Genomic DNA, 57,671 nt, shown 5'->3' on the forward strand with positions numbered 1-57,671 from the left:
TTCGTCGATGGAATACACCTCCTGCCACGCTGAGTACCGGGCCAGAAGCTCCATGACCCGGGAGCTGATATCGCCGTACAGCTCGTAGTTGCTGGAGAGCGCAATCAGCCCCCATTCCTTGGCCCGTGGAGCAAGCTTGAACCACGGCTCTCCCAACCCGATGCCCAACTTCTTGGCTTCCGGCGACCTGGTCACGGCGCAACCGTCATTGTTTGACAGCACGATAAGTGGCTTACCCTCCAGCGCAGGGTTGAAAGCCCTCTCCGCCGATGCATAGAAACAGTTGATATCCACATGGGCGATCTCCTGCATGTGATGCATGAGGGCTGGCTTGGACATCATTCTCCCTGAGTTCGTTGCTAGCACGCACACCCGCATACTCCGCGCAGGACACGCCGCTGATTCGAACATATATTCGAATGGTTCAACTGTATCGCCTACCTCCGACAACAAAGCGCCCCGTCCGCCGGAATGTGGAAAAGTCCGGAGGACGGGGCGCAGTATCGACAGAAAAGCTAGGAAACTCCAGACGATTCCTTCTTGTGCACCAGGTAGATGGCGCCCGTAGTGACATCTTCCTCAAGCGCTTCCAGGGTGCGTCCGCGGGTTTCGGGAACCTGGGTGTAGATGAAGATCAGGGCCGCGATTCCCACCACCCCGAAGAGGAAGAACGTACCGGTGATTCCCACACCGGCAACCAGCGTCGGGAAGAAGAGACCGAGCAGCGCGTTGGCGATCCAGAGGCAGAACACTGATAATCCGATGGCGAAGCCACGCACGTGCAACGGGAAAATCTCGGACAGCATCACCCACACAGCGATGTTCAGGAACGTCTGCATGGAGCCGACGAACGCGACCACCAGGAACAGGATGACGAACGGGCGCGCAGCGTTGCCCACAGGCAGGACGATCGAGGCGATGCCGATCAGGAAATGGCAAACAGTTGTCAGGGTGAACCCAAGGAGCAATGTGGTCCTGCGGTTGACCCGTTGCATGAGCGTCAGGGCAATCACGCCGCCAACCACCGCAATGACGCCGGGGGCAATATTGGCGATCAGGGCCGCGTTGGAGTCAAAACCAGCTTCGACCAGCACGGACTGGCCGTAGTACATGATCGAGTTGATACCCGTCAGCTGCTGGGCAACCCCCAGGCCGATACCCACCAGAATGATGCGCAGGATCCACTTGTCCTTCAGGGCACCCCACGAGGTGGCCTTGGAAGCGCGTTCTTCGTCGGCAAGGTGTTTTACATCAGCCATTTCAGCTTCGGCACGCTCCTCGGAACGGATGGTCTTGAGGACTACCAGCGCTTCTTCCCAACGTCCCTTGGAGATCAGCCAGCGCGGCGACTCCGGCATCCGCAGCATTCCGAAGAACAGTGCAATTGCAGGCAATGCAGCGACGGCAAGCATAATGCGCCACACTCCGCCGAACTCGCCCCAGACGTTGCCGATGATGGCATTGACCACGAACGCCGCCAGTTGGCCAATGACGATCATGAGCTCGTTCCGCCCGGCCAGTGAGCCGCGGATCTCGTAGGGTGCAAGCTCTGCAAGGAAGACGGGCACCACTGTGGAAGCTCCACCCACGGCAAGACCCAGGATGACCCGGCCCAAAACCATTACCTCAAAGTTCGGCGCAAAGACGCAGGCAAGGGTTCCGGCCAGGAACAGGACAGCGAGCAGGATGATGGTCTTCCGCCGGCCCCAGCCGTCGGACAAGCGCCCTCCCCCAACCGCCCCGGCAGCAGCTCCAAACAAGAGTGAGCTGGTGACGACTCCTTCCGTCAGGGGTGTCAGGGCGAGATCGACCGTCATGGGCCTCAGTGCGCCGTTGATGACACCAGTGTCATAACCGAACAGCAGGCCTCCAAATGTGGCCACCAGGGCAACGAGCCCCAGGCGCTTTCTGTGCGGGCCATTGGTCAGCGGAGGGAGCGAAACGCCGGGGGCGCCTCCCCGCTGCGTTTGCGTCGAAGACATCAGGACTCCTTTGTCAGTGTGGTGCGGGTCATACCCACCCGCTCTCCATAGAGACTAACGCGCGAAAGGCTTAAATGTAAGGTCAAACTGACAAATGACTTAATTTCATGATTCACCACCATGGGAAGATGAGGACATGGTTTCCGACCACCGCCATCGTTCCGCCACGCAAAGCGACGTCGCCCGCGAAGTCGGCGTCTCCCGAACACTTGTCTCTTTTGCCTTCCGCGGCGCGCCCGGGGTCAGCGGTGAAACCAAACAGGCCATCTTCGACGCCGCCAAGCGTCTGGGCTACCGACCCAACGCAGTAGCTGCCGACTTGGCTCGCAAGCACCGCTCCGCCGTCGGCCTCTACCTCATGGATATCCGTAACGAGGTCTACGCCGACATCCTCAGCGGCGTCCGCACGGCACTGCCGCAGGACCGCAACAGGCTCATCCTCAGCGTCTCGCGATCCAGCGACGGTGAGGACCAGGGTGCCCTCGAGTCGCTGATAGAGGCCCGCGTGGGAATCATCATCGCCGCGACCCTGCTGGACACCGAGCACCGGGTGCAGGAGTTGGCCAGGATCGTTCCGCTGGTCAGCGTCACCCGCCCGGTGGAGGGGGTGGACAGCGTCTACTCCGATGACGACGCCGGCGCCCGCGCCGCCACCGAGCACCTCATTGGCCTGGGCCATACAAGGATCGCCCACTTGGCGGGCCCGGTGTACGACGGCCACACCGTCCGCAGGCAAAGTTATGCAAAAACCATGCGCGACGCCGGACTGAAGCCGCTCACGCTGGCCGCTGCGGACTTCACCCAAGACGCCGGCAGGCGCGCGGCCGACGAACTCCTGGGCATGGCCCACCGACCGACCGCGATCTTCACCCATAACGACCAACTCGCCTTGGGGGCGCGCGAGGCCGCGTACGCCAGGGGCCTCTCGGTCCCGTCCGAGCTGTCGCTGGTGGGCTACGACAATTCGCGAACCTCGGGGCTCCACGGCATCGACCTCACCTCCGTTGACCTTCACGCTGTCGAGTTGGGGCAGATCGCCGGAACAGTGGCCCTGGAGCGGCTCAGCAACCCGGAAGCACCCATCGCCGACAGGCGGCTCACACCGCAACTGGTGGTCCGCAATTCGACGGCACCACCGCCGGCCAGCAGTTAAATGTGATGCAGGCACGTGGTAGCCACGCCCCAGATGGTCAGCTCTGACAGGGCGGGCACCCGAATGTCCGGATAGTTGGGATTGTCTGCCTGAAGCACCACACCCGACGGAGTGACGCGGAGCCTCTTGATGGTCAGCTCGCCATCCAGGACGGCTACGACGACGGACCCGTCCTTGGGCTCCAGGGCCCGGTTAACGATCAACTCGTCACCGTCACTGATCCCGGCACCCTCCATGGATTGACCCGTCACCCGCACCACGAAAGTGCTGGTGACATCCTTGATCAGGTGCTCATTGAGATCGATCCGGCCATCAAAGTAATCCTGCGCGGGCGATGGGTACCCTGCCGCCACCGGAATGGGAGCCAGCAGTACCGACATCAGGGAAAAGCCCGCATCTATCACGCGGGGGCCGACGATCACGCCCACAACACACCTTTATTCGAATATATGTTCGATACTTGAGTGTACAGTGCGTGACCGACAATGTTCCTGCCCGCTGTGGACCGACCAGGGACCGACCTGCTAGCGCAACACCCGATACCGTACGTGCGTCACCAGGCCGGTACCGCCCACGTCCGCAGGTTCAAGGCGCACACCCCTGACGCCGTCCAGCAGCCGCTCGCCGCCGCCAAGAATGATCGGTGAGATGTGGAGCCGGAGCTCGTCCATCAGCCCCGCCGAGAGGAACTGCCGCGCAGTCTCCGCTCCGCCCGCGATGGCTACGTTCTTGCTGCCGGCAGCGTCGCGGGCACGGTCCAGTGCAGCCTCGATTCCGTCCGTGACGAAATGGAACGTGGTTCCGCCTTCCATCTCCAAGGGCTCCCGAGCGTGATGAGTCAGCACGAAAACCGGTGCGTGATACGGCGGCTCCTCGCCCCACCATCCACGCCAATCCGGGTCCCAAGAATCGGGGCCCGGGCCGGCGTACATATTCCTGCCCATGATGTACGCGCCGGCTTCCAAGATGCCGGCCACCTCAGCGACATTCGCCTCAACTTCCTCGAACTGCCAGCGGTGCAGGCTTTCGCCGCCTTCCCCCAAGGGCTGCTCAAGGGACTGTTTGGGTCCGGCAACAAAACCATCAAGGGACACGGTGAGATCGCAGGTGACCAGGCTCATGCGCCAATCCTGCCACCGGCCTTCCGGCGTGCCTAGGTGCCGACGCAACAAGCTCGACGGCGGCCCACAACGAGCAGCGCCTCCCAACACCTGACCACAGCAACTTTCGATCGATTCTCCAAGCTCATGCTTTGCCCCTATGCTCCGGAACCGAGCAGCCCTACGCTGATCGTGTTCACATCCGCGAAGACGCGAAGAGAGGGCCGCCATGGCACAGGATCCAAGACCCACGTTGGAGCAGTTGAACATCCTCGTCGGCGAGTGGGAAACGTCCATCGAGGGCCTCGAAGCCCCTGGCCGGACCACGTTCGAATGGCTGGAAAGCGGAGGCTTCCTCATCCAACGTTCCACGGTCCAACGGCCCGAGTATCCCAACGCGGTGAGCATCATCGGTGCCACCGGCTCGGACGGCACTTTCCAGCAGCACTACTTCGATTCGCGCGGCGTCGCACGGATCTATGACATGACCTTGAGAAACCGTGTGTGGACCCTTTTCCGGGACGGACCGGACTGGCCCCAGCGCTTTGTTGGCCGCTTCAGTGAGGACGGGAACACCATCAACGCCCGTCTGGAACGCGGAACCTACCCCGGCGGCCCGCTGGAACACGACTTTGACATGGTGTACACCCGCATCACCACCCACTAAGCGCCGGGCAAACCGGGTTACTCCACCTCATTTACAGATCCCCTGCCCGGTGGGAACATAAGGCCCATAGTCCGCGGAGGCATCGCCCGGCCACGCCCGGCGCCGTCGATCGCAGCTATGTTGTCAGCTCTCCTCTGAGAGGAACGGCCATGGGTCGTCTGGGGACCGGGAACAGTGGGGATGCGGGGATTGAACCCGCTCCTGATCCACTACGCCACCTGGCCGGTGGCATCGAAAAAGTAGACGCCGTGGTGGTGGGCTCGGGTTTCGGAGGATCGGTGGCTGCCCTTCGCCTGGCCGAGGCGGGACAATCCGTGGTCCTCATGGAGCGAGGCAAACCGTACCCGCCTGGCAGCTTCGCGCGCTCGCCGTCTGAGATGGGCAGGAACTTCTGGGATCCGGACCGTGGCTTGTATGGGCTCTTCGACGCCTGGACGTTCCGTGGCACTGAGGGGCTGGTGTCCAGTGGCCTCGGTGGCGGCTCCCTGATCTATGCCAACGTGCTGCTTCGCAAAGACGAAAAATGGTTCGTCAACGAGTCACCTGTCCCGGGCGGTGGTTACGAAAATTGGCCGTTCACCCGGGCCGACCTTGACCCTTTCTATGATGCCGCCGAAGCGATGCTACAGCCAGTGCCCTACCCCTATAAGGACACTGCCAAGACCATGGCCATGGAAAAGTCCGCCGCCAACCTTGGACTCTCCATCTCCCGGCCGCCCATCGCCGTCACGTTCGCGGCAGGCCCTGGCCAGGAACCGCGCACCAACCAGGCGCTCCCCCTGCCCAGCTACGGCAGCGTCCACGGCCCCAATACCGTACGGACCACCTGCACCCTCAGCGGTGAATGCGACATCGGCTGCAACGCGGGCGCAAAGAACACCCTGGACCACAATTACGTCTCGGCCGCCGCTTTCAAAGGCGCCGATGTCCGCACCTACCATGACGTACGCGGCATCCGACCTCTCGCCAACGGGACGGACGGTGGCGGTACGGGCGGTGGAGGCTACGAGGTCCGGTATGTGGTGCACCACCCCGATAAACATGGCGAGCTGCTCACCGAACGCATCATCCACTGCCGCACGCTCATCCTGGGCGCCGGCACATTTGGCACCAACTTCCTCCTGCTCCGCAACCGCGGCTCGCTCCCCGCCCTCAGCAATGCTTTGGGCACCCGTTTCAGCGGCAACGGCGATCTCCTGACCTTCATCATGGGCGCCAAGACTCCCCCCACCAATGGCTCACGCCCGGGCATCCGCACGCTGGCCGGCAGCAAGGGCCCGGTGATCACCACGGCGGTCCGGGTTCCGGATTCGAACGACGACGACGGCGACGGTCGCGGCTACTACGTGGAGGACGCCGGGTATCCGGCCTTCATGAACTGGCTCATCGAAACCGCCCAGCTGCGGACCACCATCAAGCGCACCGCCAAGGTCGCGGGGCAGCTCTTCAAGGACAGGCTGTTCGACGCCGGCCGGTCCAACGTCTCCGCCGACCTTGCCGCGGCCTTGGGGGACGGGCGATTGTCGTCCAGTTCAGTGCCTTTGCTCGGTATGGGCAGGGACATTCCCGACGGCGTCATGACACTTCGCGACGGACGGCTCGCCATCGCCTGGACCATGGCCACCTCAAAGGAGTATTTCGGCCGCGTCCGCGAAACCATGGAATCGATCTCCAAGGACCTGGACGGCGACTTCATCGACAACCCACTTTGGTGGGCAAAGCGCGTCATCACCGTCCACCCGATCGGCGGGGCCCCCTCCGGCCGGCACCCCGGCGAAGCGGTCTGCGATTCGTACGGCGAGGTATTTGGATACCCGGGCATGTACGTGGTTGACGGGGCCGCGATGCCGGGGCCGGTGGGCGCAAACCCTTCACTGACCATCGCCGCTTTCGCCGAGCGCACCTGCGCGCACATCCTTGAGGCGGGCGTGCGTACCGGCCACCGGGACAACAGGCCGGAAGGAAACGCGCACAGGGAAATCAGCCCCAGCGACACGGTGACCGTTGAGCACGAGGCTGCGGGCGCCGTCGTCGACGTCGGTGCCTTGGCTCCGCGGGCACTGGCGCCGGACGCGACCAAGGGCAAAGGCGCACAGGAGGAGCAGCCTGCGAGCGCTGTGGCTGGAAGACCGTCCACGGCGAGCCGCGGCTTGGGGGCGCCCGGCGACGCAACGGGCGGTAGTGACGCCACCTCGGTGCGTTTCACCGAACTGATGCACGGTTGGTTCAGCCCCGGGGTCACTGATCCGGAGAAGGGTCGAAGCCTGGGCCGCGACCGTAGCCGGAAGATCATGTTCGAGTTGACCATCACCGCGGAGGACATTGACGCGTTCGTGGCCGATCCCAACCATCCCGCCAGGGCTGAAGGTTATGTGTTGGCGGACTACTTCGGCGGGCGGATGCCGGTGGAACGTGGCTGGTTCAACCTGTTTGTTGAGGACTCCGCCACTGCCGGCGCCCCGGCCAGACGCATGCTCTACCGGCTGTGGTTGCGGGACCCCGGGGGAACGCCCTTCACGTTCACCGGCCACAAGCTCATCCATAACGAGGCGGGCTTCGACGTCTGGCCGGATACCACTACGCTGTACGCCACTATCCTGCGCGGGCATGTGCCACCGGGTGCCGGTGGGGCGTCGGGTGCCGGCGGGGCGTCGGGTGCCGGCGAAGCGTCGGGGGCCGGCGAAGCGTCGGGTGCCGGCGGGGAAGGCATCTTCGGAGCGGGAATCCTCTTCATCCGACCACTGGACTTCGCCAAGCAACTCACCACCTTCCGGGCAGAAGGCCCTGCACCGGCAGCCGGCCTGGCGGCGTTTGGCAAACTGTTTGCCGGCGAGCTGTGGCGGGTCTATGGCCGTGCACCCAGGCGTGTCCCCTTCCCACTCACGCACAAGCGATGAAAAGCCGGGAGCTCGCGCAACACCACGCCGTCCTGGGTTTCACTCCCCAGGGAGCCGTCCGTTGGCTCTCGCCGATGTCGTTGGCCAGGACTGCGTTGAAAGTTGCCGCGGCCACTGTGTTCGCCGATTTCGGCGACAAACGTGAGCTTGAGGGCAGTTTCCCGGCGGACCCCTTGCGCCTGGACAAACTCCCCGTTCCGGGCCAACCGGCGCAACCCCCGGTCAGCAACCGGGGCCTTCCCTCCCCCGCTGAACTGGAGGCGGAGCGTGAACTGGAGACGGAGCGTGAGCTGGAGGATGACCGCGCCGCCGGCGGCCCTGCCGCGGCTGAACTCTGGCTGGACTACACAGCAGACCTGGGCGATGGCTTCGACTCCACGTACACGGTGGCGTCCCTGCTGGCACAGGAGTCCCTGGCCGTGGAAGGGCATGAACTCCCCCGTGGCAAGGTACTGGTCCTGGGCGGGGACGAGGTGTACCCGGTGGCGTCACCTGCGGCGTATGAGAACCGGATGGCCGGCCCCTACCGAATGGCACTGCCCCAGGGGATCAACCCCCCTGCCATCATGCTCGCCTTACCAGGGAACCACGACTGGTACGACGGCCTTACCTCGTTCATCCGGTTGTTCACCCGGCAACGGAACATCGGCGGATGGCGGACCATCCAGACCCGCAGCTACTTCGCAGTCCGGCTCACGGGCGAATCCCCGGGTGCGGGCAGGAAGGGCGCACCCGGGTGGTGGCTGCTGGGGCTGGACAGCCAGCTTGGCCAATACATCGACGAACCACAGCTGGATTACTTCTACCGGAACGTCACCCTCCAGCTGCAACCCGGAGATGCCATTATTCTGTGCGTCGCCGCGCCCTTCTGGGTTGACGCGGCCAAGCCCGGGATCAACGAGTTCCGGCAAGTGAACTTCTTCGAGCAGGACTACCTGCGCCGTCGTTTCGATCCGCAGACCGGCCTCTTCCAAGCCACCGGAGCCAGCGTCCGGCTATGGCTCACCGGCGATCTGCACCACTACTCCCGCTACGAACAGCGGGCGCCCGGCGAAGCCCGGAACATGCCCCCGGACCCCACCAGAACACAGATGATCACCTGCGGACTGGGCGGGGCGTACCTTTCCGATGCCCACTGGCTGCCCGGGGACCTGGTGCTGCCCGCGCCATCGGCTGCTCCTGGAGAATCTGCCGGGGTACGGGACGCCGAACAAACGCCGGCGGCCCGCCGCTTCACCCGCATGCCCGCCATCTACCCCGGCCCCTCCGACTCCCGGCTGTTGGGCCCCCGTCTGGCCAATCCCCTGTCCCCGCACTGGCTACCCGTCCGCAACCCTGGCTTCGGATTGTCGTTGGGCATCGTGCACGTCATCGCCGCTCTGACACTGTGGACAGTTTTCAGCGCCTTCCGCGGAGAATCGTTCATTGACAGTGTGCGGAGCCTGACGCACGGGAACACACCGTTGTTGCTGGGCGCCTTGGTGCTGGCCATGCCCCTGCTGCTCGCCGTCCTTGCCCTTCTTGCACGTGTGCTGGGCCTGACCACAGCAGGCATTGTGGTCTTTGCCCGCGGCGCGCTCTATCAACTGTCGGCGCTGGCGGTGAGTGCCGCCGTCGTGATCCTGATTCCATGGCCGGACGGCTGGCCGGACTTCGTGATCCTGCTCCTGGCCCTCGCGCTGGTGCATCTAGGCGGCTGGGCGCTGGGCAGCGAGGCCTTCGCCTTGTACATTCTGGCCACGCCCAGCGGCGAGGTGTCGTCCTGGAAGATGTCCGGCCAATCGATCGAGGACCACAAGGGATTCCTCCGCATCCATCTCACCCCCGACGGCAACCTCACCGTCTACCCGTTGATGGTGGACACCGTCAGCCGGGACTGGCAGCTGGCAACCGACGACGACGGCGCGAGGCTGGTTCCCGTCGACGGCCTGCCCGCCGTGCGGCTGCTGGAACACCCCATCACCATCACACGGAAAGGCACCACACCATGATCATCACCCGTGCCGAGCACAGGACCGAGGTCATCCCCCTCCGTGCCCGGGACAACACACCGCTCAGCCTGGTCCACGTCACGTCGCCCGCAGAGGCCACCAAAGGGCCCGTGATCCTTGTCCACGGTTCCGGCGTCAGGGCAGAATTGTTCCGGCCGCCGGTCAGGACCACCATCGTGGATGTGCTCCTCGAAGACGGGTGGGACGTGTGGATGCTGAATTGGCGGGCTTCCATTGACCTTGATCCGCTGTCCTGGACGCTGGCCGACGCCGCCGTGTACGACCATCCTGCCGCCGTCGAGCACGTCCTGCGTGCCACCGGCGCCGACACCATGAAGGCCGTGATCCACTGCCAGGGATCCACGTCGTTCACCATGTCCGCCGTTGCGGGGCTCTTGCCTCAGGTGGACACCATCGTTTCCAACGCCGTCTCCCTGCACCCGGTGGTTCCGGCGTTCTCACGGCTCAAGATCGACTATCTGACGCCCATAGTCAAAGTGTTCACGCCGTACCTGTCGCCCGCATGGGGATACAAATCGCAGGGCTACTTCACCCGGGGCATCCGGGGCCTGGTGAAAGCCACGCACCACGAATGCGACAACACCGTCTGCAAAATGGTCAGCTTCACCTACGGCAGTGGCCGCCCAGCCCTCTGGTCCCACGAAAACCTGGACGACGCCACTCACCAATGGCTCAGCGGCGAGTTCGCCGAGGTGCCTGTGACGTTCTTCGAGGAAATGGGCCGCAGCATCAAAGCCGGACACATGGTAGCCGCCGGTCACCATCCGGAACTGCCGGACAACTTTGTGGCCGAAGCTCCACAGACCGATGCCCGCTTCGCCTTCATCGCCGGCATGGACAACCTGTGCTTCCTGCCCGAAAGCCAGCAAAGAACCTTCACGTTCTTCCAGGAACACCGCCCCGGCAAGGACTCGCTCCACCTCATCCCCGGCTATGGCCATTTGGACGTCTTCTTTGGCGACCACGCCTGGCAGGACACTTTTCCGGTCATCGTGCAGGAGCTCAACGGATCCCTGCAATCCAGCCCACCCCAAGAAGCCGGCCCACACAAGGAAGCCAGCCCACACAAGGAAACCAGCCCAGCCCAGGAGCCCAAGCCATGAAAACACTCACCGAGCTGGCCACGCCCTTGCTCAAACTCATGCCGTCTCCTGTCCCGCGACGGCAGGAGCGGCTCCGCGGCCAGCATGCCTTCGCCGACGGGATCAAGTACGTCATGCCGGTCAACTCCGACGATTCCCCCGTGCTCATGGCCGCCTTCCCCATCAACAAACGTGCCGCAGCTGCGGCATTGCCAGGTTCCGAGATGCGGCCGTTCAGCCTGGGCGGCAAAGGGCTGCTGGTGGTGACAGTGGTCAACTACAAATCCACGGACATCGGGAAGTACATCGAATACTCCCTCGCCATCGCCATCACCCACGGCAACAGGCCGGCGCCACCCATTCTCCCGCTGATCTTCCAGAAGACGTTCAAGCTGGGCCAGTTCGTGGTGGACCTCCCCGTCAGTTCGGAAGTCTCCGTCAAGGGCGGCAAAGGAATTTGGGGCATGCCCAAGCACCAGGCAAACCTGGACTTCGTCGTGACCGACACCTCCGTGTCCGCGCAATACGACAAGGACGGACAGCTGGGTTGCTACATCGAGATCGAACGCCCCGAGCCCCTCGGACTCCCCCTCAAACTGGCCGCGTCCAACTACTGCGTGTTCCGCAACATGCTTTGGAAATCGGACATCTACTTTGAGGCCACCGGGGATATCGCCCTCGGATCCCAGGCGAAGGCGCGCCTCATCCTCGGTGACGCGCCCGGCGTCGAGCCTTTAAAGAACCTGCACGTGGAGAGCAAACCGGTATTCACCGCCTGGCTGCCGCAAGCCCACGGCGTCCTGGACGATCACTACGAAGCCTGGTTCCTCACGGCTCCCACCCAGCTGGAGGCTGTGGCCCTGCGTGGTGGGGACATGATGGACAGCGTCGTAAACCTCGGCCAAGGACAGGAATGGCTGGCCCCGCCCGACCGCAGCCGGATACCCGGAACTGCTGATCCCGGGACGGGCACCTTCCCCGCGTCCGGCGGTGCCCAATGAACTGGCTCCTCCTCCTCAACGCCCTCTACTTCCTTTTCGGAGCCACCATGTACGTGGGCACCATGTGGGTCCTCAAGTTCTTCCTCTACCCCACCTGGGAATCGCTGGCCCGCGACAACGTGGACATGCACTTTGGAATCCCCACCCGGGCCGCCACCAAGTTCTTCACCATCGTGGTCCCCATCATGTTCATCTCCGGCGGCATCCTGGTCTGGTCCGAATGGGGCACCATCCGCGTCATCCCCGCCATCATCTGCCTGGTGGGCATCATCGTCCTGACCTGGGTTGGCCAAGGCATCATCATCCCCATCAACGTCCGGATCCGGGGCGGCGACTTCGCAGACGACACCGAACTGCGCAGTTTGCTCAAACGCTGGATGATGCTCAATGACATCCGCTTCTACGTCTCCACCCTGACGTGGGCGGCCATGGTATGGCTTCTGGTGGACCGCGGACGGCTGCTGGAGTCCTTCGCATGACCGCGCACCAGCCCGCCAGACCAGGACATCCCGCCCGGGCACCGAAGACACATCCGCCCGGAACCGTGGCCTGGGCTGCAGCGGATCCGCTCCGGGCCGTCCTCGCCGTGATCGCCATCATCACCGTCCTGACCGGCGCCGTGCAGGTTCCGTTCGGCGGACCTGTCCTCCAATTGATCGGCGCCGACTCCACCCCCGAAACCCGCCAACTCTTCGGGACAGTGGGCATGTTCATGGTGGTGGTGGGTGGACTCCTCCTCCACACACTGCTCAACACCGTCCCCTCAGCCGAAGTGGTGCTCTGGTCCGGCGTGCAAAAAACCGGAGCCTTCGGGGCCGTCGGCATCGGAGTACTCAACGGGGTCTTCTCACCCCTTGCGCTGCTGGTCGCCTTTTTCGACCTCGCGACGGCGGTCCTCCTCTTCATCTACTGGCGCCGCATCAGCGCGGTGCCGGCCGCCAACGGTCTCGCCGGATGAAACGGTCCCTGGTCCTGGCCGGCGGTGGCATGCGCGTGGCCTGGCAGGCTGGGGTGGTGAAAGCGCTCGCCGAGGAGGGCCTGGAATTCCAGCACGTGGATGGGACCTCTGGTGGGATACTGACCGCCGGAATGCTGCTCTCCGGGGCATCGCCGGAGGAGATGTGCAGCCGATGGTCCGGGGTGGACGTTAAGGATTTCGGCTCGGCGTTGCCGTTGGGCGACTACCTGAAGGGGCCATGGTCCCTTCCCGCCATCGGAGACGCCGACGGCATCCTCAACAAGGTCTTTCCCGCGCTCGGCATCGACGACGCCACCATCCGTTCCCGCGCGGCGGAACCGGGCGCCGTCGAGGGTTCCTTCAACGTGGTGGAGTTCACCGAAAAGCGCTGTCACGCACTTGACGCCACCGCAGTTGACGCCCAACTCATGGCTGCGGGCATGTCACTTCCCATCTTCCTGACGCCACTGCGCCGCGACGGAAAGATCTGGACGGACGCGGTCTGGGTCAGGGACGCCAATGTGGCCGAAGCACTGCGGCGGGGCGCCGACGAGGTGTGGCTCATCTGGTGCATCGGAAACTCTCCGTACTGGGGCGATGGTCCGCTGGAACAGTACGTCCACATGATCGAGATGAGCGCCATGGGCGCACTGCTGGCGGACTTTGAAGCGGCAGCGGCCACCGGACGTGAGTTTGTGCTGCATGTGGTGCGCCCACACCATCCGCTTCCCCTGGATCCGGAGTTCTACCTGGGCAGGGTCGACGCCGATACCTTGATCAGCATGGGCTACCGGGATGCCCGCAAATACCTCAACGCCATGGTTCCGGCTGGTGTGGCAAAGGATTCCAGCTGCACAGCGATGACCGAGCCCGCCCCGGGAGTCCGTTTTAACGACACCCTCCGCGGCGAATTCGACGGCTCACCCCTCACATTTCGTGCGGCCGTCGTGCTGCCCTCGGTGCCTGGTGATGAATCACCCCAGCTCAGCGGCTATCTGGAACACCGCCGGTTCGGACGCGCGTTCCTGGCCGACGGGCAGGTGGAGGCCACCGGCGACAATGTCACCTACCGTGCAAGGATAAGGCTCGACGGCGGGTGGCAGGACCTGGCTCTGACGCGTACCTTGCGGGACGACCCCGGACCGGACGCCTGGGCTGATTCGAGAGTTGCCCGGCTCAGTGTTGGCGGGCTGTCCGCGGATCTGACCATGAGTTTGGCCGACGCTGCCGGGCTGCTGGCCTCCGTGGAACCCGTGGGCGCCCATGGATTCGTGGACCGCGCCCAGGCCGTGGCGGGCTTCGCCGGGAATGGCTTCCGCGAACTGCTGCGCCGGTACTGAATAGGTGCTGAAACCCCGTCCTGAATCACTACCTGGCACCCGCCTCAACGCCCGGATGTGACGCACGTTATTACCGGCGGGTAAACGCCGTGCTACGGATCAGCCAAAGATGGCAACAGTGGGGAAACACCCACGAAAAACCGGCCCTTTACGCTGATGATCAACAGCACCAAGCAGGTCATCAGCGAAAGGGCCAAACATGTCCGCCACCCCGTCCGCAGTCTCCCTCCACGTAGTCATCGCAGGCGCAGGCCCCGCGGCCCAGGCTTTGGTGCGGCGGCTGGCCGGCACGTCCGACACCCGGCAGCGTGCCTTCGACGGAACCATCACTCTGCTCAGCAACCGCGATGATTGCCCGGACGCTCTCTTGGAGCTCGCTGAACTTCCCCAGGTCTCGGTCCGCTTTGGACAGGCGGCCAGCTTCATCGACGCCGACGCCAAGATCGTCACCACAGTGGACGGCATGGAGTTCGCTTACGACCAACTGGTCATCGCGACAGGCTCCGCCCCAGTCCTGCCCCCGGTGGCCGGCTCCGAATCCGGACTTAGCTACTCCACCATCGATGACGCCGCGAACATAGGCGAAGCCGTCAAGGATGTCACCCGCGTGGTAGGCCGCCGCCCGCTGGGCATCCTCGTGGGCAACGGTCCGGCTGCGGGCCAGGCTGAGGCAGTGCTCCGGGCCCGCGGAGTCCGCCCCGTCCGCACCACCCTCCGCCCGACCGCCGTCGTCCCCGCAACTGCGGGTTCTGCGCTCCCCGCCACGGGCATCCTCTTCGAGGACGGCAGCAGCATGAACGGCGACCTCGTGGTGCTGGCCGAGGAACGCACCGCCCGTAACGACCTCGCCGAGAGCGCCGGACTCCAGATAGCGTCCGACGGCGGCATCGCCGTGGGGCGCGACCTCGCCACCTCCGTCCCCGGCATCTGGGCAATCGGGGATGCTGCATCCTGCGACAACCTCCGTTTGGGTCTCCTCCTGTCTGCCGAATCGTCGGCAATGCTGTGCGCCTCCGGCATGCTGCTGGGTCCGCTCGGCGCCACCGATCAGCGGGTTCCGCTGGCTGCCTAGCCAGGCAGCTGCAAGGACTCGTCATGCTCGGTTTGAAAATGTTGAGGACGCTTTAGCCTTCAGTGGACCAACCGCCCTCGACGGACCAAGCGGCTTTGCTGGCCCAACCGCCGGAGGGTGCCCCGGCAAAGGTGGGGCTTTGGATATGTAGTTATGGCCGGTGGGTGTGCGGATTTCGAGGGTGTGCCTGCCACCGGGCATGGTCTTGGTTTTGGTGGTCCAGCCGGGGTTTTCTTTGCTGTGGTTGCAGGCTTCGCAGAGGCCGGCGCCGTTGGTCAGGGTGGTAACCCCGCCTGTGTGCCAGGGGATGATGTGGTCGATGTGGCGGATGGGCGCGTCGCAGTACGGGGTGCGGCAGGTATCGTCCCGGGTTTCAATGAAGCGTCTGAGTCGTGGTGGGAAGAGCCGGGCTTTGGAGTCCATGCTCAGCAGCTCGCCCGTTCCGGGTGCTGTGTAGAGCCGGCGCAGCCACACGGTGAACTCATCATCCTGTCTGGAACTGGAACTGGAACTGGAACTGGAGCCGAAGCGGGGTCTGGAGCTGGAGCTGGAATTGGGGCTGGAGTCAGGGCCGGGGTGCTGGCGTGGCCCGGGTCGCCGGCCAGCTGAGCCAGCGTGCGTGGCCGCGGTTACCTGCCCGGGCCCGGGATCAACCTGCGCACCCGTGGCTTGAAACCCAAGCCTTGGTTCCTGCACTCCCGCACGCTCCTGCCTGTTTGGGGTCTGGTTGCCGGTGCAGAGGAGTGTTCTGGCCCATTCGGCGGGGACGATTCCGTAGCCTTTGAGGCGGGCTGGTTCACTGTCGCCTTGAAAGAAGGTGCGGTCGGTCATGACGAGGTCCAGGTTGATCCCGGCGATCCCGCCGGGTGTGCCGGTGGTGCGTTCGATGAGGGTGTCGGCCATGACCTGCCCACGGCTGCGGGGATCGCCCGTGGAGCGGGCGGTGTCGGCGGCGCGGGTGAGCGCAGCATACGCGGCCACGCCTTGGGCGACAGGCAGCAGTGCCGTCAGGTACGTCATGGTGTCCGGTGCCGGGCGCAGACTGACCGTCCGCTCGCTCGCGGCATGGCTCGCCCGCTGCGCCACTGACCGTGGGTCACGCCGGTACGCGGCAGCTTTCACGGCGGCGATGATGGACCGGTCGCCTTTGCCGTCGAACGTTCCGGTGTCGGGGGCGAGTTCTTCATCCACCGCGCACCGGTCTTCCACAGACAAACACGCCGTCTCTTTCACCAGCAGCGTGGCGCGCCATTCGTTGAGCTGGCCCGATTCCAGGGCGGCCAGGGTGCGGGGCATCTCCACCACCAACGCTTTCGCCAATCCCAACAGCCGGAAGCCCCGGTGAGGGGATTCCCGCCGAGCCAACGCCAGCTGAGCGCCCACCCCCTGGCCGCGCTCAGACACAGGCACACCCGCCGCAGCGTGTTCCTGCCGTTGCGCGAGGTCGAAGGCAACAGCAGCCCGCGCCTGCAAACCCGTAATGGCCGACTTCAGATCCTCCAACCCTCGGAGCTGATCGATCAGTTCCCCGCTGACGGTACCGAGACGGACGGCACCCAGGAGCGCCAGGACATCCCGCACCGAAGCCCCGGCAACCACCGGGGCTGCCGCGACCGCAGTGACCGCTTGCCCTGCCCGAATCTGCTCCATACCCCAACTGTTCCAGCCCGCAGTAGGCCTCATAAGGCCCGAATCGACCTATGTGGACAACCCCCAACAGCCCTCGTCCCATGTGGCAAGATGGTCCTTTGACGGGCAGTGACAACCCTGCGGCCACCCAGGCCGGCCACGCCCTGCACGGAAGGACCCCATGAGCAACCAAGCCGGAGCTCCTGCGAATATCGCCTCCTACATCGACCACACGCTGTTGAAGCCGGAGGCCAGCGAGGCCGATGTCCTCAAGGTGTGCGCTGAAGCCGTCGAGTATAAATTCAAGTCAGTGTGCGTGAACCCGATCTGGGTCAAAACCGTCACCAAGGCCCTCAAAGGCTCCGGCGTGTTGACCTGCTCGGTCATCGGCTTCCCCCTGGGTGCCACGCCCAGCGACGTCAAGGCCTTCGAGGCTCGCGGCGCCGTGCTCGACGGTGCCGATGAAATCGACATGGTGATCAACATGGCAGCGGCCCGCGCCAACGACAAGGGCGCGTTGGTGGACGACATCAAGGCCGTGGCCGACACCGTCCACACGGGTGAGGCCATCCTGAAAGTCATCATCGAGACGTCCATGCTGAGCGATGAGCAGAAGGTCATCGCCTGCGAAGCAGCCGTAGAAGCAGGAGCGGACTTCGTCAAGACCTCCACCGGATTCAACGGTGGGGGCGCCACGGTTGAGGACATTGCCTTGATGCGGAAAACCGTGGGACCGGACTTGGGCGTGAAAGCCTCGGGCGGAGTGCGCTCCCTGGCTGACGCACAGGCTATGATTGCTGCTGGTGCAACACGTATCGGAGCGAGTTCCGGAATTGCCATCGTCAAGGGTGAACAAGGTTCATCTGCTTACTGAGGCTTCCGCAATCGCCAAGGATTTTTGAGCCCTGCGGGGCCGAGGAGGAATGAATGTCCAAGAACGCCACAAGTGCCCCCATTGAACGAGAGAACAACCTCGGCACAAGCATTGTCCTGTTCGTGGTCATGATTGTGCTCTTCCTGGGCGCCATCTACTCGCTGTCCTTCCTCAGCCTGGAAAACCCGTGGCCGATGGCCGTTTGCCTGGGCCTCTTTGCCTTGGCTTTCTGGATTCCGCAGACCATCCTTGGCCGCTCTGACTCTGCTGGCGAAAGCTAAATCCTTCATATGTCAGGAAACGGTTCAGGCTGCCAGCCTGGGCCGCTTCTTTTTAACCCGCCGGTAACCCCCGCAGGATAGGGTGTTGCCATGAAATCGGCGGTCCCCAAGGTTGCGTTACTGGTTGTGGCACTGGCCGCGGCAGGCGTCGGCGTGGCCGTCGTCGCGGCTAAACCCGGCGCCGTCGACGCGAACCCAACGTACTGCAGTGCTCCCGGCAGCCAAGCCACGGAAGCCAGGGCGTTCACCATCAAGGGCTACTTGGACCCCGAGGATACGTCCAAGGCGCTGCAGCAATTGATTGACGCCGCCTCCCAGGACGGTGGGGGCATCGTCGAACTGCCCCAGGGCACCCTCGTTTTGGGCGGCCCCCTGATCCTCAAGAGCAATGTTGCGCTCAAAGGAACCGGCGCAGCCACCGTTCTGAAGGCCGGTCCGGGGTTCCTGGACACCAAAGGCCCCTTCGGAGGGCATCCTCTGATCACCACCAACGGCGCGCAGAACGTCACCATTTCCCACCTCACGGCGGACCAAAGCGGCGACGAGTTGAACGGCAACGCCACGGGGCGCCTGACCGAATACCTGATCGATGTCCGGCACAGCACCAATGCGTTGGTGGAAGACGTCCGCACCCGGAATCCCTTTACCTACTCCATCGCCGTGGTGGGCAGCAGTAACTTCTGCGTCCGTAACAATGACACGTTGGTAACCAGCAGCGGCAAGTACGACCAACTGGACGGCATCCACATCACCGACTCACACGGCGGCATGGTGGAAGGCAACACTGTGGATCAACGCCAAGGAGACGACGGCGACGACGGCCTCGTGGCACAAACCATCGGTTCGCCGGTCTACGACGTGATCTACCGGAACAACAAAGTCCGCGGCGGGTCCCACGGTTCCGCGATGCAGCTGGCCGTCGGAACGCATGAGATCTACAACATTGCCGTAGAGGACAACCGGTTCTGGGGCTCCCCCAACGGAGTCAAAATTGGGTACTACGACGGCACAGCGGCTGTTCACGACGTCGTGGTGAAGAACAACTCCTTCACCGATACACCAGGCCCGTGGCTGAACTTCCAAGGCGAGCTCAAGAACATCACCGTGACCGACAACGTCATTTGCCAGAGCGGGGCAATGACGCTGGGAGATGCCCCGGGCAACGTGGTGTCCAACAACAGGGACGGCTGCTAGGAACTGCGCGCTGCCGGATACTGGTCAGCAGGAACGAAGTACGTTTCTGCTGTCACAGGGATGTGGCCTGACGGAAAAAGCGCATCCGCCTGGGTGGTGTATTGACGTATCCGCGGTGGTTTGGCGATGAGGCCGTGGTCCCAAGTCCACGGTACATAGCCCCAGCGCGCCAAACGGGACGCGTCCGGTTCATGGTCGAGGTTGTAGGGGAAGTCCGAGTAGAGCACCACGTGATCCGGATGACCCAAGCCGGCCTCAAGCGTGATGAGATGATCCACGTGTTTGCCCACACCCACCGGGCAGAACAACAGTTCCGCACCGGTCAACGCCAACAGTGCTGCCACGTCGTTGCGGAGCTGGCCAATCAGTGAACGGTCACCCCTGGCAATCCGACCCATTGCGATGTCGAACCTGTACGTGGGGTAACGGTGGGTCATTTCCGGAAGAAGCCTGTTCCACGCTTCGCTGCCCAGCTTGGGCGCCCGGCGTTGACGGAACAGCGCATCAACGGCACCGAGGTGTATCGATTGGACGCCCATATCCTCAAGGACTGCCTTGTCCTCCGCCTTGCGGGCATCAAACAGCTCCCCGGCATCCTTGACAGCGCATTGGCTCATGAAGGACCGCGCGGCCCTGGTGTGGGGCCCATCCGAGGCCTCTGTGAAAAGGGTTGCAACGATCACCTCACGCCCCTGGGCCTGCGCCTCGATCAGAGCTCCGCAGGACAGGACGGCGTCGTCCAAGTGCGGCGAGAGGAACAGCCACGGCGCATTTCCCGCCAGGGATCGATCGATTCTGGATTGATGAACCAAAGCCCTACCTCCTCTCTGCTGCACGGTAAGCCTCGCCCTGGAGAGCAGCCAGCCGGTCCCAGTCGTAGCCGGCGGCAAAGGCCCGCCCCTGCTGGCCTGCTAGGTCAAGTCCATCCTGCGAGTAGCGCTCTGCGAGCGCCTTGGCGAGGGCGCCGACGTCGAACGCGTCAACCAGCCATCCCGCACCTGGTGGCACAATCTCCCGCAAGCAGGGAATGTCGAAAGCAATCACTGGCGTCCCGACAGCCAGTGCCTCTATGGCGACCAAACCGAAGGTCTCCTGCCGGGAAGGAACCACCACCAACCGCGCATCACTCAGGGCATTGAACTTTGCATCCCCGGAAAGCCAGCCCACCAGGCGTACCGAGCTGGAAAGCCCAGCCTCGTCAATGGCTGCCCGCAACCGGGCCTCATCAGGGCCCGTTCCGGCAATCAGCAGCCGGCCGTCGATGAGCCCGCAGCATTGGGCCCAAGCCTCCAGTAGGAGATCGAGTCCTTTGCCTGTGAACTCGAGCCGTCCGAGGCAAAGGATGTCCCGGCCAACCGTTGGCGCAGGTTTCCATGCGGCAGGATCCACCCCGTTACCGATCACGTCCACGTGGAGGTCCGGGTTCAGGGCTGTCAGGCGATCCGAAATTCCCTGCGAGACCGCGATTGCCCGCCGGTGACGCCGCACTCCAAAGCGTTCCATCCAGTGCAGAGGCAGCTTGTATTGCCGCGCCTTGTCACGGGCATGCAACCACTGCACTACGCCAAGGGTGGGTTTAGTGGTCCATAACGGCGCGGCCATGGTGGAGAAGGGGGCGAAGAAGTCCTCCACCACCAGATCGGTTGCCGCCCGGCGCTTGCGGGCTTCGAAGGGCAACCGGACCACGTATCCCAACAACCGGGTCAAGCGCGTACGGCCCTCTCCGAAGCCAACGGGTACGTAGTGAACCCCATCCTGAATCCTTTCCTGCCAGCCCGGATACCGTGTGGTCAGCACGGTGACCCTGAAACCGCTGGCGGCCAGGCGGCGATTGGTCTCGTGGGTCCGCACCGATCCCCCACCGGCGCCGGGCATACGGGGATCCTCGAAACCCAGGTGCAATATTCTCAAGGGGTTCACCGTTCTGTCTCGTACGTTTTGGAGGGAGTTCCCGTTCCGTTGGCGGCACCCATGCTGAGCTCGGCAGGTGCTACGAGCCATAGCGTGGTGGAACCGTTGGTTGGCCCCTCAGCACTGAAGACAGGCGTCGCGTATTCCTTAAGCCACGTGAGCATCTCAGGTTGTGCGTAGCCATAGCCTTGGCTGGTTGGGTGGGATTGGGTCAGGATGTAATTTGCCCCGGCCCCCTGCATCAGGGGCGCGGAAGGCCACACGCCAAATCGCGGATCGTCGGCAAACGCGAACTCGCCGGTGCTGTTGCTGACACTCACCCGGGCCTCCTGGGGGAGGTTGTTTTTGACCCAGTCCTTGACTTGGACAAATCCGTTGTCCACCGTAAACGCCGTCCGGGCGCCCAGCACCACGGTCAAGGCGACGAAGCACAAGCTGGCGATGGCCAGGAACGTCCGACCTTGACGGAATCCCTTACGGGATCGCTCGCTGAACCTCTCCCTCAGCTCCACTACTACCAGGACGGAGCACAACACGCCGGCAATCATGACGCCGTAGCCGTATTGCTCTTCAAAGGTGCCAAACGCGGCGCTGTAGGCACCGGCAGCGCCCAAGGCGAAACCGGCCAGCCCGATCACCCTCCGGTCTGCGCGCCGGCTGAAGCACAGCAGGGCACCGGCTACCGGGCACAGGGCCAGCAGCAGGTAGCTTGTGCCGAAGTGGCCGCTCTGCTCGATCAACCGGGTCATGATGTTCGGTGACCCTTCTGCGGTGAACCCGGTGCTCTTTTCCAGACCCGAAGCCCGCAGTATTCCGCTGGTCTTCGCCTCGATCCAGTCGGGTAGATGGGCCTGCGAGGCCGCTATGGCCAAGTAGGTGGCATACGGTACCGCGGCTGCAATGAGTACGACGGCGGCCTGCCGCCATGGCAGGGTCCGTTTCCAGATCACGGCTACCGCCACCGGACCGACAGTGCAGATGATAAAGAAATCTTTGCAGAGGACTGCGTAGCCCAGCAGGAGACCCACCGCAATGAGCCGCAGTGCTGCCGGCAGCCGCCTGTTCGGTGTCCGGGTGCCCGTCAGGACGAGGAATCCGGCCAGCACGAAGGCCATCGCCGACGTCTCCAGGAATGCGTGGCTGTTATTGCGCAGGATGAATGGTTCAAAGGCCAGGACCACCGCGGCGAGCCAGGCCGCCGTCGTGCCGGCAAGTTTCCTGACCAACAGGAACCCCAGGCCGACGGTGATGGCCCCCAGCGCGGCATTGAGCCAGCGGAGCTGCAGGACCACCTCCACGATGTCACCAGAGATGCCAAACAGCTTGATGGTGCCGGCTTCCAGGAGGAAGAAGCCTGGCGGATGGAGGAAGAACGGCCCATCCGGCAGCGTGGGAACTTGCCCTGTGGTGAGCGACTCCCCCAGGCGGACGTACAGCAGCTCATCCACCCACAGCTCAAAACCGCGCGCCAAGCCGATGGCCCGCACGCCAAACGCCGCCGCTGACACCGCGATAAAGGCCGAGACAGGGCTGGACACCACCCGAACCATGGATATCGCCAGGCGGTTGGAAGAAGGGTCCGCGGCTTTCGAACGCCGTCCGGCAGACCGCACAGGCGCGCCGAACCGTCGTCGTGCTGTCCCCCAACCGAGCGTCCGCGGCAGCAAGCCGCGTTGATGGGCCAGGACCGCGATGCCGCTGATGGCGGCCAGGACCAGCCACGCGACGGGCTGGAGTTGCGCGGCCACAGCAAGGAGCAGCAACAGGACGGAGGTGCCTGCGCTGAAACGGTAGGCCCCCTTCGCCGGGCCGACGGCGGCGAGGACCGGCCAGGAAATGAGGATCAGCACTGCCGCCGCAACCACTGCACCGATGGCCGATCCCACCGCCAGCCCGCTCACTGCGTCCAGTTGCCACCCGGTCCAGAGTCCCGCCACCACCAGAAGGCAAGCGCACGCCAGGCCGAGCTGGCAGCGACGGTAGGCCCGCAGGGCGAGCAGGATGGTGGTGAGGACGGTCAGTACGGCGTAGCCCAATCCGGCGGCCGCGAGCCACGGCAGCAGTTCCAGGGAACCGTGGTACTTCTCCGGAATGATGACACCAGCAAGAAGGTGGGGGGCAGTGGCAATGATCGCGAACGCCACCACCGCCAATTGGCTGAACGAGGCGAACGCGGCACCAAGTACCTCGCGGACATTGACCCCAGGGCGGCGGAGCAGGGGAAACGCTACCAGCGCGGTCCCGGCCGCAACGTAGACCGGCCCCTTGGCAATGGTGGCCAGAGCCTGAAATCCTGCAGCGGCGGGCCCCTCGTCCAGGAACGCCACCACCACCACATCAACGCCCACCAGAACAGAGACAACGCACAGGACCGATGCGATGTCGCTGGTCTCCGCCCACCGCCATCTCTGCCGAAGGACTCCCGGACGCCACTGGAGATCGCGGTAAAAGGACCAAGGCACCGCCACCAGGGCCAGCGCGCCGACGGCGAATCCGAGGATCGCCCCCACAGCACCCCAGGCAAGGAGAATCACCAGGACGCTGAATCCCAACCTCAACAGCACTTCGCCGATGGTGGTCATGGCGTACCACGTGAAGCGGAGTTCACCTTGCAGCCAGCCCGACGGCGCCGCCATGAGGAAGATGGCCAGCGCGCCCGTCGCTACGGCGGCGGCCAGTGGCGGCGTCGAAAAGGCCAGCGTCAAGGCCCCGGTTGTTGCTGCGGCTGCGATGCCCGCGATGCAGGAGAGGAAAACGGAGAAGGCCATGCCGTCCCGGCGCCCATCCGACCCCGCGGGGTGAACCGCCACAAAGTGGGACAACGGCAGGGGAACCAGGGCGGACGCCACGATGCCAACAACACCCAGAAGCATCGCCGCAGCCGCGAACTGTGTGTAATCCGCGGTTCCCAACATATTGGCCATAAGGAGTGAGCACGCGTAGCTGACCACACCCACCACGCCGGCAGCTACGGACAGAAAGCCGCTGTTCTCGGCCACCTTCGCCCCCACGTCCGGAGTCCCTAGTGCTGGCCGTTCCCCGGTGCTGGAGGCAGCCTCCAGGTCATGCAAAGTGTCAGTCATGATTCCCCCTCAATTTCCCCACGCTCTGATGCCGGTTACAGACCTTCAACGGCATCTGCGGGGGTGAACGTGCTTCCAGGTCCGGCCAGGAGCGTGCTGCGTCCCACCGCCCGGAGTTCTGCAGATACCACTCCGATGCGCCTCATGACAGCAAAGGCCTCAAACTCGTCCCGTCCCTTCATCAGAACCGACACACGTCCTTGGTTCTGGACCACTTCGTCTGTTGGCCGCAGGATCGAGTGCAGGTTGGCCCCCACCGGCAGGTCGAAGTGCACCAGCGTGGACATATCGGAACGGGCAACACCTGACTGGTCGCCTTCGCGTCGGAGCGCTTCCTCTTCGAGGAGGACACCAGCCAGCAACGCCGCGCTGCGGTCCCAGGTAAAGCACCGGGCCCATTCCTGGCATTGCGCAGAAATATCCCGTGCCACGTCTTGCCGGGACAGCGTCTTGAGGGCGGACACCATTGCCGTTCCGAAGTCCTTTGCAGTATCCACCAACCACCCGGTGCTGCCATCTACAACGGAGTCACGGATGCCCGGAACACGGAGGGCAAGGCAAGGAACACCCCAGGCAGCGGCTTCGATCACAGAACAACCCCATCCTTCCGACGCGGAGGTGGAGGCCGTCAGCCATGCCCGGTTCAGGAGGTTGTTGCGGACTTCGTTGGGCTGGTACCCGTGGAACGTCACGATGTCATCCAGGCCCAGGTCCATGGCGAGCTGCTGGAGCCGGCCCCGTTCCGGGCCGTCACCCACAATCTCCAGGCGCAGTTTGGGAACGCTGCGGGCCGCAACGGCGAACTGGCCCAGCAACAGGTCCAGCCGCTTGTGCGGTACCAAACGGCTGACGACCACGATGTTGGGGTCCGGATCGCGCGGGCCGACAGTTCGCGGAACCTCGATCGTTCCATTGGGCACCACGTGAATTGGGCCGGAGAAACCCAGCTTGCGAAGTTCGAACCTGGTGGACGGGGAAACTGCCGCGATGGCGCGGTTGCCGTACACAGCCTTTGCCCCGGTGCCCTCAAGAAAACGGCCCACGGCTGCCATGGGCGCGGAGAACCTGGTACGGAATTGATCCTGGTGAACATGATGGATCAATTGCACGATCGGCATTTCCCGCGGAAGGAACAGGGGCGCAAAAAACGGAATCCCATTTTGGCAATCGATCACGCCGTCAAACCAGGTCCGGGTGTGCAGCAGCTTAAGGGCGGCCTGGCCATAAAGAGCCAAAGGTCCACCTGACCGGATGATCCTGATGCCGTCCACAACGCCCTCGGCAGCCTGGTGTTCTTCCCGGCCCGTAAACCAGGTAACTTCAGCGCCGTATTCTATCCATCGCCGTGAGATTTCGTGCATGTACTGTTCTGCGCCGCCGGCCTGGGAATGCTTGATATCCCTCCAATTCAGCACCAGGATCCGCTTTCCGGCCAGTTGGGCAGGCATGTTCGCGGGAACAAAAGTGTCCGTCATGGCATCGCCTTATTGAGTTGGAGGACTGAGGCAAAACTGGCAATTCCGTCCTTGAAGGGCCTGAAGGTTGAGGCCGCACCATCCGTCCATGCGACGGGTAATTCAACGATTCTGGCCCCTTCGTGCTGTAGACGGAGCAGAAGCTCAACGTCGAAAGCAAATCCGGTGGCACGGCATTGCACCATGGCCGCAGTCAGAGCGTCACGTTCAAAGAACTTGAAACCGCATTGTGTATCAAAAATGCCCTTGACCTTGGATTTGGTCAGCACACGGAAAGCTGTTCCGCCAACGCGTCGCCCCAACTGTTGGGGCTGCACGAAGGTGGAACCGGGAGCATGACGCGAGGCAATCACCGCCGAGGCCCCTTGTTCCAGGTGCTCCATTGCCGCCACCAAGGTGTTCAAAGGCGTAGCGAGGTCGGCATCGAAGAATCCTGTGTATTTCGAGGAACCACTCAGCAATCCCCGGCGAACAGCAGCTCCTTTCCCGCGCAGGGAACAGCCCACCACGGAAATCGGGACACTGCTTCCAGTGTCCCGGGATATTTTGCGCACTATGGCGCCGGTCTCGTCCGTACTGCAGTTGTCCACCACCACAATGCGTGACGTCCATGGTTTGCCGGCCAGGAAATCGACCGTTTGGACAAGTGTGGTGGGTATTCTTGCGGCCTCGTTATATGCGGGGATGACGACTTCCAAATCAACCTGCGTGCGCCGCATTGACTCAGTATGTCGCCGTGCCTGAAGACTCCCCCTGATGCCGGTATGGATACTGTGCGGGTGGAGCAGATCCATCTGAACCTCCGATTAGTCAAACAATTTGACGTCGAGGTCCAAGCTATGTGGGGTGGCTCTCAAAGGGCACGAGTAGTCGATACTCGAAAAGTTGAACGGGATCTCTTGGTTCACCGGAGATGTACGCAGTTTTCCAACGGGAGCACTACTTGTATTGGTCTCCCGGAATTATTCCAATTGCGTTACATGACCCGCACCTTGGTGGAAGAGATACTATGCCTGCTTCGGTGTCACGGCAACTGCACCACACCGCCCAGAGCCGCCAAAATCCCGGGCCAATGCTGCTGTGCAAGCGTCCAGGCAGCAATACCCATGCCCACCATGGCATATCCACTGACAGGAATAAGGACCAACCATTCACGCCGGGAACCAGCCCGCCCCAGCAGTGGAATGGAGAAGGCGCCGTTTGCCCGCCAAATTCCACTAATGAGGGATTTCCGGAGAAACTTTGGTGGTTTTATGACAATTGGCCACAAAAGTGGCACACCACCCACAGTGATCATGTCCCCCACGATGTGCACCACAACACCGGTCAGCATGGACAACGGCAGCCATCCCCACTGATCCGGTGCGAACCATGTCACCAGCCCGGCCATCACCACAGCGAACAGCCAGTTGGTGATCCAGCCGGACTTGGGAAACAGGTTCAGAGCCTTGGCAGCCAGGTTGATCATGAACATGCACAGCAGACCTGCGCCCACCGAGAGCTTTCCCACGGGTGTCACCATCTGGAACTGTGCCGCCATCGCCGCCAGCACTACGAACGCCGAGGCGCCCAGCAATGAGTGCGTTCCCTGCCGATGCCCGCCGCTGGCTTTTTCGATGCCAACCGCAATCACGTTGGACAGCGGCGGCAGCGAGTTCGCTATGGTGCTGTGGCGGTGGTCCCAGTCGCAGACCAAGGCTGTGCCCGCCGTCGCCATGGCTCCAATCAGGATGCCGGTGGAATCCAAGGGATACCAGCCCAGGGCATACGGGCCGGTCGAGGCAATAGCTATCCACGCCGCGGCTCCCGACGCGGCGTGGTGTCCTCCCATCATCCGGCTAGCCCGCCTTTACGGGCACGTCGGTGAAGATCGCCTCGATGACGTTGTTCGCCCACTGCAGGATTTCGGCGTCCTGAAGGTCCCGACCGCCGATCCTTGCCGTCTTGGGCTTGGGGATCAGCACCGCGTCCAACGCAGGCTTCACCTGCGAACCGGGGTACATGCGGTTCAGGCGCATGGTTTTGGACTCAGGCAGTTGTGCTGGCGAGAAGCGGATGAAGTTTCCCTGAAGTGCGACGTCGGACAAACCGGCTTCGCGGGCACCCACCCGGAAGCGGGCCACGGCAATGAGGTTCTGGGCCGGCAACGGAGGCTCACCATACCGGTCCACGAGTTCTGCGAGGACCTCGTCGATGGCTTCGTAGGTGATCGCCGCAGCCAGCTTGCGGTAAGCCTCCAGGCGAAGCCTTTCCCCGGGCACGTAGTCATGCGGAAGGTGCGCATTCACCGGCAGCTCGATCTTCATCTCGGCGGCCTTCTCCTCGGCCTCGCCGCGGTATTCGGCAACAGCTTCTCCCACCAGGCGGATGTAGAGATCGAAGCCCACGCCCTGGATGTGGCCGGACTGTTCGCCACCGAGGAGGTTGCCGGCGCCACGGATTTCCAGGTCCTTCATGGCCAGCTGCATGCCGGCCCCGAGCTCGTTGTGGGCTGCCACGGCCTTCAGGCGTTCCAGCGCCACCTCACCCAGCGGCTTTTCCGAGGGGTAGAGGAAGTAGGCGTACGCGCGTTCGCGGCCACGGCCAACACGTCCGCGCAGCTGATGGAGTTGGGAAAGCCCGTATTTGTCCGCCCCGTCCACAATCAAGGTGTTGGCGTTGGAAATATCCAGGCCAGTCTCAATGATGGTGGTGCACACGAGCACGTCGAAGCGCTTCTCCCAGAAGTCCACGATGATCTTCTCAAGGCGGCTCTCGGACATCTGTCCATGCGCAACTTCCACCCGGGCCTCGGGCACCAGTTCACGGATCTGTGCGGCGATGCGTTCAATGGACGAGACGCGGTTGTGGACGAAGAACACCTGGCCTTCGCGCATGAGCTCACGGCGGATCGCTGCCGACGTCTGCTTGTTGGTGTAGGGACCCACATACGTCAGGACAGGGTGCCGTTCTTCCGGAGGCGTTGCCAACGTTGAGGTCTCGCGGATTCCAGTAAGGGACATTTCCAAGGTTCGCGGAATCGGTGTAGCACTCATGGCCAGCACATCCACGTTGGTGCGCATCTTCTTGAGCGCTTCCTTGTGTTCCACACCGAAGCGCTGCTCTTCATCCACAATCACCAGGCCGAGGTCCTTGAACTCGAAGTCCTTGGACAGAAGCCGGTGCGTACCAATCACCACGTCCACGGCGCCGCTCTTGACGCCCTCAGCAGTTTCCTTGGCTTCTTTGCCGCTCTGAAAGCGGGACAGGGGCTTCACGCGCAGGGGGAAGCCGGAGAAGCGCTCCGTAAAGGTTTCGTAGTGCTGCTGGGCAAGGAGGGTGGTGGGCACCAGAACGGCCACCTGTTTGCCGTCCTGCACTGCCTTGAAGGCAGCACGCACAGCGATCTCGGTCTTTCCGTAGCCCACGTCGCCGGACACCAGGCGGTCCATGGGGATCTCCCGCTCCATGTCCGCCTTGACCTCGTTGATGGTGGTCAACTGATCCGGCGTTTCAACGTACGGGAAGGCTTCTTCAAGCTCGCGCTGCCACGGGGTGTCTGCCGCAAAGGCGTGGCCACGGGATGCCATGCGCGCCGAATACAGCCGGATCAGCTCGCCGGCAATCTCCTTGACTGCCTTGCGTGCCTTGGACTTGGTGCTGGCCCAGTCGGCGCCGCCCATTTTGCTCAGTGCGGGCGCGTCCCCGCCTACGTAGCGGGTTACTTGGTCCAGCTGGTCGGTGGGGACGAAGAGCCGGTCGCCGGGAGCGCCGCGCTTGGATGGCGCGTACTCCAGCACCAGGTACTCGCGCAGCCCGGCATCCGACGATGACGTACCGGCCACCTTCCGCTGGATCAGCTCCACGAAACGGCCGATTCCATGTTGCTCATGCACCACGAAGTCGCCTGCGTGCAACTGCAGCGGGTCCACGGCGTTCCGCCGCTTGGACGGCATGCGGCGCATGTCCTTGGTGGAGCTGGCCGTAGCGTGCCCCAAGAGGTCAGCTTCGGTCAACAGGCCCAGTTTGAGCCCGTCCAGTACAAAACCACGTCCGACGGCGGCGGTGGTCACCTCGATGATTCCGGGCTGTGGGTCCTTATCCAAGGACTCAACGCGGGAACACGGGATGTCGGCATCGTGGAACAGCTCGGCCAGGCGCTGGGCAGGGCCCGGGCCATCGGTCACCACCACCACACGCCATTGCTCGCGGACACGGGAGCCGATGAACTCCAGCATCTCGGCAACTTCGCCTTGATATCCACGCGGTTCCCGGGCGCGCATGTTGAGGACATCGATGTCCAGGACCAAGTCCTCATCCGAGGCCAGGGACGTGATGGACCACCAGGACACCGCGTGCTCAAGGGCGGCCGAGCGGGTGTCGGTGAGGGAACGGAAACTGGCGGCGTGGAGGTCGGTGGAAGCCTGGGAGGACAGGTCAAGAGGCGCCGCACCGCCGTCGGACGCAGTTGACCAGGCAGCTTCCAGGAACTCTTCGTTGGTGGCTGCGAGATCGTGCGCGCGGGTGCGCACCTTCTCCGGCTCGATGACCACTGACAGAGAGCCGGCGGGGAGCTGGTCCACGAACGGGACCATGGCGTCCACCAACACGGGGGCCAGGGATTCCATGCCCTCGACGGCGATGCCGCCGGCGATCTTCTCCAGCATGTCTGCCGCGGCCGGCATGTCTGCCTTCAACTTGGAGGCACGGGACATCACCGAGGGAGTGATCAGGATTTCCCGGCACGGTGGGGCGTGCAGTTCCGTGGGGTGGTGGATCCCCGGGGCGGACAGCGAGCGCTGGTCAGCAACGGCGAACCAGCGCATCTGGTCCACCTCATCGCCGAAGAATTCCACGCGGATGGGGTGGTCTTCGGTGGGCGGGAACACGTCCAGGATGCCACCGCGGACCGCGAATTCGCCGCGGTGCGTCACCATGTCCACCCGGGCGTACGCGGCATCGGACAGGGCCCGGACCACCTCCGTGAAGGAACGCTCCTGTCCCACTGCCAGCGTCACGGGAACCAGATCTCCCAAGCCGGCCACAATTGGCTGGACCACGGCGCGAACCGGGGCCACCACAACCCGCAATGGGGCCGCCGTCGAGGTTTCAGGGTGGGTCAGGCGGCGCAGCACTGAGAGTCGGCGACCCACGGTGTCGGAGCGTGGCGAAAGCCGCTCGTGCGGGAGCGTCTCCCAACTGGGAAAGGTGGCCACAGACTCCGCGGGAAGATACGAAGCGAGCGCTGCAGTGAGGTCCTCGGCTTCGCGGCCGGTAGCGGTGACGGCGAGGACTACGGGGGCGCCGTTCTCTTCGACGCCGGCGGAAGCCAAGGCGTCGGCCATTTCAGCCAGCAGGACGGCACGCATGCCCGTGGGCGCACTGATCTGGTAGTCGGTATTGCGGTCGTTGAAGGGCCGCTGAGCTTCCGTTCGGACGCGCGCGAAAGTCTTGTCCTCCGCCAGTGCGCGGCGCAGACCGTTGAGGCTCATGGCAGAAACTCCTAGGGTGGGTCCAAGGGCAGGCAACACAAATGCCCGGAAATTCAGATGAATGCCGGGTCATTCCAGCCTACCTCTACCCCCAGCCCCAGGAGTTCCTTTGCAGCCTTCGGAAGCTACGCATTCCAATACCCCGCAGGACACCAAGACCGTGTTGGTCACCGGTGCCACCGGATACATCGGCGGCCGCCTGGTCCCCCGGCTCCTTGAAGCAGGCCACCGGGTCAAGGTCCTGGTCCGGACGCCGCAGAAGATCGCGGACGTTCCCTGGCATGACGACGTGGAGATCATCGAGAACAGCCTGTCCGACGCCGACGGACTCACCGAGGCCTTGGACGGCGTCGATGTCCTGTATTACTTGGTCCACTCAATGGCATCCGGGAGCGGATTCGAGGCCAAGGAAGAAGCGATGGCCCGTCTCGTGGCCGATGCCGCTGCAGACGCCTGTGTGGACAGGATCGTCTACCTCGGCGGATTGCACCCGTTGAACACTGAACTCTCCACGCACATGCGTTCCCGCGAAACGGTGGGCCGGGTGTTCCTGGAATCGCCGGTGGACGCTGTGGTGTTCCAGGCCGGCGTGGTGATTGGTTCGGGTTCGGCATCCTTCGAAATGATCCGGCACCTGGCCGACACACTGCCCGTCATGCCGGCACCCAGTTGGGTTAACAACCGGATCGAGGCCATCGCTGTGCGGGACGTCCTGCACTATTTGGTGGCTGCTGCAGCGCTTCCGGGAAACGTCAACCGTACGTTCGATATCGGGTCGCGGGAGGTCCTGAAGTACAAGGAGATGATGAACGAGTACGCCGTGGAGCGCGGGCTCCCCCGGCGGCTGGTCATCGCACTCCCTGTCCCGGCGCCCAAGCTGGCAGGCCTCTGGGTGGCCTTGGTGACGCCCATCCCGTTGTCAATGTCCCTGCCGTTGGTGCAGTCGCTGCAGCATGACGCTGTGTCGCGGGAGCACGACGTCGACGATTTCTTCCCGCAGCCCGACGGCGGCCTGACGCCCTACCGCCGCGCCGTCGCCTTGGCGCTCGGCAAAGAACGTGACGGTCAGGTGGAGACCACATGGGCGAACGCCGGCATTGACGCCGATCCCCTTCCGAGCGACCCCGATTGGGCCGGGTACAAGGTGTTCCTGGACGAGCGGACCTTCCACAGCGAGGCCGATCCGCGCCACGTATGGACCATCATCGAGGGCATCGGCGGCAAGAACGGCTGGTACTCGCTGCCGCTGGCATGGCGGGTCCGGGGCTGGTTGGACAAACTGCAGGGCGGCGCCGGGCTGCTGCGGGGGCGGCGACATCCCAAGACTCTGAACACCGGCGAGGTAGTGGATTGGTGGCGGGTGGAGGCGATCGACCGCGGCCACCTGCTGCGGCTCAGGGCGGAGATGCGGGCGCCCGGGGGCGCCTGGCTTGAGTTGGGCGTGGAGCCCGACGGCGGCGGGAGCCTCTACAAGCAGCGCGCCATCTTCTTCCCGCGCGGTTTGGCTGGAAGGCTCTACTGGTTGGGCGTGTACCCGTTCCACGGCTTCATCTTCCCGTCGATGGCCCGGAACATTTCCGCGGCCGCCATGGCCCTTCAAGAAGCGGAACAAAAGCAGGGTTCGGGGGTGGCCACGGACAACCCGTAGGATGTTGGGAGCTAAAAGAGCTTCACCACCACCATCCACGGAGGACCCATGGCCCTGAGTGCATCCACCACCCTGCCGCACAGTGTTGACCGCGTTGCGGCCGTATTTGTCGACGAGGATTTCCTGCGTCACACGAGCGAACTGGTAGGCGGCTCCCTGGAATCGTTCACGATCGACGGCGACACTGCCGGTGCTTTCAGCACCACCACCGTCCGGACCCTGCCCACCACACGGCTGCCGGATATCGCCCGCAAGTTTGTTGGCGAGAGCCTCACCGTCACGCAGACCGAGCAGTGGGAAGCCCCGGCTGCAGATGGCTCGCGTGCCAGCAAGATCGCCCTGAAAGTTTCCGGCGCTCCGCTGGACGTGACGGCCGTTCAGCGCCTGGTTGCCGAAGGCGGAAACACGCGGATCGAGCTCGAGGGCACGGTGTCCTCCTCGGTTCCGTTCCTCGGCGGGAAGATCGCCGATGCCGCCGAGCCCATGGTTGGCAAGGCCTTGAACATCCAGTCCCAGCAGGCCCAGGCCTGGCTCGAAAGCCACTAGGGTGCAGGTTCCTGCGATCCTGGCCGTAGTTTTGATCGTTGCCGGCGCCTGGTCCTTGCTGGTGTGGCCGCAGTTCCTGAAGCGGGTCATGAAGGATCCCCGCGCCCGGGACGCGGCCGGCAAAGCCACCAAGTTCCTCACGGTCCACGTCGTGCTGGTCACCATCTCCATGGTGCTCGGACTCGCGACGGCGGCTATTGGAATCGCGGCCCTCGTCGCGTAGGTTTGACCCCACTCTGTAACAGATCAGGCCGTTTTGAGCATTCAGAACGGCCTGATCTGCTATTCAGTTGGGTAAGATGGATCTTGGTGTGCCGGGAAGTCTGGTCGGCGGTTTTTTTGCAGTACCCGCAAACGCCCGCCCACCAGTGAAGGAGCCTTCGTGGCCCAACAACTTCCCCCGTCGCCCAATACCAGCAGCCCCAGCAAAGTCTTTACCCGCTCCACGTACCCCGAGTACCGCAGAATCCTCGCCATTCTCCGCACGGAAACGGTCGGTGGCGCACTCCTCCTGGCGGCCACTGTGCTCGCCCTCGTCTGGGCCAACTCCCCTGCAGCAGACGGCTACTTCGCGCTCCGCGATCTCAAGATCGGTTATGAACCGTGGCATCTTGAGCTGAGCCTTGGCCATTGGGCCTCCGACGGCCTGCTGGCGGTGTTCTTCTTCCTGGCCGGGCTTGAGCTGAAACGCGAATTTGTGGCCGGTGAGCTACGGAAGCCGGCCCGGGCAGTCGTTCCTGTGGCCGCTGCTGTTGGCGGCGTGGTGGTCCCTGCCCTGATTTTCGTCCTCTTCAACCTTGGGTCTCCTGAGACCCTCCGGGGCTGGGCCATTCCCACAGCCACGGACATTGCCTTCGCTCTGGCCGTGCTTGCTGTTATCAACACCCATCTCCCCGCCGCGCTCCGGACATTCCTCTTGACGCTGGCAGTGGTGGACGACCTCATCGCCATCGGCATCATTGCCTTCTTCTACTCCACTGGGCTCCAGCCGCTCATGCTCCTGGCTGCCCTGGTGCCGCTTGCCCTCTTCACGTTCCTGGTCCAGAAGCGAATCCGCAGCTGGTACCTGCTCCTGCCCCTCGCGTTGGCCACCTGGGGGTTCGTCCATGCCTCCGGTATCCATGCCACCGTGGCCGGTGTGTTGTTGGGCTTCGCTGTGCCGGTCTTCGCCAGCGGAAAGAAGAACGAACCGGCCGAGGGGCTGGCTGAGCATTTCGAACACCGTCTGCGCCCGTTCTCTGCAGGATTCGCGGTGCCGGTCTTTGCGTTCTTCTCCGCCGGCGTTGCCTTGGGCGGACTCGACGGCATGGGCGCCGCGCTCACGGACCCCGTGGCCGTGGGCATCGTTGCGGCGTTGGTAGTTGGCAAGGCAGTGGGCGTTTTCGGCACAACGTTCTTGGTCACCAAGACCACCCGCGCCAGCCTCGATTCCAGCATTGCCTGGATCGACCTCTTCGGCCTGGCACTCCTGGCCGGCATCGGGTTCACCGTGTCGCTGCTGATCGGTGAGTTGAGCTTCGGTGCCGAATCGGCCCACAACGACCACGCCAAGGTGGCCATCCTGGCTGGTTCCCTGATCTCGGCGCTGCTGGCCGCCGTCGTGCTTAAAGCCCGCAACCGGCGGTACCGCCAGGTCCAGGCGGATGAAGAACGGGACGACGACGGCGACGGCGTGCCTGACGTCTTTGCCCGCGCCTGACGCGGGAGTGCTTCGGCGCCGTTAGGCGGTGGCTTGGTTGAGCGCGTCCTCGGCAGCCACCCAAGAGATCATGGCGCACTTAACCCGGGCTGCGTAGCGGGCAACGCCCTCAAAGGCCGCGGCATCGCCCAGAATCTCCGGGTCCGCCTGCACCTTTCCGCGGGACCGGAGAACTTCCCGGAAATTATCGATCACCGAGTGGAGTTCCTCCACGGACATGCCCTCGCCCAGTTCGCTGAGCACCGAGGCCGACGCCATGGAGATGGAGCAGCCTGCGCCGTCCCAGCGGATCTGCTGGACAGTGCCATCCGCCACGGCAAGCCGCAGCGTCACTTCATCTCCGCAGACCGGATTCAGCTGGTGCGATTGGCCGGTGGACGCGCCCGCGGGAGCGTCCGTTTCTGCCAGCCCGCTGCCATGCCGCTGCTTGGAATGGTCCAGGATGATCTGTTGGTACAACTGGTCAAGACTCATGGTGCTTGTTGCCTGTTCTAAGGAAATCGTTGGTTGGCTGGCTGCCCGGCCCAGGGCCTGTGCCGAGTGCCGGGATCAGGCCTGGAAGTAGGCCCGCACCCCTGATACGGCGTCGAGGAAAGCATCGACGTCGTCCGTGGTGTTGTAGAGGTAGGTACTCGCCCTGGTAGTGGCCGTCAGGCCCAGACGGCGGTGCAGCGGCTGGGCGCAGTGGTGACCGACGCGGACGGCGATGCCGCGATCGTCAAGGAACTGCCCGACGTCGTGCGCGTGGACGCCGGCGACGTCGAACGCCGCAAGACCTATCCGCTCAGATCCGGAGGCCGGACCGACCACCCGGATGCCTTCGATGGTCTCAAGCCCCTTCACCAGGCGCTGACCCAGCGTCGCTTCCCACGCATGGATGCGGTCGATCCCGGTCTCGGTGAGGTAGTTAACGGCGGTTGCGAGCGCCACTGCCTGTGAGATGCGCTGGGTGCCGGCCTCGAACCTTTGGGGTGCCGGCAGGTATTCCGCGCGTTCCATGGTGACGGTGGTGATCATGGAGCCGCCTGTCAGGAACGGCGGCAGGACATCCAGGATCTCCTGCTTGCCGTACAGCACGCCAACACCGGTTGGCGCCAGCATCTTGTGTCCGGAGAACACGGCGAAATCGACGTCCAGTTCCTTGACGTCAACGGCCATGTGCGGCACCGACTGGCAGGCGTCCAGGACCACCAAAGCTCCAACCCGGCGGGCCAGGGCCACAAGCTCCGCCACTGGGTTGATGGTGCCAAGGACATTGGAGGCGTGGGTGAAAGCCAGCAGCTTGGTCCGCTCGCCAATGAGCTCAGCCGCAGCGTCCAGCCGAAGGGTGCCATGGTCCGTGACGGGGATGTATTTGAGGGCTGCACCCGTCCGGAAGGCCAGTTCCTGCCACGGGATGAGATTGGCGTGATGTTCCATCTCGGTGACCACGATCTCGTCGCCCGGACCAATGGCCAGGTCCTTCAGCGCCGAACCGCCCCTCCCCTGTGCTGCCCACAGAGCAGCGTTGGAGAGGGCGTAGCTGATCAGGTTGAGGCCCTCGGTGGCATTGGAGGTCCACACGGTTTCCTCATACTGGGCGCCGACGAAGTCCGCCACAGTTTGGCGCGCGTCCTCGAACACCTCGGTGGCTTCCACAGCAAGGTGGTGGGCACCGCGATGAACAGCAGCATTTCGTTGCTCGTAGTACTCCTGCTCGGCTTCGATGACACTGAGCGGGTTCTGCGAGGTGGCACCGGAATCGAGGTAGATCAAGGGTTTGCCATTGACCAGCTGATCCAGCACCGGGAAGTCGTTCCGGATCCGCAACACCTCCGCGTTGTCCATGGCATGCACGGACCGCTGCAGTGAGGCGGGGGTTGATACGGCAGTCAAGGGGCGCTCCTTGGGAATCCTTCAGGGACTCCTCATTATCCCACGGAGACACCTTGCGTGCGGTGCCGCAGGTGTGCTGTACAGCACGTCAGCCGCCGGCCCTCCCGGGTACCCAACCCAGCGGCGGCACGGCCCCGCTGTCGAACGCCGCGCGCAACCGCTCAACGAGCACCGCGGCCCGACGACTCGCAGCGTTGCGGGTCTTCGCTTCGTATCCACTGGCCGCGCGTGAATAGCAAATGGCGGCATGGGCAAATTGCCGGTCCGCGGAAAGGCTCCTGCCGGCCGATTCGAGGGTCTTGGGGTCGTTGTCCAGCAAGGCCGAAGCAAACGTCCCCAATGCTGCCCCGCCGGCACCGTGAACTGCAGCGGCCAGCCCGGCCAGGCGGCGCTGGATCACAAGATCGTCGACGGCGGCGCAGCTTGGGTTGAGCGTCAGGAGCGAGACTGCCTCGGCCTCCAGCAAGGTGTGGCCCTGGGTATGGACATGTTCGGCCAGTTCCAGCAGGTGGCTGGACTTCCCGGACACCTGGTCCTGTGCTGCTGCGATGTACAGTGCGCTGAGCTGCGGCAGGAGGCCATCGGGAGGGAAGTCCTGATGTGCCAGGACAGCTGTACTCTGCTGGACGCGTTCCATCGCGCGGATGGCGTTGCCGCACAGTGCCTCTGAGTAGGCCATCATGGCCGCCGCCACGGCGAGAACGGGCGGCAGGCCGGCGTCGGGCAGTTCTGCAAGGACCGGCTCCAACGTGCCACGCGCCGCACGCGGAAGGCCTTGGCTCAGCTCGGCGTAGCCGCGGCCCACTTCCAAGCAAAGAGCCAAGTGCGTGGGGAGCACGAAAGCAGAAGGGCACTCAAGAAGCGAATCCACGTGCCCCCAGGCAAGGTTGTTCCGCAGACACATCACATGCCGGAGCACTGCGCCCGGGCGGAACACCTCCAGGGCAGGATCTGCGTTGATGGCAGCCATGGCCACCGTAGACACCTCCAACGCCTCAGGGGCAGCCCCGGAGAGGAGGAGGCGTTCGGCTTCGCGGATGTTCTGAACCAGCTGCTTGGACAGTTCCGCCCCGCTCCGGGAATCGTCCGGACTGGCAGGCCCGTCCACTGCATCACGTGGTACTGCACCCAGGAGTTCCAACGCCAGCAGACGGGACGTCGCGTCAGCTTTCACCCGCGGAGAACCTCCAACTGCCAGTTCCCGCAGTTCGGGCGCCGCTTCAGTGAGTTGGCCCTCGGCTATCAACGCCCGCGCCCTCAGCAGCCTGGCTTCGTCCTGGTGGGCCGGCATCGACACCGCAGCGGCAGCCCTCAGTGCAAGTTCTGCTGTCGATGGCCTGTCAGCGGCGGGCGCAGTGGCCAGGAGGAGCTCATCCGAGAGTGTCAGCCCGCAGTCCAGGGTCCACGTCATCCAGCGAAGCATGGTGGGGGCTGACTCCACAGTCAGGGCCGGTTCCTCGACGCCCAGCCGCAGCGCCACACTCCGCGGCATCGGCACAGACAATCGGGTACCTTCGCCACGCAACCACGAGCTGGTGCGAAGCAGCGGTGGCCGACCGGGGAGCACCCTGATGTGGTGTTTCGCCAGCAGGTCTTCCACGGCCCGCTGGCCGAAGTGGTGCTCCACCACTTCCAACGCCACAGGCTCCGCAAGCGCGATCAGCTCCAGTGCTTGCCGCTCCTCCGGCGGCCGGGCCGCATTTTCGGCCTGCACCTGTGCAACAACACCGGGCCAGTCGCACTGCGCCCGCACGTCGATGGTCCAGAAGCCGTCCTTTTGCACCAGGAGGTGGGCGCGCCGGGCATCGTCCACCGCAAGGCCCAGGAGCCCCACATTGAATCCGCTCATGGCCGCCAGAAGGCTGCTGGCCCGCCGCTGGACCTTTCCCCCCAAAGCGGCCTCACACAACGCGTGAGCTTCGTTGAAGGTAAACGGTGGAAGGAAATACTGCTCCAGGAAGCCGTCCTCCCACAACTGGTAGAGGTCCGGCGGGAGGGGTCTCCGGCTGTCGGCAGTGGCCACGAGCGTAGCCCCAAAACCGGGAATGAGTTGCAGCAGGACAGCCAGTGATGCCGGATCGACGTAGTGGATGTCGTCCACCAACAGCACCAGCGGCGGCCGTGACGGTTGCGCCCGACGTCTGGTTCGCCGTCGTCCCGCAGGTGGCGTGTACAGGTACTCAGCTGCACCCAAGGTGCTGGTCAAGGCCCGGAGGACGTGGAATCCCGGCGGCAAGGTCTCTTCATCGCCCGGGGCAGAGGCTGCCCCCAAGGCGGCATAGCGCGTAGTCCTGAGCTCCGGTTTTCCGGCGAAGGTCCGGACGTCCATGGTGTCCGGGAGCCCCGCTTTGACCGAGAGCAGAAGGTGGCTCTTTCCGGATCCACGGTCTCCTACCACCACGATGCCGCTGGTGGATGGAGACGGTACTGCGGAAAGGATAATGTCCAGCAAGCGGGTCCGGTCCGGGAAGTTTGATGGCCTCAGCCCGACTGTGACGGTGTCTTCGTCCAGCCAGGGATCCGGCAACATGCGCACTCCAATAGCAGCAGTCCCAGGGTCCGGGAGGTTTGATGTCCGCGAGGTGCGGAGGGCTACCTGGCCTAGAAGCCGGCGGCGGCTGGGGGGAGAGTCTCGGTCTCAGAAGACTCTGTCGCCGCCGGCTTCGTCCAGGGCCGGACCACCTCGCGGTGGCCGGTGCATCGGCTCAAAGAGACCACCGATGCGGATGATGCGACTTTCGGAATCCCGGTGATGCTTGGGGCTGAACCGTTCTTCCAAGATCAATACTGCCGGGGTGGCGGACGCCGTACACCAGTAGTTGGTACTCGATTACTTCAGGGCTTTTTGCGGCCCGGTACCTTGTTGTACTCAGTCCCCCGGAGGGGCACTACTTGGTTTGGGCGCAAAACACCCGCGTGTTACTCCATTGATTGGTGAAATTCCGCGGGAATGCCGGAACAAGTGGCTGGAGAGGGGGTTGTGAGTACTCAAAGAGACTTGCCGTCAATGACGGACGGCAGCCCCGAGATCTTCGCGCCGGCGAATGCCGAGCTTGGCGTAGCTGCGGTACAGGTGGCCTTCCACCGTCCGTACGGAGACCATCAGTTTTTCGGCGATCTGCCGGTCAGTCAGTCCGGATACTGCCAATGCCACGATGTCCTGTTCGCGCCGGGTCAACGGCACGGAGCGGTCTGCTTCGATGCTCGGATCATGGACCAACGCGTCGCCGAGGCTGGCTTCGCTGACATCGCGAAGCACCGCGGCCTGCCGTGCCTCCGGGCGCTTTCCCTCGGCGTCGAAGGACAGGGCGGCCTTATCGAATGCCACTGCGGCTGGTCCAGGCATTCCGGCGGCGGCCAGAAGATTTCCGGCGTTCACCAAAGCCTCTCCCCCTCCGCCCAGCTGCGCCGTGGCCATCGACTGCCAGCCGGCTGCCCAGGCACCGGACATGGACAATGCCGTCTGCTGGACCGATTCGCTGGCCGTGGCATCACCGAGTTCCATCCGGAGGACCAGGTTCTGCAGCAGGACTCCGGGCAATTGATGGAGCGAACCCGCCTCCGGCAAGCCCCTGAGCTTGACCAGTCCCGAACCCTTGGAGAGAAGCTCCTGCCCAGCGAGCCTGAAGACCTCCGCGAGGGCTTCCACGTAGGCTCCCCCGGCTGCGGCCGTTTCCTGTTCCCCTGCCAACCGCTGGGCGAGGGCAGTATCGCCGGACTTGCCCGCAGCATAAAAAGCCAGGGCGTTGCCCAAGCTGCGCAGCCTCTGCGGGTCCTTGATCCTGAGGGCCTCCACTGCGGGCGCCAGGAGCTCTGTGGCCTGCTCCAGGCGGCCCTGACGCAGCAATAACATGCCCTTGAGCGTCTGGATGTCTCCGCCAAAAACAATGAGGCCCATGGCCGAACTGGCAGCGTACCGGTCCAGCGCCGCAGCGGCTGCCTCCCAATCCCCGGACTCCAGGGCTGCCAAGGTGTAGCGGACCAGGACAAAGTCACTGAAGTACAGGAGGTCATCCGTGTCCTCATCCAGCAGCATCAGCGCCTCGCGTCCTGCCTCCAGTGCTTCGGCAGCTTGGCCCTGAACCGTCAGGAGCTCACAGTGCATGGCAAGCAGGAAGACCCGGTTCATCACCAGGTCCGGCTGGTCCTCTCCCAGTCCGTCAGCAAATTCCACCAAGCCTGCACGGAGTTCTTCATAACGTCCGTCATGGGCCAGCGCCGCCAGCTCCAAGGCTCTGGCATGCCTTCCCACCAGCCCGACCACCGGGTCCGACGACGGCCTTCCCTCGACCAGTGCCGTGGCCGCAGCCTTGGCGTCAGAGACGATGTCCGCAGAAGCATCCCCCATCGCCGCGCGCGCAGCAGCCCACAACAGCCCTGCGCCCAGTGGTCCGGAAGGATCAGCGTCCAGGAACCCGGCACCGTCTTCAAGCAATCGTGCCGCACTGCGGAAGTCGCCGTCGTTGTAGTTGACCATGGCCATCACGGCACGGGCCCTCGGTTTCAGCGCCTCCGAGCGGACCTTGCCGGCTGCAGCCATCGCCAGTGGGTTCTGGAGCAGTTTTGCGGCCAGGAAGGCTGCCTGCAGCAACTGTTCATCCTCGACGTCGGCGCCACAGTCCAGCGCCCAACTCACAGAGCGGAGCAAACCTTCAGCCGTTGGCGGCTCAGCGAGCAAGTGCTGCACCATGCGCTGGCGGATCTGGAGGCTGCGGGCAGGGGAAACAATCTGGCGCAGGGCCTCGCTGTACATCGGGTGCCACATTTTGAGGGGACTGCCGGGTCCATTGGTGGAGAGCACCAAGCGGCTGTCCATCAGCGCCCGCACGGTGTCCCTGCCCACCTGTGTATCCAGCACGGCGGCAGGGACGGGCTCGGACAACGCAATAACGTACATCGCCTCCCGCTCAGCTTCGCTTGTTCTGAGTACCCGGTTGCGCACTACCTCAGCCAAGCCCTCGCCGCTGCCCGAGAGTGCGCGGGTAAGGAACCAGACTCCGTTCCGCCGCACCAGGTTTCCATCCGCCCTCGAGTCGTCCAGGAGGCAGCGCAGCAGGAGCGGATTGCCCTCGGACACCGAATGCAGGACGTCGGCCGCGCTGGCCATGACGGTTCCGCCCAGGGTCTTTTCCGCAAGCTCGGTGACGCTCTCCCGGTCAAGGGGATGAAGTTCCAGCCTCTCCGCCAGTCCGTCATACCAGAGCTGAAGCAGTGCCGCTGGAAGGCCGGGCCGTTGCCTGCTAGTGGCCACCAGCCGCGCCCACCCTGCCGTTACCAGCTCGGCAAGGATCTGGGTGCTGCCTTCATCGAGGTCGTGGGCGTCGTCCACGATCAGCAGCAGCCGTGCGCCTGCACCGCCGCGCCGTTTCTCGAACTGGGACCAGAATTCGCGGAGGATGGCCACAGGCGATGTTGCCTGCTCCACGGGGAGGTCCAGGAGGTAGGGAGCCAGGACGCCATAGGGCACAGCGGACAGGGCTGGACTCCCGTGGACCCGCATCACCACCATTTCCCCGGCCAGGCGGGCCGCGATTTCGGCGGCCAAGGCCGTTTTGCCGATGCCCGGATCGGCGATCAGGAGCACAGCTCCCGCGCCTTCCTGGCGCAATATTTCCGTCGCCAGATCCAGTTCGGCGTTCCGGCCTACAAGGTGCTCAGCCTGCATGGGCAACCCGAACCAGATTTACGGATATCGTGCTCCTTGCCTCATAGGAGCCCATTGAGCTCGCCTCGAGACGAAACACCGAGCTTGGTGAACACTTGGTACAAATGGCCTTCGACGGTTCGCACAGACACCCCAATATCCATCGCGATTTCACGGTTGCTGACACCCTTTCCAGCGAGCTTAGCAATTTGGCGTTCCCGTTCAGTCAATACCGGCGCGTCGCTGCGTGGTTGGATCGGCAATGTCGAGACGGAATGCTCCAGCCGCTCGAGCCTCAGTTGGGCCGTCCGGGCCGCAGTTGTCTCTCCGGCGTCCCGGGCGTAGTCCAGTGCCATGGCCACACACCTGGCCTCAACAACCAGCAGATCCAGGGATGCTGCGGCGTCCGCGGCAGCCAGCAACGACTTGGAACTGCGGTTACGTGCGCCGCGGGCCAAGTCACCTGAGATCTGGGCCAGGGGTCCTTGGCGGCGGCCTGCGATGTCTTCCAGGAGGCGGTATTCCTCATCGGTACCTTCCACGGTGGCTCCGAAGAGGCAGATGCCCGCTGTGGTGAACCGCTGATTTTCGATGTCGTTGGTTACCCGCGCCAGGAGCCGCTGCTTCACATCGGGATCGCCCATCCAGCGTCCTGCCATTTCCGCGCAGAACTCCGCGACGGATTCGGAGAAGTACGTTCCCACTCCCCGGCAGGTCCTGTACAGGTCCAGGTACCGGCCGGCTTCCACCGAATTGCCCAGTTGAGCGTAGGCAAAGGCCGTGGCCGCATAGGCCACTTTGTTCATGTTCATGGCGGGCCGGAGCTCAAGTTGGGCCACGGCGGAGCGGAGGGGTTCAATGGCGCTGGCCGGTTTTCCCGCGTACGCGTAGGCCAGGCCAATGCCCAGTTCAGTCAGTGCACCCCGGTACTGAAGGCGTGAGGACCTGGACGGTGCCCGACGCATCAGTTCGATGCACTGCCTCCACTGTCCGGACAACAACAGCACCAGGAACGTGTGCCTGGCGAAGGCTTCCTCCAACGGCGCCGGGCTGGCGGCTTCCCCCAAATGCCGGGACACGGTCCTGGCAAGCTCCTGCGCCTCAAGCTCCCGGCCCAGGATGCACCGGGCCTCCACCAGGAACAGGGCTGACCGGAGCCAATGCTCGCGATCCCCGGCAGGGTCCTTGGCCACTTCCTCTTCCAAGGCCCCCACCACCGAGGCGTACTCGCCCATGTAGGTGTTGTACTCGTACCCGCACAGCTGGAGCCGGTTGCGTGCCTTGGCCAGCTTCTCAGCCGGGTGGGCATCGGCCATGGCTTCGAGCCTCTCCAGGGCATCGGAGACAACCCCCGGAACCATGCCGGCACGGCCATCGATCCATGTCATGGCCTGGCATTTTGCGGCCGTGATCTCTGCGAACTCCAGCGGGTCCAGGGTGGCAAGGTGGGCTTCGGACACCTCATCCAGCGCCTGTGCGGCATGCAGGGGCAGGTCCAGCATCAGGTACGCGGCAGCTTTCAACCGCTGCCCCGGCACCCACTCAGACTCGTTGGGGTCCAGGGACTGTGTGCATTGGATGGCGAAGTTGGGGTCGTAATCATCCAGCGCCGCACGTCCCGCCGCGAGTGCATGGGCAGGGGACGGCATGGGCTCGTCTTCGGAAGCGTGCATCCACGTCGCATAGCTCAACAGGTCCTGCGACGCCATGCCATGGAGTTCGGGCTCTTTGGGCCCGTGGAGCATCAGCCGCAGTTCCCGCATCCGGCGTGTACTCAGCCATCCCCGGACGACTTCGCCAACGTAGGGGTCGCGAAGGGACACGCAGTGATCACCGGCCCGCTCCACCGTGAGCAGGCCGGATTCCTCCATCTCCACCAGGACTTCAGTCCCGAAAATGGCCGCCAGACCCGTCAGTGGTGCGCGCTGCGCACAGGCCAGGATTTCGACGACGGTCCTGCTGGCCTGTGTTTCGCGCGCCAGCCTGGAACGGACAAAGTCCTCCACCACCGTGGCGCCTTCAAGTTTAATCCGGTCACGAAGCGTCCACACGGAGTCGTTCAGGACCAGGTTGCCCGTGTGGCGCTGCTCCTCGAGGAGGGCGTGCAGGAGCATGGGGTTTCCGCCCACGGCGGAGTGCAGTGAACCAACCAGCGTGGAGGACACATAGTGCCCCAGAACGGAGCCGAGGACTTGCTTGGTCTGTTCCTCGCTCAACGTGTTGAGGTGGACTTCACCCAGTTGTCCTTCAATCACCAGCCGGTGGAAGTCGGCCGGGAGGTCGCTGGCGCGCTGGACCGTTGCCACCACTTTTGCAGTGCCCGTGGCCATCAGATTCAAGAGGACGCCCGTGCTCATGGGATCCATTCCGCCCGCGTTGTCCACAATGAACACGGTGTCCCGGCCCGCGGCCTCTGTCCGGATCAGGCTGGTGACCGCATGCAGGATGCCGGTGGGAGAACTGACAGCCTCGGATGGCAACCTCGCCAGGAGGAAGCCGAGGCAACCGTAAGGGGTCTGCCCGTTCGCCACGGTGTTCCGCAACTGAAGGCTGTGCACCTTGGGGCCGAGTGAGGAGACGACGGCGCGCGCCAGGCCTGACTTGCCAATTCCCCGTTGGCCGGTAAGGACCACGCCATAGGATTCGGGTACTTCAAGAAACTTGCCTGCCTTGGACAAATCGTGGCTGCGGGCCAGCAGTGACCACGTTTGGCGGTCTGTTGGTCCGCCCACAAGATCAGGAGCCGCAGCCCTCGCTGCGCCTCCACCGCTCTTGTTTAGCAACTCCGCCGACATCTGCATCCTTCGCTACACATCCGCGACAGTCCCCCACCGCTTACCTGCGTACCATGCACACTACCTTTGGGCGCCGACAGTTTGTAGGCCTTGGACTCATCCTGAGGGTCAGGCTTTGATCAGTCTTTCCTCAAGATTTGCTCAAGTTTTAGCGGGGTGGTGCTTCTGCTGGGCAGCCAACAGGCCCTGGGCCATGAGCAACTCCACAGCATCTGCCGCTTCATCCAGGAGGAACGGCAGTTCCTTCTTTTCGGCAGCAGCGAAATCGCGGAGTACGAAGTCCGCGGTTTCCATGCGACCCGGCGGCCGCCCCACCCCCACCCGCACACGCAGGTAGTCCTTGGTGGCGAGTGCCTTGGAGATGTCCCTGAGGCCGTTGTGCCCGCCCTCGCCGCCACCAAGTTTTAGCTTAACTGTGTTAAAAGGGATGTCGATCTCATCATGGACGGCGATCACGTGATCCGGCGCAATGTCGAAGAAATTGCACAGGCCTGCTACAGGTCCCCCGGATACATTCATATAGGTCATGGGCTTGGCCAGCACCACGCGGGGTCCACCGATGCCCAGCCGGCCTTCCACCACCTGGGCACGCGCCTTGTGGACCTTGAATTTTCCGCCCATGCGGGAGGCCAGCTCGTCCAGCACCATTTGGCCCACGTTGTGCCGGTTGTTGCTGTACTCATTGCCGGGGTTGCCGAGGCCAACAATCAGCCAAGTGTCAGTCATGGTCTCATCCTAGGGAGGCTTCGTTAATCAGCGGGGACTCTGGACAAAGGTCAAAAAGAAAGTGGCCGGGACCCTTAGGGACCCGGCCACTCCAAGGCAAGAGCCTCAAGCAGTCAAAAGACTACTCGGCGGCCGGTGCTTCTTCTTCAGCTTCGGTAGCAGCTTCAGCGATGCGGACCACCAGGGTGTCGCCTTCGGTGAGCAAGGTGGAACCCTTCGGCAGAACCAGGTCTGCAGCGTGGATGCTCTCGCCGGCCTTGAGGCCTTCGATGCTGACCTCGACGGCGGTGGGAACGTGGGTTGCCTCGGCTTCGAGGGAAACCGTGGTGGCTTCGAGGCTGGCGACAGCACCCGGAGCAACTTCACCGGAAACGTGGATGGAGATATCGACGGTAACCTTCTCGCCGGCCTTCACGGTCTGGAGGTCAACGTGCTCGATGATCTGCTTTACGGGATCGCGCTGGATGTCCTTGACCAGCGTCAGGTGCTGCTCGCCGTCGACGTCGATTGCGAGGAGGGCGTTGGAAACGCGCACTGCCAGCGTGGTGGCGCGGCCCGGCAGGTTGATGTGGATGGGCTCTGCGCCGTGGCCGTAGATGACAGCCGGGATCTGGCCGGCCATGCGTGCACGGCGGGCGAAACCCTTGCCGAATTCGGTGCGCAGTTCTGCGGTGAGCTTCTGCTCAGACATGTGTACTCCTTGATTACTGTGGCGCCCGGTGAAGTCCGGGCTGGTCTATCAGCAAGGGCGGAGGTCTGGAGACCTTCTACGCCCGGCTGAGATCGGCCGCCGAGCAGCCGTTCCGCCTGTGTTGAAGGAGATGCAGACCCAGTCGATAACGGAGACCCGCAACCCTGGTCCACAAAATGCGGACCGGATGTGCTCTCCCTCGCCAAGGTATCCCCACGAGTTTAGCAGCGCTTGGCGCTCTTTCTGAAAACGGGCAAAGAAAACGGGCCACCCGCACGCCCGGAGGCTGCGGATGGCCCGTCCTGAGTCAGTCAGGCTTATGCCTTGCCGTCGAACAGGCTGGTGACCGAACCGTCGTCGAACACTTCACGGATGGCGCGGGCGATCAGCGGCGCGATCGACAACACCGTCAGCGACGGGAAGCGCTTTTCGGCCGGGATGGGCAGCGTGTTGGTAACAACCACCTCGCGGGCGCCGGAATCGGCCAGTCGCTGGGCTGCGGGATCGGAGAAAACCGCGTGGGTGCAGGCGATGATGACGTCCTTGGCACCGGCGTTCTTCAGCACCTGCACAGCACCGGAGATGGTTCCACCGGTATCGATCATGTCGTCGATCAGTACACAGGTGCGTCCTTCAACCTGGCCAACAACTGTCTTGGAAACGGCCTGGTTGGGAACGGTAAGGTCGCGGCTCTTGTGCACGAACGCGAGCGGGGCACCGCCCAGGCGCTCGGCCCACTGCTCGGCTACCCGGACGCGGCCGGTGTCAGGGGAAACCACGGTGATGTTGTCGGCTTCCACCTTGGTGCGGATGTAGTCAGCCAGCAGCGGGATGGCCATCAGGTGGTCAACGGGTCCGTCGAAGAAGCCCTGGATCTGCGAAGTGTGCAGGTCCACGGACATGATGCGGTCCGCGCCGGCCGTCTTGTAAAGGTCGGCAACCAGGCGGGCGGAGATGGGCTCGCGGCCGCGGCCCTTCTTGTCCTGGCGGGAGTATGGGTAAAACGGGGAAACAACCGTGATCCTCTTGGCAGAGGCACGCTTGAGGGAGTCGATCATGATCAACTGCTCCATGAGCCAGTTGTTCAGCGGAGCCGGGTGGGCCTGGATGACGAAGGCGTCAGTGCCCCGCACGCTCTCGGCCGAACGAACGTAGATTTCCCCGTTGGCGAAGTCGTAGGCGTCGATGGGCAGGAGCTCGGTCTCCAGCTCCTTGGCGATTTCCTGCGCCAGCTCAGGATGCGCCCTTCCGGCGGCGAGAATTAACTTCTTCTCTCCGTGTGCGGTAATTTCGCTCATGCCTATTTGCCCTCTTCTGTGGTTGCCGGGGATTGTGAGGATGTGGAGGCGGATGCCAGTTCCTGGGCGGCCTCTGCCAGCGTGGCGGATGCAGTACCCGGGCGGTTGGTGATGACCCAACCTTCGGCGTTCCGCTGGGCGGCCAGGCTGAGGGCGAGGGCACCTGCGGGAACATCCTTGCGGATGACGGCCCCGGCACCGCTGTAGGCGCCGTCGCCCACAGTCACGGGTGCTACGAAGACCGTGTTGGAACCAGTCCGGACTCCCGAGCCGATCACCGTGCGGTGCTTCTTCTCGCCGTCGTAATTCGCCGTGATGTTGCCGCAACCGATGTTGGTGTCTTCGCCGATTTCGGCGTCGCCGGCGTAGCCCAAGTGGGAGAGTTTGGAACCGCGGCCGATGGTCACGTTTTTGGTCTCGTAGAAGGCGCCGATCTTGCCGGTCTCGCCCAGCACCGTGCCCGGGCGGAGGTAGGTGAACGGTCCAACGCTGGCCTTTGCCCCGATGGTGGAACCGGAGCCGTGCGTGCGGATCACCTTGGCACCCTCACCCACCGTGACGTCAGTCAGGGTGGTGTCCGGACCCACGACGGCGTCGCGCGCCACAGTGGTTGCACCGTGCAGTTGGGTGTTGGGCAGCAGGCGGACGTCTTCGTCGAGGGTGACGGTGGAGTCGATCCACGTGGTGGCGGGGTCCACCACGGTGACGCCTGCGCGCATCCAGGATTCGATGATGCGGCGGTTGTGCTCGGCGCCCAGCGCGGAAAGCTGGATGCGGTCGTTGGCACCCTCAACCTGCCAGCGGTCTTCGGTCACGACGGCGGCCACCCGGCCGCCTGCGTCCCGGGCCAACCCGAGGACGTCAGTCAGGTACATCTCACCCTGCGCGTTATCCGTGGTCACCTTCGACAATGCGGTGCGGAGCACGGCGGCGTCGAAGGCATAAATGCCGGAGTTGACCTCGCGGATGCTGCGCTCGGCCTCGCTGGCGTCTTTGTGCTCACGGATGCCCGTAACCGTGCCGTCTTCGGCGCGAAGGATCCGGCCGTATCCCGTGGCGTCGTCCAGGACCGCGGTAAGCACGGTGACGGCGTTGCCCTCAGCCTCATGGGTGGCCACGAGTTCGCCCAGCAATTCGCCGGTCAGGAGAGGCACATCGCCGTAGGTAACAACAACAGTGCCAGTAAGCTCAGCCCCGGCGTCGAGGGCCTTGAGGGCAACCTCAACCGCGCGGCCCGTTCCGGGAACATCGTCCTGGTCAACAATGAGGGCTTCCGGATCTGCAGCGGATACGTGCTCTGCCACCCGGTCACGTTCGTGACGGACAACCAATGCCAGCTTCAGCGGAGTGATGGACCGGGCTGCCAGGAGAGCGTGACCCACCATGGAGCGTCCGCCGATTTCGTGGAGAATCTTGGGGGTCCGGGACTTCATGCGCGTTCCAGCGCCTGCAGCCAAAACGATGACCGCTGCGGGACCGGTGGATTCGGGGCTCACGTACTGGCTCTCCTTGCTCGGTATGTCCCGGGTAACCCGGCTTCGGAATGCTGCCATCCCAATGGACCCAGGCACCGTTCGAGCCATTACAGGTACAGAGAGGAGCGCATTTTCCGACCGTTCCGCCCATAGGATTCGAACCTATACTCCACGGCTCCAAAGGCCGGGGTGCTGCCATTACACCAGAGCGGACCGTGCATGATTCACACCCTCAGACGGCAGGGTCTGACGGTTTCCCGGGTCACCGGGATGCACACACAAGAATCTAGTTTGCCATGACCATCGCGTGCTTCGCGACTTGACCCCCTGGAGCCGCTCCCCCGACGCACCATTGCGCCCGTCCATCACCCGCTCCAGAGGCCACCTGGGGCATGATGGTCAGGTGAGCAAGCGCACTGAATTCCTCCGCACGCCGCCCGCCGTCGAGCCCGTCGAGCATGTTTCCGCAAGCCCGGCGGCCCGTATCAGGATGACCGGACCACAGCGCAAATCCCAGCTCATCGGCATTGGCAGGGCCCTCTTTGCAGCCCGCGGACTTGACGGCACCACCATCGAGGAAATCGCCGCCAGTGCCGGAGTTTCCAAGCCCGTGATCTACGAGCACTTCGGGTCCAAGGAAGGCCTGTACCGGCAAGTGGTGGAGACCGAATTCAGGATTCTGCTGGATTCCATCACCGAAGCCCTCAGCACCGAAGCCAAGCCCCGGGTGTTGGTTGAACGTGCTGCCCTGGCCCTCCTGGGCTACATCGAGGACCGCACCGACGGATTCCGGATCCTCATGCGGGACGCGCCACCCTCGCAACCCGAAGGCGCCTTCTCCACACTTCTCTCCCACGTCACAGCCCGGGTGGAACACCTGCTCTCCGACGAATTCGCGCGCCGTGGTTTCAGCGCGGCAGATGGCGCCATGTACGCGCAGATGCTCGTCGGCATGGTGGCCATGACCGGCCAATGGTGGCTGGACAGTCGCGTACCGGACAAGCGTGCTGTAGCCGCGCACCTGGTTAACCTGGCGTGGAACGGACTCACCGGGCTTCAGAAGGAGCCGGAGCTCCGCAGCGACGGCTAGCCCAACCCTCTCTCACCTCCCACCCCAAAAAAACCCAACCCTCTCTCACCTGCGCGAGTGGTCGCTGGGCTGAGGTGCCTCCCGCGCTGTCGTCGTGTCAGCGATCCGGCGTCCCGGACTCTTCGTAGGATGTGAGCATGTCAGCGCCCCAGATCTACATCAGCTTTCCCGGCACAGCACGCGAAGCCCTTGGTTTCTACGCGGAGGTATTTGGCGGAGAACTCGCCCTTCACACCTACCAGGACTTCGGACGCAACGACGGACCGCCTGGGGCCATTGCCCATGGGACACTCAGCGGAGTAGTCACATTGGGTGGATCGGACGCTGCGAACGGAGAAAAGCCCGTAAGAATCGAGGGCGCCATGCTCTCCCTGCTGGGTGCAGCCGAACCCGATGTCCTCCACGAATGGTTCAACAGGCTCGCCGACGGAGGGCGGATCGTGGACCCTCTCGCCCCGAAACCGTGGGGTGCATCAGACGGCCAGGTAGTAGACCGCCACGGCTTGCAGTGGCTCATAGGCTACGAGCCGGCGTCGTCATCACGCGAAAGGTGAGAGAGCGTCCGCCCCAACACGGCGAAAGGTGAGAGAGCGTCCCACCCACCACCGCAAAAGGTGAGAGAGCGTCCGCCCCAACACGGCGAAAGGTGAGAGAGCGTCCCACCCACCACCGCAAAAGGTGAGAGAGCGTCCGCCCCTCTTACTCGCCGAGGATTTCCGCGGCCTCCAGCCATTCCAGCTCCAGGCCCTCTTTCTCCTCGAGCAGCTCCTGCAGCTTGGCGTTCAGCTCGCCCAGGGCGTCAAAGTCACCGGACTCGGACTTGGCTGCCATTTGGGTGTGGAGTTTTTCTTCCTGCTGGGAGATCTTGCCGAGTTGGCGGTCGATCCTGTTGAGGTCCTTGCGGGCTTCACGTTTTTCGGCCTCGCTGGCGCCTGACTGAACGGCAGCGGACCCGGACCCACTGGCGGAGGTCGGCGCGCCGGATCCCCCACCGACGGCGCCGGAGGCCAGTGCCGCTTCCCGCAGCTCGAGGTACTGGTCCACGCCGCCGGGCAGGCCACGGAGTTTCCCGTCGCCCAGTAATGCCATTTGATTGTCGGTGACGCGTTCCAGCAGATACCGGTCGTGGCTGACTACCACCAGGGTCCCGGGCCAGCCGTCCAGGACGTCCTCCACCGCGGCCAGGGTGTCGGTGTCGAGGTCGTTGGTGGGTTCGTCCAGCATGAGGACGTTGGGCTCCCCTACCAGCAGCCGCAGGAGCTGGAGGCGGCGCCGCTCACCACCGGACAGGTCTGAAACGGGCGTCCATTGCTTTTCCTTGGTGAACCCGAGCTGCTCCACGAGCTGGCCGGCGGTGAACTCCTTGCCGCCCACGCTGAAGGACCGTTTCTCGCGTTCGATCACCTCGATAACGCGCAGGTCGGAGACCTCGTCCAGCTCCTTGACGTCCTGGGTGAGAACCGCGGTGACCACGGTCTTGCCGCGCTTGACTTTGCCCGAGGTCGGCTGGATTTCGCCGTTAAGCAGTTTCAACAGGGTGGACTTGCCGGCGCCGTTGACGCCCACCAGACCGAGCCGCTCGCCCGGTGCCAGCCGCAGGGTGATGTTGTTGAACAGCTTCTGGCCGCTCTCGCCGCCTTGGAAGTCCAGGGTGACGTTTTCGAGGTCCAGCACGTCCTTGCCCAACCGGGCAGTGGCCATTTTGCTGAGCGCCACGGAGTCGCGGGGATCGGGCACGTCAGCAATGAGGTCGTTGGCGGCTTCAATACGGAATTTCGGCTTGGCAGTGCGGGCGGGCGCGCCGCGCCGTAGCCAGGCAAGTTCCTTTTTGACGAGCTGCTGGCGTTTGCTTTCGACGACGGCGGCCGTGCGGTCACGCTCGGCGCGGGCCAAAACGTAGGCGGCGTATCCGCCGTCGAACATGTCCACCATGGCGTCGTGGACTTCCCAGGTGTAGTTGCAGACTTCGTCCAGGAACCAGCGATCGTGGGTGACCACAAGGAACGCACCCTGGTTGGCACGCCAGCGCGTTTTCAGGTGCCGCGCCAGCCAGGCGACGCCCTCGACGTCGAGGTGGTTGGTGGGTTCGTCCAGCATGATGACGTCGTGGTCTTCGATGAGGAGCTTGGCCAGCGCAACACGGCGTTTCTGGCCACCGGAGAGGGCATGGACGTTGGCGTGCCAGTCCACGTCGCCCACCAGTCCGCCCATGACTTCGCGGATCTTGGGATTGGCAGCCCATTCGTGATCCGCGCGGTCGCCGACGATCGCAGCGCCGACTGTGAGGTCGCCGTCGAGCACGTCCCCTTGATCCAGGTAGCCGACGTTAACGTCTCCGCGTTTGGTGACCCGGCCGGAGTCAGGCGTCGAGCGCGAGGCGAGCAAGCGCATCAGGGTCGACTTGCCGTCGCCATTGCGCCCCACCATGCCGATGCGGTCGCCATCCTCCAAACCGAGGGTGACGCCGTCGAGGACAGTGCGGGTCGCGAACGAAACGGTGAGGTTTTCGCCGCCAAGCAGGTGGGCCAATGGGTACTACTTTCTACTGCTGGAATGCGGAGGTACTAAAGGAGGGTATCTGAGATGATCCGGGCGCCGGGCACCGGGCCATGGACCGCCAGGGCAGTGTGCCCGCGGTGGCCCAGTTCCTCGGCGAGGACGCTGGCGGAGACGGAATCCCTTGCCAACAACGCGATGGTGGGGCCGGACCCGGACACCATCCCGGCCAGGGCGCCGCGCGCTTCGCCCAGGCCGATGGTGTCCCGGAGTTGCGGTGCAAGGGTGATGGAGGCGCGCTGGAGGTCGTTGATCAGGACCCGGCTGAGGGTCTCAGGATCGCCGTTGCGCAGGGCTTGGAGGATGGTGGGATCCACGTCAACTGGTTCAGGAATCTCCAGCCCCTCGGAATCCCTGAGACCGTCCAGGGTGCGGAACACATCCGGCGTGGAGAGGCCGTAGTCCGCGAAGACCAGCACCCAATCCATTTGCGCTTTGGCCAGGGCGGGCGACAACTCGTCCCCCACTCCAAGCCCGACGGCGGTGCCTCCCAGAAGCGAAAACGGAACGTCCGCGCCGAGTTCGGCTGCAAGATGCGCGAGTTCCTCGCGCGACAGGCCGCTGTTCCACAGGGCGTCGCAGGCCAGCAGGGTTGCCGCGGCGTCGGCAGAGCCACCGCCCATGCCACCGGCCACCGGCACGCGCTTGGTGATCTCAAGATGGACGCCCGTGGGTTTCTCCGACAGTTCCGCCATGATGGCCGCAGCCTTGTAGGCAAGGTTGCGCTCGTCCAGGGGAATGTCCACGCCGTCCAAATCCAGCGTGCTGTTGGGGCTGATGCTGACTGTGATTCCGTCGCCATCGGTGCTGGTGGCGGCCACTTCCTCGTACAGGGAAACGGCGAGGTAGACGCTGGCCACCGAGTGGTAGCCGTCAGGCCGCAACGGGCCGACACTCAAGGAGACGTTGATCTTTCCCGGAGCTTTAACCCGGACAGTCCGGGCATGGAAGCGGTCCCCCACGACCGGGAGGCTGCCTGGCTTGCGGGCGCCCGGGTTCATGCGGCCACAGGGTGGCGGGCTTCGGCGATCTTGACGTACGCGGTGATGTCCAGGACCTCGCCGCGCGCTGTGGGGTCAACACCGGCGGCTACAAGGCACCGCTCAGCTTCCGCTGCGCTGCCTGCCCAACCGGCCAAAGCGGCGCGGAGGGTTTTCCGTCGCTGCGCGAAGGCAGCATCAATCACTGCGAAGACCTGTTCGCGGGTGGCGTGCGTCCGCGGCGGATCGTGGCGGGTAAAGGCCACGAGCCCTGAATGAATCTTGGGTGCCGGCCAGAACACGTTCATGCCAATGACACCTGCCTTGCGCATATGCCCGTACCAGGCTGCCTTGACTGACGGAACGCCGTAGATCTTGGACCCGGGTGTTGCGGCGAGCCGGTCGGCAACCTCGTCCTGAACCATCACCAGGCCGTGCTGCAGGCTGGGGAAATGCTGCAGCAGGTGCAGCACCACGGGAACGGCAACGTTATAGGGCAGGTTGGCCACCAAGGCGGTGGGCGGCACGGGAAGTTCAGTGACCTTCATGGCGTCGGAGAGCACCAGATGGAAATTGTCCTCCGCCTCAGGTCGCCAGGCCCGCACTGTCTCGGGCAACTTGCCGGCCAGCACAGGATCGATCTCCACAGCCACAACGGCCTTGGCGGCGTCCAGCAACCCCAGAGTGAGCGAGCCCAATCCCGGGCCCACCTCCAGCACGGTTTCGCCAGCGTCGATATTGGCTGCGGCCACGATCCTGCGGATCGTGTTGCCGTCGATCACAAAGTTCTGCCCCAGCGTCTTTGTGGGGCGTACACCGATTTCTTCGGCGAGCCGTCGGATGTCTGTGGCGCCCAGCAGGGGCGCGACGGCGGCGGGTTCGGAATTCGGTTCAGTCACCTAGGTATCGTATCGCCTGTGCGGGCTCAGGCTGCGTGCGCGCAGCCCCAGTCACTGAGGCCGTTCTTGGCGTAGAGGCGGTTGGCGATCTCAATCTGCTGCGCTTTGGTGGCGAGGCTGGCGTTGGGAGCGTACGCTCCACCACCGTTGGCGAGCCACGTGGGGCTGGAGAACTGCAGACCACCGTAGTAACCGTTACCCGAGTTGATGGACCAGTTTCCACCGGACTCGCACTGGGCGATCCTGTCCCACATTGCTTCGTTCGGGGCTCCTGTGGGGCCGCTGGATGCCGCAGCCTTGGCGGGAGTAGCTGCAGGGCGGGCCTTGGTGCCGACGCTGACCTTCTCGGTCACCGGCTTGGTGGTGACGTTGCTGGAGACAAGTGCTCGGGAGGCTTCACGTCCATCCACGAGGACCAGCTTGAAGGTTTTCACGAGGGATCCGGCCACACCGGCCTGCGTTACCTTCTCTTCGCCCTTGTAGAGCTCGGCAGACTCGGTCTTTACGCTTTCGAAAGGCACTTCCTCAGTGGCTTCTGCGGTCTTGCTGGTGTCCACGCGGGAGACCTTGATCACCATGTCCTGGACGATGGGCGCATTGCCGGGCTGGGAGATGCGGTCGTTGGCGCCAACAGTGATGCCGGTGTCCTTCAGCACGGTGGCGACGTCGGCCGCCGTCGTGGTGGTGCTGGTGTCCTTGCCGTCAGCTACAACGCTGATGGTCTTGGGCGTGGAGATGGATACGAAGGAACCGCTGACCTCCAGGGAGGCTTCCTTCGGTTGGGAGATCTCGGAGGAGCTGGCAACGCCAAGTTCACTGACCAGCGCGGCGACGTCGGGAGCGTTGGTATTGACCGTCTTGCGGGCGCCGTCCAATTCGATGGAGACCGCCTTGGCAAGGTTGATGTTCACCACGGAGCCGTTGTCCACGCGGGAGTCCAGGGCCGGCGAAACGCGGTCTGCGTCCTTCAACTCAACCTTGGCTGCCTTGACCACCTGGTCCACGGTGCCGCCAAAGGTCTGGATGGAGCTCACCTTGCCGTCGACGTTGAGGGTGACTGTCTTGTTATTGCCGACGAAGGCAACAACACCGACAACCAGCGCTGCAACAACCAGCAACTGGGCACCGACTTTAAGGAAGCTGAACTTGCCATCCGTTGTGAAGAACTTGATCACGATCGCCCATAACTCTCAGACCATCCGGGCACGGGGAAAAGCACAGAAACAATGCCAGCCGCAAAAACTGAGGGCCAGGCACTGCGCCTGGTCCCACTCTTGCTGCCGGCATCTGTGCCGCCAAAAAATTCAACTAATAGGCCCGGATTCACCCGGGCCAGTTGTCCGAAGGCCTTCCCCGACCCCGGCTATTTGTTTAACACAGTAACCGATCCGTTATAAACGAACCAAGACTTCTGCATACCGGGTATTCATCCAGACGCCTCCCGACGGTGTCAGTACAGGCCCGTCAAGCCCATGAACCGTAGGCCTGGAGCGTGTTTTCGGCCAACCGCGAACATAGTTCGGAGAGGTCATTTCCTGTCACGTCCGCCATGGACCGGACAGTGTAGGGGACCATGTAGCTCGCGTTCGGGCGCCCGCGGTACGGGTGCGGTGTCAGGAAGGGCGAGTCGGTTTCCACCAGAATCCGGCTGGGCTCGGCGATGGCCAGGGCGGCGCGCAGGTTCCCAGCATTCTTGAACGTCATGGTGCCCGCGAAGGACATGTACCACCCGTTCTGGTTGCAGATGCGGGCCAGGTCTTCGTCTCCGGAGAAACAGTGGAACACCACCCGTTCCGGTGCTCCTTCTTCTTGCAGTACTTGGACAACGTCGTCGTGGGCGTCACGGTCATGGATCTGCAGAGTCAGTCCGAGACGCTTGGCGATGTCGATGTGGCGCCGGAAAGAGTACCGCTGGTGAGTCAGCCCGTCGCCGTGGGTCCGGAAGAAATCCAGGCCGGTCTCACCGATCGCCCGGATCCGGGGGTGGGATGCCAACTCCTCGATCTCGGCGAGCGCCGAGTCCAGTTCACCTCGTCCTGCGTACACGGGGGCGTCGTTGGGGTGGATGGCTACGGCGCCAAGCAGGCGCGGATCCGCGTCCACCGCTTGCACTGTGAAGCGGGACGATTCCAGATCGCAGCCAACCTGGACGGCACCCTGCACCCCTACAGCCTGAGCCGAGTCCATGGCATCCCGCACGGAAACTTCGATCAGTCCGTGCCGGAAGTCCAAATGCGTGTGGTTATCCATGACCGGCACGGGCAGGGGTTCCGGTGCCGGCGGGTACTCCCTGCGGGAATCCGGTTCAGGTGTGGCGTCCGAAGACGCACGGTACGGAGCAGGCGCGAGGGAATTACACATGCTTCCACCTTAATCGGACCGCGGTCCTCCTCCGGCAGTGATGGATAAATTCCACTTGGCACATAAATTCGGGAGCACTATGTCAGGGACGGCCAATGTCTGGGTAGTCTGGAACGGACAGGCGGCCAACATCCGCAGTGCTTAGCGAAGATTGCTGATGCAATGGCCACGGCTGAAGGGCAATCCATGGAGTCCAAGCGACAACT

At 63.9% G+C, this 57,671-nt stretch carries 46 protein-coding genes and 1 tRNA gene (2 of these 47 running past the window's edge); 20 read left to right on the top strand and 27 right to left on the bottom strand.

Annotation, left to right across the window (positions count from 1 at the left end):
- Both BMY91_RS05580 and BMY91_RS05585 read right to left on the bottom strand, forming a co-directional pair.
- On the bottom strand, nt 1-339 hold the 5' end (the start) of the coding sequence (locus tag BMY91_RS05580) for a Y-family DNA polymerase (protein ID WP_090819627.1). It extends 960 nt beyond the left edge of the window; the window shows 339 of its 1,299 coding nt (coding positions 1-339); the start codon lies at nt 337-339; its stop codon lies beyond the left edge, outside the window.
- A gap of 176 nt (nt 340-515) precedes the next feature.
- Nucleotides 516-1,982, bottom strand: a complete 1,467-nt coding sequence (locus BMY91_RS05585; RefSeq protein ID WP_090819630.1) for a sugar porter family MFS transporter — start codon at nt 1,980-1,982, stop codon at nt 516-518.
- A 136-nt stretch (nt 1,983-2,118) separates the two neighbouring features.
- Between BMY91_RS05585 and BMY91_RS05590 the strand changes: the two genes are divergently transcribed.
- The gene (locus BMY91_RS05590; protein WP_090819632.1) at nt 2,119-3,135 is read left to right on the top strand and encodes a LacI family DNA-binding transcriptional regulator; all 1,017 of its coding nucleotides are present in this window, start codon (nt 2,119-2,121) and stop codon (nt 3,133-3,135) included.
- On the opposite strand, the gene BMY91_RS05595 is transcribed toward BMY91_RS05590, so the two are convergent.
- Together BMY91_RS05595 and BMY91_RS05600 are read right to left on the bottom strand one after the other, a co-directional pair.
- Complete coding sequence (locus tag BMY91_RS05595; protein WP_090819633.1) at nt 3,132-3,563, bottom strand: LexA family protein; 432 nt, start codon at nt 3,561-3,563, stop codon at nt 3,132-3,134. The genes BMY91_RS05590 and BMY91_RS05595 overlap by 4 nt on opposite strands.
- Before the next feature lie 96 nt (nt 3,564-3,659).
- Complete coding sequence (locus BMY91_RS05600; RefSeq protein ID WP_090819634.1) at nt 3,660-4,256, bottom strand: dihydrofolate reductase family protein; 597 nt, start codon at nt 4,254-4,256, stop codon at nt 3,660-3,662.
- 208 nt (nt 4,257-4,464) lie between these two features.
- Between BMY91_RS05600 and BMY91_RS05605 the strand changes: the two genes are divergently transcribed.
- The 9 genes from BMY91_RS05605 to BMY91_RS05645 all read left to right on the top strand — a co-directional run bounded on the left by BMY91_RS05605 (nt 4,465) and on the right by BMY91_RS05645 (nt 15,264).
- A complete protein-coding gene (locus tag BMY91_RS05605) occupies nt 4,465-4,902 on the top strand; it encodes a hypothetical protein (RefSeq protein WP_090819637.1) in 438 nt (145 codons plus the stop codon).
- Nucleotides 4,903-5,051: 149 nt separating this feature from the next.
- Complete coding sequence (locus tag BMY91_RS05610) at nt 5,052-7,799, top strand: GMC family oxidoreductase (RefSeq protein ID WP_090819640.1); 2,748 nt, start codon at nt 5,052-5,054, stop codon at nt 7,797-7,799.
- Complete coding sequence (locus BMY91_RS05615) at nt 7,796-9,790, top strand: hypothetical protein (RefSeq protein ID WP_090819643.1); 1,995 nt, start codon at nt 7,796-7,798, stop codon at nt 9,788-9,790. The genes BMY91_RS05610 and BMY91_RS05615 overlap by 4 nt, the downstream gene beginning before the upstream one ends.
- The gene (locus tag BMY91_RS05620; RefSeq protein WP_256212590.1) at nt 9,787-10,914 is read left to right on the top strand and encodes an alpha/beta hydrolase family protein; all 1,128 of its coding nucleotides are present in this window, start codon (nt 9,787-9,789) and stop codon (nt 10,912-10,914) included. The genes BMY91_RS05615 and BMY91_RS05620 overlap by 4 nt, the downstream gene beginning before the upstream one ends.
- Nucleotides 10,911-11,894, top strand: a complete 984-nt coding sequence (locus tag BMY91_RS05625) for an acetoacetate decarboxylase family protein (RefSeq protein WP_090819646.1) — start codon at nt 10,911-10,913, stop codon at nt 11,892-11,894. Before BMY91_RS05620 ends, BMY91_RS05625 begins: the two co-directional genes overlap by 4 nt.
- Nucleotides 11,891-12,373 (top strand): DUF1772 domain-containing protein, encoded by a 483-nt coding sequence (locus tag BMY91_RS05630; RefSeq protein WP_090819649.1) that lies wholly within the window; start codon nt 11,891-11,893, stop codon nt 12,371-12,373. The genes BMY91_RS05625 and BMY91_RS05630 overlap by 4 nt, the downstream gene beginning before the upstream one ends.
- Nucleotides 12,370-12,852 (top strand): hypothetical protein, encoded by a 483-nt coding sequence (locus BMY91_RS05635; RefSeq protein ID WP_256212592.1) that lies wholly within the window; start codon nt 12,370-12,372, stop codon nt 12,850-12,852. Before BMY91_RS05630 ends, BMY91_RS05635 begins: the two co-directional genes overlap by 4 nt.
- Nucleotides 12,849-14,192 (top strand): patatin-like phospholipase family protein, encoded by a 1,344-nt coding sequence (locus BMY91_RS05640; RefSeq protein ID WP_090819652.1) that lies wholly within the window; start codon nt 12,849-12,851, stop codon nt 14,190-14,192. The genes BMY91_RS05635 and BMY91_RS05640 overlap by 4 nt, the downstream gene beginning before the upstream one ends.
- Nucleotides 14,193-14,391: 199 nt before the next feature.
- Entirely contained in the window at nt 14,392-15,264 is an 873-nt protein-coding gene (locus BMY91_RS05645) for an FAD-dependent oxidoreductase (RefSeq protein ID WP_090819655.1), read from the top strand.
- Nucleotides 15,265-15,285: 21 nt separating this feature from the next.
- On the opposite strand, the gene BMY91_RS05650 is transcribed toward BMY91_RS05645, so the two are convergent.
- Nucleotides 15,286-16,914 carry an HNH endonuclease gene (locus tag BMY91_RS05650; protein ID WP_177179852.1) on the bottom strand — a complete coding sequence of 543 codons (1,629 nt, stop codon included), beginning with the start codon at nt 16,912-16,914 and terminating at the stop codon, nt 15,286-15,288.
- Nucleotides 16,915-17,074: 160 nt separating this feature from the next.
- Between BMY91_RS05650 and deoC the strand changes: the two genes are divergently transcribed.
- The 3 genes from deoC to BMY91_RS05665 all read left to right on the top strand — a co-directional run bounded on the left by deoC (nt 17,075) and on the right by BMY91_RS05665 (nt 19,242).
- The gene (gene deoC, locus BMY91_RS05655) at nt 17,075-17,767 is read left to right on the top strand and encodes a deoxyribose-phosphate aldolase (protein WP_090819658.1); all 693 of its coding nucleotides are present in this window, start codon (nt 17,075-17,077) and stop codon (nt 17,765-17,767) included.
- A 53-nt stretch (nt 17,768-17,820) separates the two neighbouring features.
- Nucleotides 17,821-18,048 (top strand): hypothetical protein, encoded by a 228-nt coding sequence (locus BMY91_RS05660; protein ID WP_090819661.1) that lies wholly within the window; start codon nt 17,821-17,823, stop codon nt 18,046-18,048.
- Nucleotides 18,049-18,138: 90 nt separating this feature from the next.
- Nucleotides 18,139-19,242, top strand: a complete 1,104-nt coding sequence (locus tag BMY91_RS05665; RefSeq protein WP_090819664.1) for a right-handed parallel beta-helix repeat-containing protein — start codon at nt 18,139-18,141, stop codon at nt 19,240-19,242.
- Here the strand turns inward: BMY91_RS05665 and BMY91_RS05670 are convergent.
- The 7 genes from BMY91_RS05670 to mfd form a co-directional block, all read right to left on the bottom strand.
- Nucleotides 19,239-20,054 (bottom strand): PIG-L deacetylase family protein, encoded by an 816-nt coding sequence (locus BMY91_RS05670; protein WP_256212593.1) that lies wholly within the window; start codon nt 20,052-20,054, stop codon nt 19,239-19,241. The genes BMY91_RS05665 and BMY91_RS05670 overlap by 4 nt on opposite strands.
- Before the next feature lie 4 nt (nt 20,055-20,058).
- Entirely contained in the window at nt 20,059-21,153 is a 1,095-nt protein-coding gene (locus BMY91_RS05675) for a glycosyltransferase family 4 protein (RefSeq protein WP_256212594.1), read from the bottom strand.
- Between the two features lie 5 nt (nt 21,154-21,158).
- Nucleotides 21,159-24,236 carry a polysaccharide biosynthesis protein gene (locus tag BMY91_RS05680; RefSeq protein WP_090819669.1) on the bottom strand — a complete coding sequence of 1,026 codons (3,078 nt, stop codon included), beginning with the start codon at nt 24,234-24,236 and terminating at the stop codon, nt 21,159-21,161.
- A gap of 35 nt (nt 24,237-24,271) precedes the next feature.
- Entirely contained in the window at nt 24,272-25,711 is a 1,440-nt protein-coding gene (locus tag BMY91_RS05685; RefSeq protein ID WP_090819672.1) for a glycosyltransferase family 4 protein, read from the bottom strand.
- Nucleotides 25,708-26,430, bottom strand: coding sequence for a glycosyltransferase (locus BMY91_RS05690; protein ID WP_254779622.1), 723 nt, complete (start codon nt 26,428-26,430; stop codon nt 25,708-25,710). Before BMY91_RS05690 ends, BMY91_RS05685 begins: the two co-directional genes overlap by 4 nt.
- Before the next feature lie 305 nt (nt 26,431-26,735).
- Nucleotides 26,736-27,545, bottom strand: a complete 810-nt coding sequence (locus tag BMY91_RS05695; RefSeq protein WP_090819678.1) for a metal-dependent hydrolase — start codon at nt 27,543-27,545, stop codon at nt 26,736-26,738.
- A 4-nt stretch (nt 27,546-27,549) separates the two neighbouring features.
- Nucleotides 27,550-31,182, bottom strand: coding sequence for a transcription-repair coupling factor (mfd, locus tag BMY91_RS05700; protein ID WP_090819681.1), 3,633 nt, complete (start codon nt 31,180-31,182; stop codon nt 27,550-27,552).
- Between the two features lie 109 nt (nt 31,183-31,291).
- Between mfd and BMY91_RS05705 the strand changes: the two genes are divergently transcribed.
- The 4 genes from BMY91_RS05705 (at nt 31,292) to nhaA (ending at nt 35,075) form a co-directional block, all read left to right on the top strand.
- Entirely contained in the window at nt 31,292-32,830 is a 1,539-nt protein-coding gene (locus tag BMY91_RS05705; RefSeq protein ID WP_090819684.1) for an SDR family oxidoreductase, read from the top strand.
- 48 nt (nt 32,831-32,878) lie between these two features.
- Nucleotides 32,879-33,376: a DUF2505 domain-containing protein gene (locus BMY91_RS05710; protein ID WP_090819686.1), complete on the top strand. Its 498-nt coding sequence runs from the start codon at nt 32,879-32,881 to the stop codon at nt 33,374-33,376.
- Between the two features lies 1 nt (nt 33,377).
- Complete coding sequence (locus BMY91_RS05715; RefSeq protein WP_090819689.1) at nt 33,378-33,599, top strand: SCO4848 family membrane protein; 222 nt, start codon at nt 33,378-33,380, stop codon at nt 33,597-33,599.
- A 159-nt stretch (nt 33,600-33,758) separates the two neighbouring features.
- The gene (gene nhaA, locus BMY91_RS05720) at nt 33,759-35,075 is read left to right on the top strand and encodes a Na+/H+ antiporter NhaA (protein WP_090819692.1); all 1,317 of its coding nucleotides are present in this window, start codon (nt 33,759-33,761) and stop codon (nt 35,073-35,075) included.
- Between the two features lie 21 nt (nt 35,076-35,096).
- On the opposite strand, the gene sufU is transcribed toward nhaA, so the two are convergent.
- The 10 genes from sufU to BMY91_RS05770 all read right to left on the bottom strand — a co-directional run bounded on the left by sufU (nt 35,097) and on the right by BMY91_RS05770 (nt 49,792).
- Nucleotides 35,097-35,549, bottom strand: a complete 453-nt coding sequence (sufU, locus tag BMY91_RS05725; protein ID WP_090819695.1) for a Fe-S cluster assembly sulfur transfer protein SufU — start codon at nt 35,547-35,549, stop codon at nt 35,097-35,099.
- 75 nt (nt 35,550-35,624) lie between these two features.
- Nucleotides 35,625-36,950: a cysteine desulfurase gene (locus tag BMY91_RS05730; RefSeq protein ID WP_090819698.1), complete on the bottom strand. Its 1,326-nt coding sequence runs from the start codon at nt 36,948-36,950 to the stop codon at nt 35,625-35,627.
- 88 nt (nt 36,951-37,038) lie between these two features.
- Complete coding sequence (locus tag BMY91_RS05735; protein WP_090819701.1) at nt 37,039-39,480, bottom strand: ATP-binding protein; 2,442 nt, start codon at nt 39,478-39,480, stop codon at nt 37,039-37,041.
- 474 nt (nt 39,481-39,954) lie between these two features.
- The gene (locus BMY91_RS05740) at nt 39,955-42,615 is read right to left on the bottom strand and encodes a helix-turn-helix transcriptional regulator (protein ID WP_090819706.1); all 2,661 of its coding nucleotides are present in this window, start codon (nt 42,613-42,615) and stop codon (nt 39,955-39,957) included.
- Between the two features lie 41 nt (nt 42,616-42,656).
- Nucleotides 42,657-45,389: a helix-turn-helix transcriptional regulator gene (locus BMY91_RS05745; protein ID WP_256212598.1), complete on the bottom strand. Its 2,733-nt coding sequence runs from the start codon at nt 45,387-45,389 to the stop codon at nt 42,657-42,659.
- Nucleotides 45,390-45,530: 141 nt separating this feature from the next.
- Nucleotides 45,531-46,115, bottom strand: coding sequence for an aminoacyl-tRNA hydrolase (gene pth, locus BMY91_RS05750; protein WP_090819712.1), 585 nt, complete (start codon nt 46,113-46,115; stop codon nt 45,531-45,533).
- A gap of 121 nt (nt 46,116-46,236) precedes the next feature.
- Nucleotides 46,237-46,806 carry a 50S ribosomal protein L25/general stress protein Ctc gene (locus BMY91_RS05755; protein ID WP_090819715.1) on the bottom strand — a complete coding sequence of 190 codons (570 nt, stop codon included), beginning with the start codon at nt 46,804-46,806 and terminating at the stop codon, nt 46,237-46,239.
- 317 nt (nt 46,807-47,123) lie between these two features.
- A complete protein-coding gene (locus BMY91_RS05760) occupies nt 47,124-48,104 on the bottom strand; it encodes a ribose-phosphate diphosphokinase (RefSeq protein WP_011774071.1) in 981 nt (326 codons plus the stop codon).
- 2 nt (nt 48,105-48,106) lie between these two features.
- Entirely contained in the window at nt 48,107-49,600 is a 1,494-nt protein-coding gene (gene glmU / locus BMY91_RS05765) for a bifunctional UDP-N-acetylglucosamine diphosphorylase/glucosamine-1-phosphate N-acetyltransferase GlmU (RefSeq protein WP_090819718.1), read from the bottom strand.
- A gap of 120 nt (nt 49,601-49,720) precedes the next feature.
- Nucleotides 49,721-49,792: transfer RNA gene (locus tag BMY91_RS05770), tRNA-Gln, on the bottom strand.
- Nucleotides 49,793-50,069: 277 nt separating this feature from the next.
- Between BMY91_RS05770 and BMY91_RS05775 the strand changes: the two genes are divergently transcribed.
- Together BMY91_RS05775 and BMY91_RS05780 are read left to right on the top strand one after the other, a co-directional pair.
- On the top strand, nt 50,070-50,669 hold the full coding sequence (locus BMY91_RS05775) for a TetR/AcrR family transcriptional regulator (RefSeq protein ID WP_090820651.1): 600 nt from the start codon (nt 50,070-50,072) through the stop codon (nt 50,667-50,669).
- 137 nt (nt 50,670-50,806) lie between these two features.
- Complete coding sequence (locus BMY91_RS05780) at nt 50,807-51,223, top strand: VOC family protein (RefSeq protein WP_090819722.1); 417 nt, start codon at nt 50,807-50,809, stop codon at nt 51,221-51,223.
- 145 nt (nt 51,224-51,368) lie between these two features.
- Here the strand turns inward: BMY91_RS05780 and BMY91_RS05785 are convergent, their stop codons facing one another.
- The 5 genes from BMY91_RS05785 to BMY91_RS05805 form a co-directional block, all read right to left on the bottom strand.
- Nucleotides 51,369-53,198 carry an ABC-F family ATP-binding cassette domain-containing protein gene (locus tag BMY91_RS05785; protein ID WP_090819724.1) on the bottom strand — a complete coding sequence of 610 codons (1,830 nt, stop codon included), beginning with the start codon at nt 53,196-53,198 and terminating at the stop codon, nt 51,369-51,371.
- A gap of 35 nt (nt 53,199-53,233) precedes the next feature.
- Nucleotides 53,234-54,226 (bottom strand): 4-(cytidine 5'-diphospho)-2-C-methyl-D-erythritol kinase, encoded by a 993-nt coding sequence (locus tag BMY91_RS05790; protein ID WP_090819727.1) that lies wholly within the window; start codon nt 54,224-54,226, stop codon nt 53,234-53,236.
- Nucleotides 54,223-55,104: a 16S rRNA (adenine(1518)-N(6)/adenine(1519)-N(6))-dimethyltransferase RsmA gene (rsmA, locus tag BMY91_RS05795; protein ID WP_090819730.1), complete on the bottom strand. Its 882-nt coding sequence runs from the start codon at nt 55,102-55,104 to the stop codon at nt 54,223-54,225. Before rsmA ends, BMY91_RS05790 begins: the two co-directional genes overlap by 4 nt.
- A 26-nt stretch (nt 55,105-55,130) precedes the next feature.
- The gene (locus BMY91_RS05800) at nt 55,131-56,279 is read right to left on the bottom strand and encodes a resuscitation-promoting factor (RefSeq protein ID WP_090819733.1); all 1,149 of its coding nucleotides are present in this window, start codon (nt 56,277-56,279) and stop codon (nt 55,131-55,133) included.
- 289 nt (nt 56,280-56,568) lie between these two features.
- Complete coding sequence (locus BMY91_RS05805) at nt 56,569-57,465, bottom strand: TatD family hydrolase (protein ID WP_090819736.1); 897 nt, start codon at nt 57,463-57,465, stop codon at nt 56,569-56,571.
- Nucleotides 57,466-57,651: 186 nt separating this feature from the next.
- Between BMY91_RS05805 and BMY91_RS05810 the strand changes: the two genes are divergently transcribed.
- Nucleotides 57,652-57,671, top strand: the beginning of a protein-coding gene (locus BMY91_RS05810) for an AAA family ATPase (RefSeq protein WP_090820653.1). The gene runs 1,069 nt beyond the window's last position; only the first 20 of its 1,089 coding nucleotides appear in the window; the start codon lies at nt 57,652-57,654; its stop codon lies beyond the right edge, outside the window.

This window comes from Arthrobacter sp. yr096 (assembly GCF_900108925.1).
Taxonomy (GTDB): domain Bacteria; phylum Actinomycetota; class Actinomycetes; order Actinomycetales; family Micrococcaceae; genus Arthrobacter.

Excerpts from the sequence above, each read along its gene's own strand:
- BMY91_RS05805 (WP_090819736.1), bottom strand. The coding sequence starts at position 57,465 with ATGTGTAATTCCCTCGCGCCTGCTCCGTACCGTGCGTCTTCGGACGCC.
- BMY91_RS05585 (WP_090819630.1), bottom strand. The coding sequence starts at position 1,982 with ATGTCTTCGACGCAAACGCAGCGGGGAGGCGCCCCCGGCGTTTCGCTC.
- BMY91_RS05695 (WP_090819678.1), bottom strand. The coding sequence starts at position 27,545 with ATGATGGGAGGACACCACGCCGCGTCGGGAGCCGCGGCGTGGATAGCT.
- BMY91_RS05590 (WP_090819632.1), top strand. The coding sequence starts at position 2,119 with ATGGTTTCCGACCACCGCCATCGTTCCGCCACGCAAAGCGACGTCGCC.
- BMY91_RS05685 (WP_090819672.1), bottom strand. The coding sequence starts at position 25,711 with ATGACGGACACTTTTGTTCCCGCGAACATGCCTGCCCAACTGGCCGGA.
- sufU (WP_090819695.1), bottom strand. The coding sequence starts at position 35,549 with ATGAGTCTTGACCAGTTGTACCAACAGATCATCCTGGACCATTCCAAG.
- BMY91_RS05740 (WP_090819706.1), bottom strand. The coding sequence starts at position 42,615 with ATGCAGGCTGAGCACCTTGTAGGCCGGAACGCCGAACTGGATCTGGCG.
- BMY91_RS05640 (WP_090819652.1), top strand. The coding sequence starts at position 12,849 with ATGAAACGGTCCCTGGTCCTGGCCGGCGGTGGCATGCGCGTGGCCTGG.
- BMY91_RS05665 (WP_090819664.1), top strand. The coding sequence starts at position 18,139 with ATGAAATCGGCGGTCCCCAAGGTTGCGTTACTGGTTGTGGCACTGGCC.
- pth (WP_090819712.1), bottom strand. The coding sequence starts at position 46,115 with ATGACTGACACTTGGCTGATTGTTGGCCTCGGCAACCCCGGCAATGAG.
- BMY91_RS05735 (WP_090819701.1), bottom strand. The coding sequence starts at position 39,480 with ATGTTGCCGGATCCCTGGCTGGACGAAGACACCGTCACAGTCGGGCTG.
- BMY91_RS05650 (WP_177179852.1), bottom strand. The coding sequence starts at position 16,914 with ATGGAGCAGATTCGGGCAGGGCAAGCGGTCACTGCGGTCGCGGCAGCC.
- BMY91_RS05600 (WP_090819634.1), bottom strand. The coding sequence starts at position 4,256 with ATGAGCCTGGTCACCTGCGATCTCACCGTGTCCCTTGATGGTTTTGTT.
- BMY91_RS05625 (WP_090819646.1), top strand. The coding sequence starts at position 10,911 with ATGAAAACACTCACCGAGCTGGCCACGCCCTTGCTCAAACTCATGCCG.
- mfd (WP_090819681.1), bottom strand. The coding sequence starts at position 31,182 with ATGAGCCTCAACGGTCTGCGCCGCGCACTGGCGGAGGACAAGACTTTC.
- BMY91_RS05755 (WP_090819715.1), bottom strand. The coding sequence starts at position 46,806 with ATGTCTGAGCAGAAGCTCACCGCAGAACTGCGCACCGAATTCGGCAAG.
- BMY91_RS05680 (WP_090819669.1), bottom strand. The coding sequence starts at position 24,236 with ATGACTGACACTTTGCATGACCTGGAGGCTGCCTCCAGCACCGGGGAA.
- BMY91_RS05605 (WP_090819637.1), top strand. The coding sequence starts at position 4,465 with ATGGCACAGGATCCAAGACCCACGTTGGAGCAGTTGAACATCCTCGTC.
- BMY91_RS05780 (WP_090819722.1), top strand. The coding sequence starts at position 50,807 with ATGTCAGCGCCCCAGATCTACATCAGCTTTCCCGGCACAGCACGCGAA.
- BMY91_RS05775 (WP_090820651.1), top strand. The coding sequence starts at position 50,070 with ATGACCGGACCACAGCGCAAATCCCAGCTCATCGGCATTGGCAGGGCC.
- BMY91_RS05610 (WP_090819640.1), top strand. The coding sequence starts at position 5,052 with ATGGGTCGTCTGGGGACCGGGAACAGTGGGGATGCGGGGATTGAACCC.
- BMY91_RS05615 (WP_090819643.1), top strand. The coding sequence starts at position 7,796 with ATGAAAAGCCGGGAGCTCGCGCAACACCACGCCGTCCTGGGTTTCACT.
- BMY91_RS05630 (WP_090819649.1), top strand. The coding sequence starts at position 11,891 with ATGAACTGGCTCCTCCTCCTCAACGCCCTCTACTTCCTTTTCGGAGCC.
- deoC (WP_090819658.1), top strand. The coding sequence starts at position 17,075 with ATGAGCAACCAAGCCGGAGCTCCTGCGAATATCGCCTCCTACATCGAC.
- BMY91_RS05660 (WP_090819661.1), top strand. The coding sequence starts at position 17,821 with ATGTCCAAGAACGCCACAAGTGCCCCCATTGAACGAGAGAACAACCTC.
- BMY91_RS05620 (WP_256212590.1), top strand. The coding sequence starts at position 9,787 with ATGATCATCACCCGTGCCGAGCACAGGACCGAGGTCATCCCCCTCCGT.
- BMY91_RS05760 (WP_011774071.1), bottom strand. The coding sequence starts at position 48,104 with ATGAGCGAAATTACCGCACACGGAGAGAAGAAGTTAATTCTCGCCGCC.
- BMY91_RS05645 (WP_090819655.1), top strand. The coding sequence starts at position 14,392 with ATGTCCGCCACCCCGTCCGCAGTCTCCCTCCACGTAGTCATCGCAGGC.
- BMY91_RS05710 (WP_090819686.1), top strand. The coding sequence starts at position 32,879 with ATGGCCCTGAGTGCATCCACCACCCTGCCGCACAGTGTTGACCGCGTT.
- BMY91_RS05790 (WP_090819727.1), bottom strand. The coding sequence starts at position 54,226 with ATGAACCCGGGCGCCCGCAAGCCAGGCAGCCTCCCGGTCGTGGGGGAC.
- BMY91_RS05635 (WP_256212592.1), top strand. The coding sequence starts at position 12,370 with ATGACCGCGCACCAGCCCGCCAGACCAGGACATCCCGCCCGGGCACCG.
- BMY91_RS05690 (WP_254779622.1), bottom strand. The coding sequence starts at position 26,430 with ATGCGGCGCACGCAGGTTGATTTGGAAGTCGTCATCCCCGCATATAAC.
- BMY91_RS05745 (WP_256212598.1), bottom strand. The coding sequence starts at position 45,389 with ATGTCGGCGGAGTTGCTAAACAAGAGCGGTGGAGGCGCAGCGAGGGCT.